Origin of the sequence: Paenibacillus taichungensis (genome assembly GCF_003287275.1) — a bacterium.
GTDB classification, from domain to species: domain Bacteria; phylum Bacillota; class Bacilli; order Paenibacillales; family Paenibacillaceae; genus Paenibacillus; species Paenibacillus taichungensis_A.
In genome coordinates, this window is sequence record NZ_QEVW01000007.1 from 1 (window position 1) to 55,193 (window position 55,193).

49 protein-coding genes, 1 tRNA gene and 1 pseudogene are annotated in these 55,193 nt (G+C 42.1%); 40 read left to right on the plus strand and 11 right to left on the minus strand.

Annotated features, from left to right (window positions below; genetic code table 11):
- Positions 1 to 62 precede the first annotated feature (62 nt).
- A complete protein-coding gene (gene ytvI / locus DC345_RS12410) occupies positions 63 to 1,181 on the minus strand; it encodes a sporulation integral membrane protein YtvI (RefSeq protein WP_113053372.1) in 1,119 nt (372 codons plus the stop codon).
- Between the two features lie 478 nt (positions 1,182 to 1,659).
- Here ytvI and citZ point away from each other — a divergent pair, with 478 nt between their 5' ends.
- The 4 genes from citZ to DC345_RS12435 all read left to right on the plus strand — a co-directional run bounded on the left by citZ (position 1,660) and on the right by DC345_RS12435 (position 5,733).
- Positions 1,660 to 2,772 carry a citrate synthase gene (citZ, locus tag DC345_RS12415; protein WP_113053373.1) on the plus strand — a complete coding sequence of 371 codons (1,113 nt, stop codon included), beginning with the start codon at positions 1,660 to 1,662 and terminating at the stop codon, positions 2,770 to 2,772.
- A 146-nt stretch (positions 2,773 to 2,918) separates the two neighbouring features.
- The gene (gene icd, locus DC345_RS12420) at positions 2,919 to 4,211 is read left to right on the plus strand and encodes an NADP-dependent isocitrate dehydrogenase (protein ID WP_062329572.1); all 1,293 of its coding nucleotides are present in this window, start codon (positions 2,919 to 2,921) and stop codon (positions 4,209 to 4,211) included.
- A gap of 15 nt (positions 4,212 to 4,226) precedes the next feature.
- Positions 4,227 to 5,168, plus strand: coding sequence for a malate dehydrogenase (gene mdh / locus DC345_RS12425; RefSeq protein WP_113053374.1), 942 nt, complete (start codon positions 4,227 to 4,229; stop codon positions 5,166 to 5,168).
- 139 nt (positions 5,169 to 5,307) lie between these two features.
- The gene (locus DC345_RS12435; RefSeq protein WP_181586571.1) at positions 5,308 to 5,733 is read left to right on the plus strand and encodes a hypothetical protein; all 426 of its coding nucleotides are present in this window, start codon (positions 5,308 to 5,310) and stop codon (positions 5,731 to 5,733) included.
- 232 nt (positions 5,734 to 5,965) lie between these two features.
- Here the strand turns inward: DC345_RS12435 and DC345_RS12440 are convergent, their stop codons facing one another.
- Positions 5,966 to 7,525: a histidine kinase N-terminal 7TM domain-containing diguanylate cyclase gene (locus tag DC345_RS12440; RefSeq protein WP_113053375.1), complete on the minus strand. Its 1,560-nt coding sequence runs from the start codon at positions 7,523 to 7,525 to the stop codon at positions 5,966 to 5,968.
- A gap of 433 nt (positions 7,526 to 7,958) precedes the next feature.
- On the opposite strand from DC345_RS12440, the gene DC345_RS12445 reads away from it, so the two are divergent.
- The 12 genes from DC345_RS12445 (at position 7,959) to DC345_RS12500 (ending at position 21,114) form a co-directional block, all read left to right on the plus strand.
- Positions 7,959 to 8,828: an SDR family oxidoreductase gene (locus DC345_RS12445; protein ID WP_113053376.1), complete on the plus strand. Its 870-nt coding sequence runs from the start codon at positions 7,959 to 7,961 to the stop codon at positions 8,826 to 8,828.
- Positions 8,829 to 9,117: 289 nt separating this feature from the next.
- The gene (locus DC345_RS12450; RefSeq protein ID WP_113053377.1) at positions 9,118 to 9,462 is read left to right on the plus strand and encodes a cupin domain-containing protein; all 345 of its coding nucleotides are present in this window, start codon (positions 9,118 to 9,120) and stop codon (positions 9,460 to 9,462) included.
- A gap of 30 nt (positions 9,463 to 9,492) precedes the next feature.
- Entirely contained in the window at positions 9,493 to 11,322 is a 1,830-nt protein-coding gene (gene pnpS / locus DC345_RS12455) for a two-component system histidine kinase PnpS (protein WP_113053378.1), read from the plus strand.
- Between the two features lie 115 nt (positions 11,323 to 11,437).
- Positions 11,438 to 12,166 carry a response regulator transcription factor gene (locus tag DC345_RS12460; protein WP_053783546.1) on the plus strand — a complete coding sequence of 243 codons (729 nt, stop codon included), beginning with the start codon at positions 11,438 to 11,440 and terminating at the stop codon, positions 12,164 to 12,166.
- A 152-nt stretch (positions 12,167 to 12,318) separates the two neighbouring features.
- On the plus strand, positions 12,319 to 13,509 hold the full coding sequence (locus DC345_RS12465; RefSeq protein WP_113053379.1) for a methyl-accepting chemotaxis protein: 1,191 nt from the start codon (positions 12,319 to 12,321) through the stop codon (positions 13,507 to 13,509).
- Between the two features lie 218 nt (positions 13,510 to 13,727).
- A complete protein-coding gene (gene pstB, locus DC345_RS12470; protein ID WP_063568101.1) occupies positions 13,728 to 14,483 on the plus strand; it encodes a phosphate ABC transporter ATP-binding protein PstB in 756 nt (251 codons plus the stop codon).
- Positions 14,484 to 14,545: 62 nt separating this feature from the next.
- Entirely contained in the window at positions 14,546 to 15,205 is a 660-nt protein-coding gene (phoU, locus tag DC345_RS12475) for a phosphate signaling complex protein PhoU (RefSeq protein WP_113053380.1), read from the plus strand.
- 219 nt (positions 15,206 to 15,424) lie between these two features.
- Entirely contained in the window at positions 15,425 to 18,079 is a 2,655-nt protein-coding gene (gene polA, locus DC345_RS12480) for a DNA polymerase I (RefSeq protein WP_113053381.1), read from the plus strand.
- A gap of 112 nt (positions 18,080 to 18,191) precedes the next feature.
- A complete protein-coding gene (gene mutM, locus DC345_RS12485) occupies positions 18,192 to 19,022 on the plus strand; it encodes a DNA-formamidopyrimidine glycosylase (RefSeq protein WP_113053382.1) in 831 nt (276 codons plus the stop codon).
- A gap of 152 nt (positions 19,023 to 19,174) precedes the next feature.
- On the plus strand, positions 19,175 to 19,948 hold the full coding sequence (locus tag DC345_RS12490; RefSeq protein WP_113053383.1) for a manganese efflux pump: 774 nt from the start codon (positions 19,175 to 19,177) through the stop codon (positions 19,946 to 19,948).
- 9 nt (positions 19,949 to 19,957) lie between these two features.
- Positions 19,958 to 20,554 (plus strand): dephospho-CoA kinase, encoded by a 597-nt coding sequence (gene coaE, locus DC345_RS12495; RefSeq protein ID WP_113053384.1) that lies wholly within the window; start codon positions 19,958 to 19,960, stop codon positions 20,552 to 20,554.
- Complete coding sequence (locus DC345_RS12500) at positions 20,551 to 21,114, plus strand: lytic transglycosylase domain-containing protein (RefSeq protein WP_063568107.1); 564 nt, start codon at positions 20,551 to 20,553, stop codon at positions 21,112 to 21,114. The genes coaE and DC345_RS12500 overlap by 4 nt, the downstream gene beginning before the upstream one ends.
- 107 nt (positions 21,115 to 21,221) lie before the next feature.
- Here the strand turns inward: DC345_RS12500 and DC345_RS12505 are convergent, their stop codons facing one another.
- Positions 21,222 to 21,443 carry an alpha/beta-type small acid-soluble spore protein gene (locus tag DC345_RS12505; protein ID WP_053783555.1) on the minus strand — a complete coding sequence of 74 codons (222 nt, stop codon included), beginning with the start codon at positions 21,441 to 21,443 and terminating at the stop codon, positions 21,222 to 21,224.
- A 115-nt stretch (positions 21,444 to 21,558) separates the two neighbouring features.
- Here DC345_RS12505 and nrdR point away from each other — a divergent pair, with 115 nt between their 5' ends.
- Positions 21,559 to 22,026: a transcriptional regulator NrdR gene (gene nrdR / locus DC345_RS12510; protein ID WP_064639292.1), complete on the plus strand. Its 468-nt coding sequence runs from the start codon at positions 21,559 to 21,561 to the stop codon at positions 22,024 to 22,026.
- A 186-nt stretch (positions 22,027 to 22,212) separates the two neighbouring features.
- Positions 22,213 to 22,285: transfer RNA gene (locus tag DC345_RS12515), tRNA-Ala, on the plus strand.
- Between the two features lie 184 nt (positions 22,286 to 22,469).
- On the opposite strand, the gene DC345_RS12520 is transcribed toward DC345_RS12515, so the two are convergent.
- Positions 22,470 to 23,657, minus strand: coding sequence for a tyrosine-type recombinase/integrase (locus tag DC345_RS12520; RefSeq protein WP_113053385.1), 1,188 nt, complete (start codon positions 23,655 to 23,657; stop codon positions 22,470 to 22,472).
- Between the two features lie 145 nt (positions 23,658 to 23,802).
- Positions 23,803 to 24,018, minus strand: coding sequence for a helix-turn-helix domain-containing protein (locus tag DC345_RS12525; protein WP_181586572.1), 216 nt, complete (start codon positions 24,016 to 24,018; stop codon positions 23,803 to 23,805).
- A 270-nt stretch (positions 24,019 to 24,288) separates the two neighbouring features.
- Here DC345_RS12525 and DC345_RS12530 point away from each other — a divergent pair, with 270 nt between their 5' ends.
- Positions 24,289 to 25,344, plus strand: a complete 1,056-nt coding sequence (locus tag DC345_RS12530; protein WP_113053386.1) for a hypothetical protein — start codon at positions 24,289 to 24,291, stop codon at positions 25,342 to 25,344.
- A gap of 216 nt (positions 25,345 to 25,560) precedes the next feature.
- On the opposite strand, the gene DC345_RS12535 is transcribed toward DC345_RS12530, so the two are convergent.
- Positions 25,561 to 26,616 (minus strand): tyrosine-type recombinase/integrase, encoded by a 1,056-nt coding sequence (locus DC345_RS12535; protein WP_146752127.1) that lies wholly within the window; start codon positions 26,614 to 26,616, stop codon positions 25,561 to 25,563.
- Positions 26,617 to 27,387: 771 nt separating this feature from the next.
- The gene (locus DC345_RS12540) at positions 27,388 to 27,861 is read right to left on the minus strand and encodes a JAB domain-containing protein (RefSeq protein WP_258530641.1); all 474 of its coding nucleotides are present in this window, start codon (positions 27,859 to 27,861) and stop codon (positions 27,388 to 27,390) included.
- 234 nt (positions 27,862 to 28,095) lie between these two features.
- Here DC345_RS12540 and DC345_RS12545 point away from each other — a divergent pair, with 234 nt between their 5' ends.
- Positions 28,096 to 29,136 (plus strand): hypothetical protein, encoded by a 1,041-nt coding sequence (locus DC345_RS12545; RefSeq protein WP_113053388.1) that lies wholly within the window; start codon positions 28,096 to 28,098, stop codon positions 29,134 to 29,136.
- Positions 29,137 to 29,433: 297 nt separating this feature from the next.
- Positions 29,434 to 30,999: an alpha/beta hydrolase gene (locus DC345_RS12550; RefSeq protein WP_113053389.1), complete on the plus strand. Its 1,566-nt coding sequence runs from the start codon at positions 29,434 to 29,436 to the stop codon at positions 30,997 to 30,999.
- Between the two features lie 75 nt (positions 31,000 to 31,074).
- Here DC345_RS12550 and DC345_RS12555 read toward each other — a convergent pair whose 3' ends face one another.
- Positions 31,075 to 31,278 (minus strand): helix-turn-helix domain-containing protein, encoded by a 204-nt coding sequence (locus tag DC345_RS12555; protein ID WP_113053390.1) that lies wholly within the window; start codon positions 31,276 to 31,278, stop codon positions 31,075 to 31,077.
- Between the two features lie 158 nt (positions 31,279 to 31,436).
- Here DC345_RS12555 and DC345_RS12560 point away from each other — a divergent pair, with 158 nt between their 5' ends.
- The 14 genes from DC345_RS12560 (at position 31,437) to DC345_RS12625 (ending at position 47,311) form a co-directional block, all read left to right on the plus strand.
- Complete coding sequence (locus DC345_RS12560; RefSeq protein ID WP_181586573.1) at positions 31,437 to 32,189, plus strand: stalk domain-containing protein; 753 nt, start codon at positions 31,437 to 31,439, stop codon at positions 32,187 to 32,189.
- 118 nt (positions 32,190 to 32,307) lie between these two features.
- Positions 32,308 to 33,537 carry a hypothetical protein gene (locus DC345_RS12565; RefSeq protein WP_113053392.1) on the plus strand — a complete coding sequence of 410 codons (1,230 nt, stop codon included), beginning with the start codon at positions 32,308 to 32,310 and terminating at the stop codon, positions 33,535 to 33,537.
- 377 nt (positions 33,538 to 33,914) lie between these two features.
- Positions 33,915 to 34,043: an S-layer homology domain-containing protein gene (locus DC345_RS32430; RefSeq protein WP_397333666.1), complete on the plus strand. Its 129-nt coding sequence runs from the start codon at positions 33,915 to 33,917 to the stop codon at positions 34,041 to 34,043.
- Positions 34,044 to 34,202: 159 nt separating this feature from the next.
- Positions 34,203 to 35,474, plus strand: a complete 1,272-nt coding sequence (locus tag DC345_RS12575; RefSeq protein ID WP_113053393.1) for a hypothetical protein — start codon at positions 34,203 to 34,205, stop codon at positions 35,472 to 35,474.
- On the plus strand, positions 35,471 to 35,929 hold the full coding sequence (locus DC345_RS12580) for a three component ABC system middle component (RefSeq protein ID WP_113053394.1): 459 nt from the start codon (positions 35,471 to 35,473) through the stop codon (positions 35,927 to 35,929). Before DC345_RS12575 ends, DC345_RS12580 begins: the two co-directional genes overlap by 4 nt.
- A 29-nt stretch (positions 35,930 to 35,958) precedes the next feature.
- On the plus strand, positions 35,959 to 37,806 hold the full coding sequence (locus DC345_RS12585) for a DUF3732 domain-containing protein (RefSeq protein ID WP_181586574.1): 1,848 nt from the start codon (positions 35,959 to 35,961) through the stop codon (positions 37,804 to 37,806).
- A gap of 5 nt (positions 37,807 to 37,811) precedes the next feature.
- On the plus strand, positions 37,812 to 38,765 hold the full coding sequence (locus tag DC345_RS12590; RefSeq protein ID WP_113053396.1) for a hypothetical protein: 954 nt from the start codon (positions 37,812 to 37,814) through the stop codon (positions 38,763 to 38,765).
- A gap of 133 nt (positions 38,766 to 38,898) precedes the next feature.
- Positions 38,899 to 39,753: a hypothetical protein gene (locus DC345_RS12595; RefSeq protein ID WP_113053397.1), complete on the plus strand. Its 855-nt coding sequence runs from the start codon at positions 38,899 to 38,901 to the stop codon at positions 39,751 to 39,753.
- Positions 39,754 to 40,255: 502 nt separating this feature from the next.
- Positions 40,256 to 41,902, plus strand: coding sequence for a helix-turn-helix domain-containing protein (locus DC345_RS12600; protein ID WP_113053398.1), 1,647 nt, complete (start codon positions 40,256 to 40,258; stop codon positions 41,900 to 41,902).
- Positions 41,903 to 42,017: 115 nt separating this feature from the next.
- Complete coding sequence (locus tag DC345_RS12605) at positions 42,018 to 42,992, plus strand: iron-hydroxamate ABC transporter substrate-binding protein (protein WP_113053399.1); 975 nt, start codon at positions 42,018 to 42,020, stop codon at positions 42,990 to 42,992.
- A gap of 12 nt (positions 42,993 to 43,004) precedes the next feature.
- On the plus strand, positions 43,005 to 44,012 hold the full coding sequence (locus DC345_RS12610; RefSeq protein ID WP_113053400.1) for a FecCD family ABC transporter permease: 1,008 nt from the start codon (positions 43,005 to 43,007) through the stop codon (positions 44,010 to 44,012).
- Positions 44,009 to 45,016 (plus strand): FecCD family ABC transporter permease, encoded by a 1,008-nt coding sequence (locus DC345_RS12615; protein WP_113053401.1) that lies wholly within the window; start codon positions 44,009 to 44,011, stop codon positions 45,014 to 45,016. Before DC345_RS12610 ends, DC345_RS12615 begins: the two co-directional genes overlap by 4 nt.
- A 190-nt stretch (positions 45,017 to 45,206) precedes the next feature.
- Positions 45,207 to 46,022: a helix-turn-helix domain-containing protein gene (locus DC345_RS12620; protein ID WP_113053402.1), complete on the plus strand. Its 816-nt coding sequence runs from the start codon at positions 45,207 to 45,209 to the stop codon at positions 46,020 to 46,022.
- Positions 46,023 to 46,261: 239 nt separating this feature from the next.
- A complete protein-coding gene (locus DC345_RS12625) occupies positions 46,262 to 47,311 on the plus strand; it encodes an NAD(P)/FAD-dependent oxidoreductase (protein WP_113053403.1) in 1,050 nt (349 codons plus the stop codon).
- 146 nt (positions 47,312 to 47,457) lie between these two features.
- Here DC345_RS12625 and DC345_RS12630 read toward each other — a convergent pair whose 3' ends face one another.
- From DC345_RS12630 to DC345_RS12640, 3 genes are all read right to left on the minus strand, one after another.
- A complete protein-coding gene (locus tag DC345_RS12630; RefSeq protein ID WP_079694890.1) occupies positions 47,458 to 47,754 on the minus strand; it encodes a putative quinol monooxygenase in 297 nt (98 codons plus the stop codon).
- An 89-nt stretch (positions 47,755 to 47,843) separates the two neighbouring features.
- Positions 47,844 to 48,494, minus strand: coding sequence for a nitroreductase family protein (locus DC345_RS12635; protein WP_113053404.1), 651 nt, complete (start codon positions 48,492 to 48,494; stop codon positions 47,844 to 47,846).
- A 27-nt stretch (positions 48,495 to 48,521) separates the two neighbouring features.
- Entirely contained in the window at positions 48,522 to 48,941 is a 420-nt protein-coding gene (locus DC345_RS12640; RefSeq protein ID WP_113053405.1) for a MarR family winged helix-turn-helix transcriptional regulator, read from the minus strand.
- Between the two features lie 570 nt (positions 48,942 to 49,511).
- On the opposite strand from DC345_RS12640, the gene DC345_RS12645 reads away from it, so the two are divergent.
- The 5 genes and pseudogenes from DC345_RS12645 to DC345_RS12665 form a co-directional block, all read left to right on the plus strand.
- Positions 49,512 to 51,377, plus strand: a complete 1,866-nt coding sequence (locus DC345_RS12645) for an AraC family transcriptional regulator (protein ID WP_258530642.1) — start codon at positions 49,512 to 49,514, stop codon at positions 51,375 to 51,377.
- Positions 51,378 to 51,931: 554 nt separating this feature from the next.
- Positions 51,932 to 52,237: a helix-turn-helix transcriptional regulator gene (locus DC345_RS12650; RefSeq protein WP_181586575.1), complete on the plus strand. Its 306-nt coding sequence runs from the start codon at positions 51,932 to 51,934 to the stop codon at positions 52,235 to 52,237.
- Positions 52,238 to 52,328: 91 nt separating this feature from the next.
- A complete protein-coding gene (locus DC345_RS12655; protein WP_113053407.1) occupies positions 52,329 to 52,850 on the plus strand; it encodes a TetR/AcrR family transcriptional regulator in 522 nt (173 codons plus the stop codon).
- 116 nt (positions 52,851 to 52,966) lie between these two features.
- A complete protein-coding gene (locus tag DC345_RS12660; RefSeq protein WP_113053408.1) occupies positions 52,967 to 53,920 on the plus strand; it encodes an NAD-dependent epimerase/dehydratase family protein in 954 nt (317 codons plus the stop codon).
- A 404-nt stretch (positions 53,921 to 54,324) separates the two neighbouring features.
- Positions 54,325 to 55,193: pseudogene (locus DC345_RS12665) on the plus strand (DUF4183 domain-containing protein); the annotation flags it as partial.

Here is a 55,193-nt window from a genome sequence, read left to right on the forward strand (position 1 = left end):
CTGATGAGCGGTGCCTTTCTTAATCTTGATGATATGCGGATGACAGAACAGAAATCATGATTTCATCGGACACGTCCATTAATAATGTATGTTCGGAGATCACGGAATACGTTCGCTCGATTAAATGCATCAAGGATAACGAGGCTGACAGGGCCGATAATCAAACCGAGTACACCGAACAGCTTCAATCCGACAAACATGCCAACCAATGTGGCGAGAGGGTCCAATCCGACACTGCTGGCAAGCACTTTGGGTTCAATGATTTGGCGGGCAATCAGTACAATGAGATATACAACACTGATACCGATCCCCAGGTACAGGTCTCCATTCATAAGCAGGTATGCCGCCCAAGGAACCATCACGAGGCCAACACCGAGATAAGGAAGCAAATCCACCAGACCGATGAGCAAAGCGATCGTAAAGGCAGACTTAACCTGGAGCACAAGCAATCCGATCATGACAAATAATGCGGTGATGGAGATCATGATCAACTGGGCTCGTGCATAACCGAACAGCGCTTTTTTTAGATCATTCCATATGTCGGTAATCGGTTTGCGAATGGAAGAGGGCACCCAGCCCGATACGGTAATGCTGTGTCTGGTCCAACTTTTGCTAATAAAGAAAGTTGACAGCAGAACCACGATTAATACGGCTCCCATATTGGGTAGGGAAGTGAGCAGGTTCAGGATCATGTTGAAAAATCCGGTGACCAGATCGGTTACTGCTGTACCTACCGTTTCGGTTGTTTTGCTAATATTGCTGTTAATGGTCTCCTGATAGTTGGGGTTTTCCTTATAAAATTCATTAATCTGTCCGATTAAACTCTGAATCGTGTCATTCTGAGTCCAGCGGACGAACGTTGCCTTAATCTCATCGACATGAAGGTCGAAGCTTGTTGTTAGTGAGATGACTTCCTTGACCATACGGGTTACCGCAGCAGACAATACGACGACAATGGCCCCGAAATAAATGATTAGTGATAAGGTTACAGCCAGCCAGCGAGGAAATCGAGCCTTGTATTGAAGCAACTTCACCAGAGGGTTCATCGCATAGGCGATAATCCAGGCGATGGCAAAAGGATATAACAACGGGAACAGCAGGTATATGGCAACAGCAATGAGTATGGTCGCGATAATCACCCATAAGCCGCGCAACAGGCGTTTCATTATAATTCTATCCAAGCATCAACTCTCCTTATTCCATTTCAAGCCACCATGAAGGAAGCACAGGAAGCTATCTAGTTAATATAGAGCAACTACACTGATTTGAAACGCTAGGATGTCGTCGAATTATATCTTTTCTTTTGCCTAGAGTATGCCTCATATTCACAAAATATAGCAATAAAAACTTGGTTTATAGCATGGATTTATATAAAAAGAATAAAATGTCAACCTTGCTTTTGTAAAGGTTTTCAAAAATGCTTTATCGGTCCGATAAAGAAGTTTGATGTGCGGATGACCCCGCATCATGTTCACATAAACGACAAAATCCAGTATGATGAGATAAGGAAATACCGATTGACAGATATGAAAAACAGATATTGAGGTATTTATTAATTTTAAAATGTAAATGGTTACAAAAGAAGGACGAGTGCGTTTGAGCACGTAGATGACACTCTGGATGGGTTCTTGATTTCGTTTATTAAAGGAGAGATGTAATATGACAGCTACCAAAGGTCTGGAAGGCATCGTTGCAACAACCTCTTCGATCAGCTCCATTGTAGACGGTGTGCTTACATACCGTGGTTACGATATTGACGATCTGGCAGAACATGCAAGCTTTGAAGAAGTTGCCTATTTACTGTGGTTTGGTAAATTGCCAACTACGGATGAACTGAAATCCCTTCGCAAAAGCTTGAGCGATTACGCGCCGATTCCGAGCGAGTTGATTGCACAAATCCAATTGTATCCGAAAAACATGAGTACCATGGCAGCACTGCGTTCCGCGGTATCCGCACTGGCTCTGTACGATGAGCAGGCTGACGAGATGACAGCGGAAGCGAATGAGAACAAAGCGGTTAAGCTGCAAGCGCAGTTGCCAACCATTGTGGCAGCCATAGCCCGTATCCGTCAGGGCAAAGAACCTGTGGCTCCAAAAGAAGGCGCTTCCATCGCAGAAAACTTTTTATATATGATGACTGGAGAAGAACCAGCCGAGACCGCTGTTAAAGCCCTTGATCAGGCGCTTGTCCTGCATGCGGATCACGAGTTGAACGCTTCTACATTTGCAGCACGTGTAACCGTTGCTACGCTTTCCGATATCTATTCGGGAGTAACTTCTGCGATTGGCGCATTGAAGGGGCCATTGCATGGCGGTGCGAACGAAGCCGTTATGAAAATGCTGAATGAGATTGGCACACCTGATCGTCTGGAGGCGGCTATTCAAGAAAAATTGAACAACCGTGAGAAGATCATGGGCTTTGGACACCGTGTATACAAAAATGGTGATCCACGTGCGAAGCATCTGCAAAAGATGTCCAAGGAACTGGGCGAAATGAACAACGATACACGTTTGTATGAAATGTCAGTGAAGATCGAAGAACTGGTGACAGGACAAAAAGGTCTGAAACCAAATGTAGATTTCTATTCCGCTTCCGTATATACCCAATTGGGTATTGAAGAAGTACTGTTTACACCGATCTTTGCGATTAGCCGTGTATCAGGTTGGACTGCTCACATTCTGGAACAGCTTGCGGATAACCGCATTATTCGTCCGCGTGCCGAGTACACAGGCCCAACAGATCAGAAGTACGTTTCAATCGAACTTCGCTAATGGCATCAAAACCAGTATAATAAACAGGACGGGGTGAAGGGATGTAACCTGTTGGCTAAAACTAGCAGCAAGTTCATAACCCTTCCTCCAATAAGACAAGCGGTGTGTTATCATACTGCATCGAAACCCAAGGAGGAATTATACTAATGAAATTAGAAAAATTTGCTCACCCAACTGAAGGCGAAAAAATTCAAATTGATAACGGTACACTGCAAGTACCTAATAACCCAATCATTCCATTTATCGAAGGTGACGGTACAGGCCGTGACATCTGGAAAGCTTCCAAACGTGTATTGGATGCAGCTGTTGAAAAAGCATATGACGGCAACAAAAAAATCGCATGGTATGAAGTGTTTGCTGGCGAGAAAGCTTTCAATACATACGGGGAGTGGCTGCCAAACGATACGCTTGAAGCCATTCGCGAGTATATCGTAGCGATTAAAGGACCACTGACTACACCAATCGGCGGCGGAATTCGTTCCTTGAACGTAGCACTTCGTCAAGAACTGGATCTGTACACTTGCTTGCGTCCTGTTCGTTATTTCGATGGTGTACCTTCTCCTGTTAAACGTCCTGAGCTGGTAGACATGGTCATTTTCCGTGAGAATACGGAAGATATCTATGCAGGTATTGAATACGCAGAAGGTTCCGAAGAAGTGAAAAAAGTAATCCAATTCCTGCAACAGGAGATGGGTGCAAACAAAATCCGTTTCCCTGAAACTTCCGGTATTGGTATTAAGCCAGTTTCCTCTGAAGGTTCCAAACGTTTGGTACGTGCAGCGGTACAATATGCTATCGATCACAACCGTAAGAGCGTTACATTGGTACACAAAGGTAATATCATGAAATTTACTGAAGGTGCCTTCAAAAACTGGGGTTATGAAGTTGCTGAAGAAGAGTTCGCTGACAAAGTGTTCACTTGGGCACAATACGATATCATTAAAGAGAAAGACGGTACGGATGCAGCTAATGCAGCTCAAAAAGCAGCTGAAGATGCTGGCAAAATCATCGTGAAAGATGCTATTGCCGATATCGCTCTGCAACAAGTATTGACTCGTCCAGGTGAGTTCGATGTAATCGCAACGTTGAACCTGAACGGTGACTATCTGTCCGATGCACTGGCTGCACAAGTTGGCGGCATTGGTATCGCTCCAGGAGCGAACATCAACTATGTAACAGGACATGCTATCTTCGAAGCTACTCACGGTACTGCACCTAAATATGCAGACAAAGATGTCGTGAACCCTGGTTCCGTTATTCTGTCCGGCGTTATGTTGCTTGAGCACCTGGGATGGCAAGAAGCGGCTAACCTGATCTACAAAGGTATGGAAACATCCATCAACAACAAAACAGTAACTTATGACTTTGCACGTCTGATGGACGGCGCTACTGAAGTGAAATGTTCTGAATTTGCTGATCAAATCATTAAAAACCTGTAAGGGGAGATGTGAATCGTGACTATTCAGCGCAAAAAAATCACAGTAGTCGGCGCCGGATTTACCGGAGCTACAACGGCTTTGATGCTTGCCCAAAAAGAACTCGGGGATGTAATTCTGGTTGATATTCCACAATTGGAAAACCCGACTAAAGGTAAAGCGCTCGATATGTGGGAAGCTAGTCCTGTTCAGGGCTTCGACAGCAATATCGTCGGTACTTCCAACTACGAGGATACTGCAGGTTCGGAGATTGTTATTATTACGGCAGGTATTGCCCGTAAACCGGGTATGAGCCGTGATGATCTGGTTAACACGAATGCAGGAATCGTGAAGTCTGTTTGTGAAAATGTGAAAAAATATTGCCCTGATTCCATCGTCATTATTCTAAGCAACCCGGTAGATGCAATGACATATGCAGCTTATCAGACGCTTGGTTTTCCTAAAAACCGCGTAATCGGTCAGTCCGGTGTACTGGATACTGCACGTTATTGTACATTCATTGCACAAGAGCTGAATGTATCGGTTGAAGACGTCCGTGGATTCGTTCTTGGCGGCCACGGAGACGATATGGTACCACTCGTTCGTTACTCCAGCGTTGGCGGTATTCCAATCGATACCCTCATCCCGGCAGAGCGCATTGAATCCATCGTACAACGCACACGTGTTGGCGGCGGTGAGATCGTAAACCTGCTTGGAAACGGCAGCGCATATTATGCACCAGCAGCTTCATTGGTGCAAATGACCGAAGCCATTTTGAAAGACAAAAAACGAATCATTCCGGTTATTGCTTACCTTGAAGGGGAATATGGCTACAACGACTTGTTCCTTGGCGTGCCAACCATTCTTGGTGGTAATGGAATTGAAAAAATATTTGAACTGGAACTGACGGCTGAAGAAAAAGCAGGACTCGACAAATCTGCGGATTCGGTTCGTAACGTCATTTCAGTAGTAAATCTGTAAGTTTTGAAAACTTTTTGACAGGAACACAGAGAAAACCTTCGGATCATCCGGAGGTTTTCTTTTCTTTGGATAAGTTCCCCAGTATAATGAGATGTGATGTATAGCACACTGAATGAAATTTATGAGGAGGTTGGACATTTTGACAATGATTATGTATTTGCTCCATATTATTGGAGCACTGGCGATGGGTTTCTATCTGATCTTGCCATTCGTGGTTGGCAAAATCCGGACATTGAGTGTTGCCGCTCAAGAGGGAGCATTTGCATCGCTCCGTTCATTGAACCGTATCGCACAGTACGGACTTGTGATTCAGCTTCTTACGGGTGGTTATTTGATGACCAAGGGTGAGTATTCCTATCTGTGGATGGGCGTGGTAGTGGTACTGTTGCTGGCTATTGCAGCAATTGGTGGCATTATGGGTAAACCACTACGGCTGGCAGCAGAGGCTGTGAAAAGCAATCGTGACGTCAGTGCAGAACAGAGCAAGATTCGTACGTTCAGCACATTGCTTGCCGTGTTCCTGCTCATTATGGTGTATCTAATGGTGAACAACCAAGTGATCTAAAACGACTGCGCACGAGTTCTATTGTGAGCTGAACTTAAAGCGTTTGCACTTCAGAGACTGGGACAAGCTCGATAATAAAGTAAGGCATTGAACTATATTGAAATAGACAGCCTAGAGGCTGTCTATTTTTGTTCGCTCCGTTTGGGGTGATTTCTGAGAACACGTAAGGTGCAACGTATTGATTTAACTAACGGCATATATGGGCTCAACTAGAATTATACGCTTTATTTAATTAACTTAGGCTCACAGTGTGAGCAAATACGGTGTTACGACCGTTACGCTTGGACTCATATAGTGCTGTATCGGCATCACGCAGCAAGGATTCCAGAGAATCGGAACCCCCATTATATTGTGCCACTCCGAAGCTTGAAGTTAGTGGAATACGAGTGCCCTGTACCTCCAGCGGGTCATTTAAAAAAGCCATGCGTAACTTCTCTGCGAGCTGTTCACCATCTTGGAGAGATGCATTGGGAACCGCGATAACAAACTCCTCTCCTCCATAACGTGCAAACAACATCTCTGGGTTCAGATAACGATTACATACAGAGACCACATGAATGATCGCCTGATCCCCAACGTCATGTCCATAGGTGTCGTTAATTCGTTTGAAATGATCAATGTCAAATAATATCAAGGCCGCAGGCCGCAGATTAAGCTGAGCTTCACTCAGTATCTCTCGACCTCTGAGTATGAACTGCGTACGGTTATAAATTTTGGTGAGACCATCGAAGTAAGCCAGCTGTTTTAATTGTTCCTGAAGGAAACGTTGCTCTGTAATATCAATCAGCATAATCAGAGTGCCAACGGCCTGTCCGTCTTTGTTATAAACATAAGAGGTTCTTACTTGATAGCAGACGGTTTCTCCGTTCAATTGCCAGTACAGATCGGTTTGCAGACCTTCTCGGCCATATTCTACTGGAAAAGTCTCACCGGCAAGCGACAGCCATATATCGTTCAGATGTTGACCCACCATGCTCAAATCAAGCTCTGGAAGCATATCACGCAGAGATTTGTTGTGATCAACGAGACGATTGGAACTATCCAGCACAATAACGCCTTCACGCATGCTCTCAAAGATACTATCCTTGGCAATAGGTACGATGGTTAGCAGTCGGGATGAAAGAATGGCCCAGATGTACATTGCGGATGTAATGCACATGAGAACAGGAACAGGGTCCATACCACCTGGGGTCAGACCAAGCAAATACACAAAAGCGGCTACCATGGGAATAAGTTGTGAAGTAATCAGTGTGAGTAACTGACGACGATACATCTTTTTGGTATGTCTCCATTGTCCGATGAGAATAAGGCAAGCACATAACAGACAGGCAAAGGTGAATGCCCCATGAACAACGTACCACTGCCCTATTGCAATATCCATTAAAGGGACGGGGCTGTCTTCTCTTAGCCATACTCTTTTATAGAAAAGATGATGAAAATCATTTGTTGCGACCATGAACAAGGTAATGGAAGGGATTACAAACAGCGCCGCAGAAGCTTTTTTGGATAACTTTTTACCCGTGTATTGCATCATGAGCATCAGTCCAAGAGAGGCGGAGAAAGGCATGCCAATGTATTCGACGACCGTCCAGAATTTCATCTGCTCCAGTGTATTGCTGGCGAGTTCAATCGCGTATCCAAAGGTGTACACAGACAGCGCTGCTGTATAGAGAATGAATATCTTCGAACTGGGGATTTCTGCTCTTCTAACATAAGTATATAAACACAGAAAAACATTCAGCACAGCTGAAGTTGTTACAAGTGTTATATAAGAATTAATGTGCGATTCCATGGGTTAGGTCTCCATATTAGATCAGAATAATTGCTTAGTTGAAAGCACGATAGTCACATTCAAACTGTATTCATGTTGTTTAAAACTTATCTGTATACTGTACATTGTACATCAGCCCATACGGCATAGGAATACAATTTGGGTGGTGAATCCGTTCAATTTTGAAAAAATTCGAATGTTTGGCAAAACAGGTCGAATTCAATGCGGCTTTGCCTCAGTAAAAGCATGTCTACGAGAGAAGATAAAGAACAACCATTTTAGTATTGAGAATTTTTCTGTTTGACCACCAAAAGGAAGCGGTAAGTAAGTAGCGAGACAACAGATCAGGGACTTTGGAGCATGACTGTTGAAAAAGGGAATAATCTGTGTTGTTCATGCCATCCTACAGAATGAATCTGAATCAGACATTCCATTTTGAGAGGAGAAATGCCAGATGTCAACCGACACACAAAACAAAAAGACAATGCCAGCCCAACATCAAGATCAACGCCCGGGTATTGAATCGGAAATGCACCCCAAACCAGAGTTTGAGAAACCCGAATATAAAGCAGCCGGCAAGTTGTTGGATAAAGTTGCTTTGATTACGGGTGGAGATAGTGGAATTGGACGTGCTGTTGCCGTTACATATGCGAAGGAAGGCGCGGATATAGCGATTGTATACCTGAGTGAGCATGAGGATGCAAAAGAGACCAAACGTCAGGTCGAACAGGAAGGACGCAAATGCATATTGATTGCCGGTGACATTGGTGACAATACCTTTGCCAAGAAATCCGTGCAACAGACAGTAGATCAGCTAGGCAAGTTGGATATTGTCGTGAATAATGCAGCGGAGCAGCATCCCCAGCAGCAGTTGGAGGATATTACTCCAGAACAGTTGGAGCGTACATTCCGGACAAATATTTATGGCATGTTTTATATTACACAGGCTGCTCTGCCACATCTTAAGAAAGGCAGTACAATCATTAATACAACCTCCATTACCGCATATCGCGGAAATCCGACGTTAATTGATTATTCATCTACGAAAGGAGCTATCACTTCTTTTACACGCTCTTTGTCGATGAACGTTGTGGAGAAGGGCATTCGTGTGAATGCTGTCGCTCCAGGGCCGATTTGGACCCCGCTCATTCCATCCACATTTGATGCGAAAAAAGTGAGTGAATTTGGTGCTACTCAACCGATGAAACGTCCAGGGCAACCGGATGAACTGGCTCCAGCTTACGTGTATCTCGCTTCAGATGATTCTTCCTACGTAAGCGGTCAGGTGATGCACGTTAATGGCGGTGAAGTGGTGAACGGATAATCCATTGCCGACGTGTTTCAAATGAAGGCGTATCGTTACCAGCATGGCTGGTCGGTATGTCTTTTTTTATTGAGCATATAGCGGAATGGATATGATGCTTTTGATCCGGTTTACAAAAGTCGGGATCAGCGTTGATACAATCATGATATTTTATCATTAGGCTTGCCTGTGGATAGTTCTAGAAGAACAGCTGAATAGCTGCCGCTCTGCTGCTTATCAAAAATGGCAGGGTCTTCATGCTATCTGTGATATGATATAGACCGAACAAGTAAGCTTCGGAGGCGGTCATATGAAGATTAGCAAACAAAATGCGGCACACTATATATGGGGTGGACAATGCGATGGCTGGCATCTCGTTCAAAATGAAACACTTAGCATTATTCATGAGTGTATGCCTGCAGGAACATCTGAAACCCGGCATTATCATTCGATAAGTCGTCAGTTTTTTTTCATCCTCAGTGGTGAGGCCTGTATGGAACTTAACGGAGAAGAGTTTGTGCTCGGACCCCATGAAGGGATAGAAATTGCACCGGAGATGCCACATCAGATGCAGAATTGCGGAGAAGCAGACGTAGAGTTTCTTGTTATTTCACAGCCCACCACTCGTGGTGATCGAATAGAAATGGATATGTAATCATTAATTTTATAACAAAGGAAGAGATAGATGAGACCGTTTCGAATTCGCCTTGCCATCATCATGATGGTGCTGATCGGTATTTCCGTCATTATAGCGGGTTATACGATGGGCAGAGTTTTTAAGACCACTCACATTACCGCACTGGAGCAAACGATGGTGCGTGAGATCAACTTGCTGAAAGCAACGTTCCCATTCCATGATGCGACTGATCCCAAAAATACAGAGACACAGAAATATTACTCAGAACGTGCTGTCGAGCTGGATCGACTGACGGATTCACGGGTAACCTTTATCAATAAAGATGGAACGGTCATTGGCGACTCGGAGAGCGATCCCAATTCAATGGACAACCACTTGAACCGTCAGGAGATTAAAGAAGCGGTTGGGCAAAGTTATGGCCAGTCAATTCGTTATAGTGCGACATTAGGGCAGGACATGTTGTATGTGGCGCTTCCTGTGAATTCGGATCAAAGCGACATGATCGAGTTACCCAATGGGAAATTTGACGGTTACATTCGACTATCCATGAGTCTTGAAGCTGTAGATCAGGGTCTTCAGCAGGGCTGGATTCTGATGTTTTTCACCCTGGGCCTACTGTTTCTGATTGTGGCGCTGGTAAGTTACCGGGTTGCGCGGGGACTGACATCACCCATTGAGCATATCACGAAGGTGGCTCACCGAATCACCAAGCTGGATTATGATGCTAGAGTGGATGTAACTCGTAATGATGAGATCGGCCAACTGGGACTTGCGATTAACGGAATGGCAGACAGCCTTCAGATGCAGCTAAAAACGATTAGAGATAATGAAGCGCTGCTGCAAAGCGTGCTTGCCAACATGACAGGCGGCATTATCATGATTGATGCAGGTCAATCCATTGCGCTGGTCAACCGGGAAGCGGAGCGTATGCTTGGCATTCAGGCTGAGCGGGTTACTGGCAAACCATATATTGAATTGAAGCGCCATTATGAGCTGACGCGTACGATTGAAGAAAGTGTTGCATTAAGAGAACCGATGCATGAAGAAGTGAGTGTGTTCAATCCGGTAGAAAAATTGATTCGCATCGATGGAGTACCGATGTCCGAAGATGATGGTGCTTATCGGGGGATGCTCTTCCTTTTGCAGGATGTAACAGCAATCCGCAGGCTGGAATCGATGCGCAGTGAGTTTGTAGCGAATGTGTCCCATGAATTGAAGACACCGGTAGCTGCGGTCAAAGGTTTTGCCGAAACGCTTCTCAGCGGCGGGGTACAGGACAAAGAGACGGAGCGTTCTTTCCTGCAAATCATCTATGATGAAGGTGACAGACTGAACCGATTGATCGGAGATATTCTGGAATTGTCCAAAATTGAATCCAAACGGGCTCCATTGCAGTGTTCGCCTGTGCATGTGCACTCGTTCTTCGAGATGGTTATGGGTACCCTGTCCAAGGTGGCGGAGAAGAAAGAGATTCGACTGGAGATGAATGTTCCCGAAGAATTGTATATTGAAGCGGATGAGGATAAAATGAAGCAGATCTTTATTAATCTGTTATCCAACGGCATCAATTACACTCCTGAGGGCGGACGGGTAAAATTACAAGTGTCGGTTGAACATAATGAGGACGAAGAAGAAGTTGTATTTGCGGTATCCGACACAGGAATTGGTATTCCGAAGAAGGATTTGCCTCGAATTTTTGAACGCTTCTATCGGGTTGATAAGGGCAGATCCCGTAATTCTGGAGGGACTGGACTTGGACTTTCAATTGTGAAACATCTGGTAGAATTACACCACGGCAAACTGTCTGTAGAGAGCGAACTTGGCATGGGAACGACGTTTCGTGTTATCCTTCCATTAATTCAGGATGAAGAAATCTAGTGCGGTGGAAGTGAAATGTAAAAGGAATGTGCTGTTTTACACAGAGTTAACAATTAGGTGCTATGATAAACAAAGTGTTGTGGCAACAGACAACCTATAGGAGAGAAGGGGTATCATGGCGCAGCGTTTGCTCGTTATTGAAGATGAACCAACATTATCAAGATTGCTTACGTACAACCTGACACAAGAGGGCTATGATGTAATTGCTGAGGATCACGGATCTTCCGGTTATGATCGGGCATTGTCCCAGGAGTTTGATCTGATTCTGCTGGATCTGATGCTTCCTGGAATGAATGGTCTGGATATTCTGAATAAGTTACGAATTCAGGGTGTTAGCACTCCGGTCATTATTCTCACAGCCAAAAACGGTGAAGCCGAAGTTGTTCAAGGCTTAAAATCAGGTGCCGATGATTATATTACGAAGCCATTTGGTGTATCCGAATTGCTTGCACGCGTAGATGCGGTATTAAGACGTTATTCAAACGGTGAAGATTTGCCGCAGCCAGAGGATAAAGACGGGTCACGTATTATTTTGGGAGAGCTTGAGATTTATCCTTTGAAGTATGAAGTGACACTGGGTGGACAATCCATCAGTCTTCGTCCCAAGGAGTTCGAGGTACTGCTTTATCTGGCCAAAAAGCCGGGTGTTGTGCTTACCCGGGATGATCTGATGAATGCGGTCTGGGGTTTCGATTATATCGGAGGACAGCGCACGGTGGACGTTCATGTCAGTTCCTTGCGGAAAAAGCTGGAGCTGGACCCGGAATCGGTTCACATTGATTCAATTCGCGGTGTAGGTTATAAATTGGTCGTAAAAAGAAAAACTCCCCATCATTCAAGTTAACAATGATCGGGGAGTTTTATTTTACATTCCGTTAACACAAACCATTATGTTCCTTTACGTATAGGGAGTAGGATGAAGCTGTCTGAGTGATACTTTGTACCTACATATTCCACCTCAGGACGGAGCTCATACGTAAAGGAGATTGCGCATTTATGCCCATGTTGCTCGAAGTGAAGCCCGACCAGCCCAAAGAAATGATAGATACGCAACAGGAACAATCTATAGCTCCCATGGGAGAAAAAAAAGATGATAAAGTTGGGGGCACCAAAGAGAATGTAATTTCATTACGGGATTATTGCCGTCCAATACCTGTAGTTGATGTTCACACTACCTGCGGGGAAGCGGCAAGTCTGCTCAATCAGGATCAGGAGTACCCTTGTATTGTATTATGCGATGATCACATGCAGCCATTAGGTTTGTTGATGCGAGAGACATTATACCGGATGTTGAATGGACGCTTTGCGGCAGATCTCTTTTATCGGAAGCCGGTTGTACACGCAGCGGATTCTTCTCCTGTTATTGTCGATGTACATGCAGAAGCGACCGCGATTATTGACATTGCTCTGGCTCGCAGTGAGCAATATTTCTACGATTGTTTGATCGTTACGGAAGAAGACCGATTGCTGGGTGTGCTGACGATGAGGGATGTTATGTCCCTTTCCCGTAAGCTGCAGCATGTGGCTTCGGAAGAACGTGTACATATTATTACACAGAGCAGGCAGGAAATAACGAGAATCAACAACTCTGTCTCCAAACTGGTTCAAGCAGCTCGAAAGGCGGGGCACGAAGCGTCTCAGATCATGCAATTATCCGAACGGGGAGCAAGCAGTCTCAATCAGGTAGATGCTTCCTATAACCGTGTATATCAGCATATGGAGGGTCAACAGAAGCACGCTGATGACATGCTTCGCTCCATCGATATGGGTTCCGGGATGGCGCGTTCCATTCGTTCATTGGCTGACCAAAGCGGGCTGCTCGCCATGAATGCATCCATTGAAGCGGCACATGCGGGGGAGTACGGACGGGGTTTCCAGGTTGTCGCTGGTGAGATTCGCGCACTAGCCAAGCAGACCCGTGAGGTTGCGGGAAATATGTCCTCTTTGCTGGATGATATCGGAGGTCTGACCAGACAGACTGTAGAACTGGTGAGAGCAAGCTCGGCAGAGATTGACAACAGCTCCGTGCATGTAAACGAAGGTGGGGTTGCGTTCAAACAGTTGAACACGGCTGTAGCAGGCATGTCCCATATTGCAGAGGATATCGCGATGGAAGGCAATACGGCGGGAGAATTGGCAGAGCACATTCGGGAGAGACTGGAAGATATGGTCCAGGCGGATGACTAAACGACGTTAGGATGGACATCATTTATACACATTGATCGGATAGGAGGGTCGTGGGTATGAAAGATGTCTCTTTTTACATTCCGTTAACATGAAAGTGATACTGTTTTTACAATGAGAGGGTAGGATATTATAGATGACCGAGAGCCAGGTTCAATCATTGGCATCGGTCTACGTAAGGGAATCTGGTTGTCCCTGCCGCGAAGGAGAAGTGAACATCCATGAAGGACCTCATTCACATTGAAGGACTTAATTTATACTATGATACGCATCACGCGCTTAAAAATATATCGATGGACCTGCCGGAGAAGACGGTTACTGCATTTATTGGTCCGTCAGGTTGTGGTAAATCGACCTTGCTTCGTACATTGAATCGGATGAATGACATGATTCCAGGCGTACGTGTGGAAGGACAAGTTATGTTGGACGGTTCCGACATTTATAGCAATGAGATTGAAGTAGAGACGCTGCGTAAGCGGGTCGGAATGGTATTTCAGCAGCCTAACCCTTTTCCAAAATCCATCTATGATAACGTGGCCTATGGACCACGACTTCACGGGGTGACGCAAAAAGCCGAACTGGATCGTTTGGTTGAGCAGAGTCTTGTTCATGCAGCACTGTGGGATGAAGTAAAGGATGTACTCAAAAAATCGGCGCTGAGTCTCTCGGGTGGACAGCAACAGCGTCTCTGTATTGCGCGTGCTCTGGCTGTGCAGCCTGACGTACTGCTGATGGATGAAGCAACGTCTGCACTTGATCCGATCTCAACGCTCAAAATTGAGGAACTGGTCAAGGAATTGCACCACAAATACACGATTGTAATGGTAACCCATAACATGCATCAAGCTGCACGGGTATCAGGTCGTACGGTATTTTTCCTGAACGGAGAAGTGGTGGAGGCAGCAGATACAGAAACGTTGTTCTCTACACCGCAGGATTCCAGAACCGAGGATTATATATCCGGACGGTTCGGATAAGCAAGCTGAGTTCGAACGATCCCGGCGTGTCCGGAGATGATGGATAAGGAGGACATGAATCTATGATTCGCAGAAAAGAATTTGATCAGGAGCTTGAGGAACTGCGCACACTGCTTCGGCAGATGGGTGAGCATGTAGGCAAAGCGTTGGATGGTGCTATTGAAAGTTTACAAACGATGGATGCCGAGAAAGCTCAGGTCATCATCAAGAATGATGCGAATCTGAATGCCCTGGAAGACAAGATTATGGAACTGGGTTCGAAGCTCATCATTACACAACAGCCGGTAGCGAAGGATTTGCGACGCATTATCGTTGCCTTCAAAATCTCAAGTGACCTAGAGCGTATGGGTGACCTCGCGCTGGATGTGGCCAAAGTGACCCTTCGTATGGATGGGCAGGAGCTCATTAAACCGCTTGTGGATATTCCAAGAATGGCGGAAATCGTGAAAGCCATGATTGAGGAATCCATTGAATCCTTCCTGAAAGAAAATACGGATCTGGCCTACAAAATGGCTCAGACCGATGATCAGGTTGATCAATTGTACAGTCATATGATCAGTGACCTCTACTCGTTTATGACAGACCATCCAAATAAGGCTTCCCAAGCGATGCTCTTGATGCTGGTGGGTCGTTATATCGAACGGATTGGTGACCACGCAACAAACATTGGTGAGAGCACGGTGTATCTCGTAACAGGGAAACGCCCTGATTTGAATCAATAGGTAACCGCTTTTAGTGGAATTGGGGTATTATTCGTAGCGAAATGAAGGGACTTTCTCTCGGGCGGCCTGTGAACAGGTCATCCGCTGAGGGAGTTCCTTTTTTGCAGGCTAAATCATGACGTATAAAGATGACTAATTTTTTTGTTGTAACTGGTGTGTATGGTATCATGAGAGTAGATGTAATTGAAGGAATGACCATACGATACGCGAGGTGCTGGAATGGACAAGTTTATTCTTATAGATGGAAATAGCATTATTTACAGGGCGTTTTTTGCAATGCCGCCACTAACGAACTCGAAAGGCTTGCACACCAATGCGGTGTACGGCTTCACCACGATGCTGCTGCGCTTGCTGGAAGAGCATAAACCGACACATGTGATGGTGGCATTTGATGCAGGCAAAGTTACGTTCCGGCACGAAGGTTACCAGGAATATAAGGGTGGTCGAGAGAAAACACCACCGGAGTTGTCAGAGCAATTTCCCCTGTTGAAAGAGCTGCTTCAGGGTTTCGGGATTGCCCAGTTCGAGCTTGCGGGGTTTGAAGCGGATGACATTATCGGAACATTAACGAAGCGTGCGGATGAGGCTGGTAGACAGGTTCTCGTTGTGTCTGGTGACAAAGATATGTTGCAGCTTGCATCTGAACATGTTCATATCGGTCTTACGCGCAAAGGGGTAACCGAGATTGAACTGTATGATCCTGCTCAGATCAAGGAGCGTTATGGTCTGACCCCGTTGCAAATCATTGACCTCAAAGGTCTGATGGGCGATACATCCGACAATATTCCGGGCATTCCTGGTGTTGGAGAGAAAACGGCTCTGAAACTGCTGCACCAGTTCGGTTCGGTTGAAGAAGTCCTGAACGGTACAGGTGAGCTAAAAGGAAAAATGAAGGAAAAGATTGAGGCTCACGCCGAAGATGCACGTATGAGCAAGCAGCTTGCTACGATCCACCGTGAAGTTCCATTGGAACAAACTTGGGAAGATATGCAGTTTGCTGGCTTAAAAGAGGAACTGGCAGGCCCGGCTTTGGCCAAGCTCGAATTCAAGTCTTTGCTTGAGCGTCTGTCATTCCGCGCAAGTGTTGTTTCTGAACAGGAAGCCGTTCCGGCTGCCGCGGTGGAATCCTCCATTGCAACAGAAGAAACGGTTAGTGAACTGTTCGGTTCACTCGAATCCATTGATGTGTTGCATGTGGAGACACATGGCGATAATCCCCATCAGGCGAAACTAATTGGACTTGCTGTTGGTTCAGCCGGAACCTATACATTCCTGTCTCCCGAGTTGCTTCAGTCTGAGGCAGCGGCCCCAGTAAGAGAATGGCTTGGCAATGCAGATCAACCCAAGCGTGGTTATGATCTGCACCGTGTCGATCTCGCACTTCATGCGCATGGCATTGAGTTTGCTGGAGCGTCATTTGATGTGCAGCTGGCTGCCTATCTGCTTGATCCAACCGAATCGAATCAGACAATTAGCGGCCTGACTACGAAGTATGGTCTGCCTTCCCTTGTGGAGGATGATACGGTTATGGGCAAAGGTGCAAAATACCGGGTGCCTGAGGCGGATATACTGGGCGATTTTCTATGTCGCAAAGCGGCGGCAGTAGCAGCCATTATTCCACTCCAGGAGCATGCACTGGAGAGCAATGAGATGAACGCGCTTTTCCATGAACTGGAGATGCCGCTGTCACGTATTTTGGCAGATATGGAGAAACAGGGGATTAAGGCTAATACGGCAGATTTGCAGGCTTTGGGTAGCGAGTTTGAAGAAAATATCAGCAGGTTGATGGCGGAAATCTACAAGCTTTCCGGCACGGAATTCAATCTGAATTCACCCAAACAGCTGGGTGAGATTTTATTCGATAAGCTAGGTCTGCCTGTGGTGAAGAAAACAAAAACAGGATACTCTACGGATGCCGAAGTATTAGAGAAGCTGGCTCCATATAATGATGTGGTCAAACATATTCTGCAGTATCGTCAACTTGCCAAGTTGCAGTCCACATATGTAGAAGGACTTCTTAAAGAAATTTCAGATAAGGATGGCAAGGTGCATACGTTTTACCGTCAGACGATCGCGGCTACTGGACGTCTGAGCAGCCAGTTCCCGAACTTGCAGAACATTCCGATTCGGATGGAGGAAGGTCGTAAAATCAGGAAGGTATTTGTTCCTTCCGAGCCGGGCTGGTCCATTTTGGCAGCTGACTATTCGCAGATTGAACTGCGCGTCCTTGCACATATTTCAGATGATGAGCGGCTGAAGGAAGCTTTTGTTCAGGATATGGATATCCATACGAAGACGGCCTCAGATGTGTTTGGTGTGAAGCCAGAAGAGGTGGATGGAGACATGCGTCGTTCTGCCAAGGCGGTTAACTTCGGGATTGTATATGGCATCAGTGATTACGGCCTTTCGCAGAACCTGCACATCACACGGAAAGAGGCAGCACAGTTTATCGACCAGTATTTTGAAGTATTCCAGGGTGTGCGTCGATATATGGATGATATTGTGAAGGAAGCCCGCCAGGATGGTTATGTTAAAACGTTGCTGGAACGCCGTCGTTATCTGCCAGAAATTAATGCAAGCAACTTTAATCTGCGTTCCTTCGCGGAACGGACAGCGATGAATACACCGATTCAGGGAACTGCGGCAGATATCATCAAGCTTGCCATGGTTCAGATGGATGAAGCACTGCGTGAACGCAAGCTGAAGAGCCGTATGCTGCTACAGGTGCACGATGAACTTGTATTCGAAGTGCCTGCGGATGAGCTGGAACTGATGAAAGAGCTGGTTCCTTCGGTGATGGAAAAAGCATTGGAGCTGTCAGTGCCGCTAAAAGCAGAAGTTAGCTACGGAGAAAACTGGTACGAGGCTAAATAATAGATCCCGGGGTTTCCGTTATTTTACAAAATGATTTTCAACTGCTTTCGACATAAGAAGGGGTCCCGCTGAGCGCCATCTTCCGTTATAATATAGGGGAGGTGAGAACATCATGCCGGAATTACCGGAAGTCGAAACAGTCAGAAGAACATTGAATCAACTTATTGTTGGCAAGACCATTGACTCAGTTACCGTTAGCTTGCCGCGGATTATTCAGCGGCCGGACGACATAGATGCATTTGCAATGGAACTTAAGGGACATACCGTGATGGGTGTGGAGCGCAGAGGCAAGTTTTTGCGTATTTTGCTGGACGGGCTGGTGCTTGTTTCCCATCTGCGGATGGAAGGAAGGTACGGGGTGTACCAACAGCATGAGGAAGTGGAGAAGCATACCCATGTTATCTTTCACTTTACCGACGGTACAGAATTACGTTATAAGGATGTCCGTCAATTCGGTACAATGCACCTCTTTAATGCAGGGGAGGAACTTGTATCCAAACCCTTGTTAAAACTGGGGCTGGAGCCGCTTGATCCTGCGTTTACTGTAGCTGCATTTCGTGATGCTGTTGGCAAACGCACGACCAAAATCAAAGCCGTCTTGTTAAATCAGGCATATGTGGTCGGCATCGGGAATATTTATGTGGACGAGGCATTGTTCCGTGCAGGCATTCATCCCGAGACCATTGCCAAGACATTGACCGAAGCCCAGTTAACCGTACTTCATGAAGCGATCGTGATTACGCTGCAGGATGCGGTGGATGCAGGTGGTTCCTCCATTAAGTCCTATGTCAATGGACAGGGTGAGATGGGAATGTTCCAGCATCAGTTGAAAATATATGGACGCAAGTCTGAACCCTGTGCAACGTGTGGCACATTAATCGAGAAGAGTGTAGTCGGTGGCAGAGGAACACATTACTGTCCGAAGTGTCAACCATTGCTCTAAATCGTTACGGGTTTGGCAGCATGAACGAAATCGTCAAATTGTAGCACCCTTGGATTCCCCTCTCCATATACTGATATGGCAGAAATAAGCGGGCGTATACCCATACTGGCTGCCGCCAGTTGGACGCATTCCGCACAGGGGAGGAATCCGGGGTGCTGCATCATTTTATTTCATTACTGGCGCTTGCTTTGGCGCTTAGTTTAGATGGTTTTGGAGTCGGGATTACATATGGGCTGCGGAGGACTAAAATTCCGCTGGTATCCATTGTCGTCATTTCCATCTGTTCGGGTCTGGTTATTGCATTATCCATGCAAGTAGGTGTGCTTCTGTCTCATGTCGTATCTCCGGACGTGGCTTCAATTGTTGGAGCGGTTATTCTGATCGGTATTGGCGCATGGTCGTTGCTGCAACTCATTCGTAAACGAGACAAAGAACAGCTGGAAACGGACAATGGAGTGGGTGAGGGAACAGGGGCAAGAGGAATCCAGAGCAGTACGCAAGTCTCCCCAGAAGCTCAGTCGAAGGGTAGAAATCAAGTGCTTGCGCTTGAGCTTGAACCATCTGCTTCTGGAGGATCTCTGGAACGAATGGTGTTTACACTTGAGCTGAGGAAGCTGGGTGTGGTTATTCAAATTTTGCGTAGCCCATCAAAGGCGGATATGGATAACTCGGGCAGTATATCTGTCCAAGAAGCGATGTGGCTTGGTATAGCTCTTTCTCTGGATGCTTTCGGTGCAGGATTGGGTGCTGCATTATTGGGATTCCCGACTCTGTGGACAGCATTAGTTATCGCGTTGTTTAGCGGGGCATTTTTGTCACTGGGCATGAGGGTTGGATTACGCTTTGCTGCTTTGCGTTGGATGCGAAGATTATCTGTGCTGCCTGCGCTTTTATTAATGATTATGGGAATAATGAAGTTGTTGTGAGGTGAAATAATGAATATTGGCTTAACCGGCGGGATCGCGACAGGCAAAAGCAGTGTGTCCGCCTTTCTCGCCAGTCAGGGAGCGTTGCTCATTGATGCAGATGTTATTGCCCGGGAAGTAATGCTGCCCGGGCATCCCGTTTTGGCTGCGGCTGTTCAGCGGTTCGGACAAGCCATATTGAATGTGGACGGAACACTGGATCGTAAAAAGCTGGGCAGTATTGTGTTTCAGAATCCAGAGGAACGCAAGGCACTGGAGGCTATTACACATCCTGCGATCCGCAAGGAGATGCGCGAACGCGCTGCTCTGTATCAGCTTGAACATCCGGACAAGCTGGTCGTATCGGATATTCCGTTGTTGTACGAGTCAGGGCTGGAGGATGGCTTCGAGGAAGTGATGGTTGTTTACGTTCCGAGGTCTGTGCAGCGGGAACGACTGATGAGCCGGGATGGAATGACGGCGGAACAGGCAGATGCCCGTATAGACGTACAGATGGATATTGAAGATAAGAAGCAGCGTGCTGACGTGGTTATCGATAACAGCGGCCTGTGGTCAGAGACGGAGCAGCAAATCATTTCATTTTTGCATCGTAAGGGCTTAATATGAGATTGCTGCGTAAGAAACGGGTATTGTTGTTGATGTTTGTGTCTTTTGTATTGGTGCTGTTCCTGAATACCAATTGGATGTCATGGTTCTATCCAATTCATTATAAGGAAGAGATTCGTGCCCAGTCTCAGAGTTATGAGGTTGATCCGTTTCTCATCGCTTCCATCATCAAGGTGGAGACCAATTTTAAAACAAGTAAGGAATCCAAGAGAGGTGCCATCGGGTTAATGCAGCTGATGCCTGACACTGCTAACTGGATTATGGAGCAAGCCAAAATTCCGGGCACCTCACTGGAAGAATTGAAGCACGAGCCTGAAAGGAATATCCAGCTGGGTACCTGGTATTTACGCAATCTGTCAGATCAATTTGACGGGAATGAAGCGGCTATGATTGCAGCTTACAATGCAGGTCCAGGTAAAGTGAACTCATGGCTAAGAGATGGTGTATGGGATGGTTCGTTCGAGACGGTCAAAGATATTCCGTTTGGAGAAACCCGGCACTATGTACAACGCGTCATTTATTATTATAATCAGTATGTAAAGATCTATAATACGTTCTAAGATGAGACACTCTGGATTCATAGTCTAAAATAAGTAGAAGCACCGAGCAGGCCGGTTATTCACCGGCCGCTCCATGCTCCTCTGTGTACCGTATTACGATGCAGATATTATTGGTATTGACCTGCCAATTGCTGTTCTGCAATTGTTACCAGACGCTTCGTGATGTATCCACCGATCGAACCGTTCTCGTAAGAAGTCATGTTACCTTGGTATCCGTCTTGTGGGATGCTGATTCCGAGTTCTTGAGCAACTTCATATTTCAGTTGTTCGAGAGCTGCGGAAGCTTTAGTTACCACCAGGTTGTTGGAGTTACCATTGCTTTGTGCCATTGCTGTTCACCTCCTCGCGGTTGGTAAAAGTATTATGTGTCGGCAATACGATTTTCATAACTAAATGCATGTAGGCAATTTCTGGTAAAAAGTAAAACATGGGAAGTGATCTGATTTGAAATGTCCTTATTGCGCCTATCTGGGCACAAAGGTGCTTGATTCAAGGCCGGCCAATGAATCAAAATCGATTCGTCGTCGTCGTGAGTGTGAGCAATGTAGCCGTCGATTTACAACTTTTGAAATGGTGGAAGAAACGCCGCTGATCGTCATCAAGAAAGATGGTAGTCGTGAGGAATTTAGTCGGGACAAGATTCTTCGTGGCCTGATTCGGGCTTGTGAGAAACGGCCGGTTTCTGTGGAGACACTGGAAATGATGGTATCTGAGGTAGAGAAGTCTCTGCGAAATACAGCCGATGCAGAAGTAGAGAGCCGTCAGATTGGCGAACTGCTGATGGAACAGCTGTTTCCAGTGGATGAAGTTGCCTATGTGCGCTTCGCTTCAGTGTACCGTCAATTCAAAGACATCAATATGTTCATGAAAGAACTGAAATCTTTATTGTCCAAAGACGACAACGAGGATTAGTGAAACGGGTAAAAGGGGAAGAGCATTCTGGGGTTACCATCTGTGTGTTCCAGTAAAAAGGTTGTTCTTCTCCAATCACTTTAGCTTCAAGAAAAAGTTGTTGACAGCAAAAGCTGTACTTTATATGATATAGGAGTCGCCTGCGGAGCATTGCAGAGTTGGACAGCTTGTTATATTCATAATTTTGGGGCCTTAGCTCAGCTGGGAGAGCGCATCGCTGGCAGCGATGAGGTCAGGGGTTCGATCCCCCTAGGCTCCATACGTAAATAAACCTTGTAACGCTTGAGATTTCAAGCGTTTTCTTGTTTTTTAAGAATGCGAGTATAAATCGAAATTAGCTATCTGGTAACAATCCGGTAACATAAGGAAAATAATACTCTTGAAAACGAAAAATATAACAAAGGGATAATAAAAAAAGAACAAGCATGGAAGCCTGTTCTAAATTATTTATCGGTTATTTCGTCTCTGAATTTCTTCAGTAATGCTCTTTGCATACCGGGTAACAAATGAGAATAAATATCCAACGTTACTCGTGTCGAGCTGTGACCTAATCGGAATGACAAGGATTTAATATCTGCTCCTGATTTGACACTTAAACTTGCATGACTGTGGCGAAGTTCATGATATGTAACCCGTGTTACTCCAGCTTTATCTATGATTCGATATAAGCTGCGCCTTAGATTACTCGGATTCATTGGCGTTCCAATATTGCTTGGACAGACCAAATTCATGTCTTGATAAAGAGTACCGGAAAGTTCTTTGTCTTTTTTTATGCGCCGCTTTTGGGCTCTAAGGACTTCAACAATTTCTTCATCAATTTCCACTGGGCGATTTCCGGCATTTGTTTTCGTTCCGTCACTTATTGCGCAATCGTCATCCTCATGGTCAAGTGTCCGAACAATGTAGATGACTTGATTATCCAAGTCAACATTATCCCAAGTTAGTCCAAGCGTTTCTGCCTGCCTCAAGCCGCAGAATATGCCGAGATAAATTGCACAATAAGTCGGGTCGCCTTTAGCAGTGCTTAGGAATAAGTTAACTTCATCTGGTTTTAGAATTTTGTGGTTAGCTTGTTTTGCCTTGGGAGATTCGATTTTAGAAGCAATATCGCGCGGAATTCTCTCATCTCGGTAGGCTTGAATCAATGCCATCTTTAACACTTTATGCGTATCATGGACAGTTCGGCTAGATAATTTAGTATTAGTAGTGACTTTTTCTTTACCATTGAAAATCACTTTATTCTTCTTTTTGAGCGTCTTGTAAAAGTCTGTAACATCATCTTTTGTTAGATTGAAAAGCTCAATATGTCCGATTTCTTCGATTATGTGCTTAGCTCGATTTTTGTAAGATTCTAGTGTCTTCTTCTTCAGGCGAATTTCTTTATCGCTAAGCCACTTTTCAATCCATTCTTTCAACGTAATCTTTGTGGGTTTAATATATTTTCCTTTCATTTGTTTGTTTTTCGTATCAATTAAATCCTTATAGGCTTCTTCGGGGTTTGAATAACTTTTAGATTTAACCTGTTTTCTTTTATTTGTTTTGGGGTCGTTCGTTGAAATTATAAAGTAATATGTTTTCGTTTTGGTATCCTTGCGTTCGTATACGCCTGGGTATTTTTTAGTTCGTGCCATGTTGAAATTACTCTCCCTCCGTAATAATTATTCGAACAATGATTGTTCGGCTTTTCTTTGAGAAGTAAAAGATTAGCTCGCTGTACAAACAACGAGATAGAAAATTTGATAAATAATAGCGTAATTTTTAATCGTGTCAACTGATTTATGCTATTGAGTAATCCTCTCCCTCAAACCAGCGCAGGAATGAATCTCTGCAAATCCGATAGCTATTACCAATTTTCACATAGTGAAACTCGTTTCGTTTCAGTTGTTGATATGCTTGTACTCTGCCAATGCGTAGGAAATTTGCAACATCTTTTACTGTCATGGCTTTAGGCAAATCTTCTTTGTTTATATATGTTTCTGTTTTTTTTGTCATAATCGTATTCCCCTTTTTCTGCTGGTAAATTTGCTCAATTATGTTTTTGAGCTGAGTCTGATTACTTTAGCAAAAAAAAGAAGCAAACCGCAAGAGAGTTTGAGCTTGGAAAAATATATTTTTTTGTACATGTAACTACCTTGCTATTTCAAATTTTTTATGCTAAAAATGTCAAGTAAATTGCATTTGTTTAAGGGATGATTCAAAAACGATGGCAAAATGATACTATAAGGATGATATCTCCCTCCAATTATAAGGAGGTTATTTGTCGTGAAATTAACGAAGTGGCGAATTACTTATGAAACCGAAACGAATCCGATAACGGGAGAGAATCAGGAGTACGCTAAGATACCTACTGATGACGATACAGTTATCAACGTCGAAAGCGCTAAAGAAATTCAAGCTCGTAGAAGATATTTGAAAGTGCAAGCTTATCGGGACAAAGGCAGAAGAACAGAACCATTTACTCAAACCATGCCTGCTTACGAGAATAAGGTCGTAGGGAAATACTCACCAGAAATGTTGGAGTGCTTATTCAGAACCTTGCCTTATATGAACTATAATAGTGACAAAGACACCAATTCCGACAAATTGATTAAAATGAACGGTATTCCATTGAATGATACGACGTTAGCCCAGCTATGGGGAGTATCCAGGAGCACTGCAACAAAATACATTAAACAGTTTGTTCTGGATGGGATTTGGGGAAGAAAGAAACCAGAAGGTTTAACTGGAAATGCCTATCGATTTGAGAAAGAAGTATTTCTAAGAGGAGCTAAAAACAAAAAAGCCCCATTTACCAAAAAGATTGTTCTGGTAAAACTTAAAGACATTATAGACAAGGCTGACAGAGAAAGAGCACGTATTATTAATCACCCATATAACAAGGAAGAACGAGAGTATTCCAAACAACTTACTTCATTTCATCCTATTGCTTTACTAGGAGCAATTTTAATAAAGACAGATTATAAGTCCTATTTCCTCCTCAATAATTCTCCAGGAGACGTTATTGTAAAGTCGGATGAGACTGTTCTTGAAGTGTTGAATTCAACCTTTAAAAGTAGAAGGTTCAAATTTTTGAAAGTTTATCAGATGTGGAATTTGTACTCAAAAGCCAAGTCAAATAAATTGTCGGGAAAGCAAAAGATGGAGTTAAACGCATGTTTGTATGTGTTAAAACGTGTAAAGGCTTTGGGGGTTTGGGATACTGGAACAAGACCATACTACATTGTAAATCCTTCTTTAATTTATGTTTCACCGCATATCAAATGTGATAATCATTGGTATTCATTTATCGAAAGCTTATTTAATCTTGCAGAAAACTAAAAAACAACATGGAAGCAGCCCTCTTGTTGCTTCCATGTTGTTTTTATACATCAACGAAACTACGTACATTCCTGTACAGTAACCGACAAAACTACGTATAATTTTGTACAACAAAATTTGGCTGGATATTACTGCCACAGGAGAAGACGACGAAACTCTACTTTATATGTCATTGTAGGAATCTAAAGATCTAAATTTTAGAGTTAAAGTAGACGTTCAAGTACGTTTATAAGGTACGGTTGCATCATTGCGTGAGTGACCTAGCAACTGAGTCAAATATTGATTCATTAGCCAACGTTTTTGCCGTTGCATTAATTGTTCTGGGCTATATTTGGGCAGTTCTATCCCATCCTGTAATCTATCAGGGTTAAGCCTCGTGTCTGTGCTTACAAATTGCATGATAGCAGCGGTGAGCTGCTCTTTACTCCAGTTCTTGATTTTTCGGGTATGCCAGATTAAACATGATTTTCTGAAATCATGTACACCGCAGTATTTTACTTTCCCAAGTGCAGCACAATGCTTTACCATGGCTCTTATTTGTTTCTCCGTCATTTTATGACCCCAGATATTGGTTTGTTTATTAGGGATAAATGGCTCGAGGACTTTGAGCTTTTCTATAACAAAGGGAGGGAGCGGGAGCACACGAGGACGATTATTTTTGTTCTGATTTTTTTTGTTAAGATAAATGCACTGCTTATCAAAATCCACTTGTTCAAAGCTAATTCTAAGCACCTCGGAAATACGAGGACCTGCGTACAACAAAACGTCAACCAGAGTCTCTTCATATAGACTGTAATACTTGGCAGCTTGTCTTGCGATAATCTGAGCTTCACGGAGGGTGTATCCTACGCCTCCTATACTCCCACGCCGACGTTCTGCTTTACGAGCAATAGGAATCATGCTACGATGTTTGTCATTTACTAGCTTAGCATGACCTTTAATACCGGCTTTTACGGATGATTCGGCAAGCTTGTTAATGGCACTGACATAGGCTGATATGGTTTTCGCTGAACGTCCTTTGTCCAGTAACGATTGAACAAAACTTCCCACCATCCTTGGCTTAATGTCTCGGAGAGAATGTACCTTGTCGAAGTTTTCGTAGCAATATTTAAGAAAGGTGCGACAACTTTTTTTATAACGTGTGAACGTAAGCGAGGACCAAATGCCGTCGACCCCAAGTTTCCCTTGGTTCCCTTTCTTGGCATCTCTTTTCGTACTCTTTCCCTCTGAATATCGCGTCACCTTGGAATTAGCGATCAGTACGTTATCCATATCAGCGTGCAATCTTATAAGTTCTTTCCGTTGTTTTTTAGTCAAATGGTCGATTTTTCGTTGTTTGTTGCTAATTTTTGATGTTCTTTTTAATTTAACTGAGTTTAAGTATGAACTGTTCTGTAAATCTATAATACTATCACCTCCTTCGGGTGATAGTATACACAATATATTCTGTTGTAGGGGAACTAGAGAGAGTAGTTTTTGGAATGGGCTTATCTGTGCATAGCATTGGAGTTTCTTGCAGTGATAAAATAAATGGCAGTTTGGTCTACGAAAAAAAAGATTTTTTGACAAACTGTATTCATCCAAAATTCGAAGCCAGATGCTTAAAGCGATTCAAAACAATAAATCCCACAAATCTTTTTCTTTATCAATAATTAAACGCCGACCAGATGAAATATTTCATATCTCTGTGAAACCTTATATACAGTACTTTTCCAAAAAGTATAAATACAAACTCCCCCTCTACCTGCCTTATGAAAATCATCGCTTGCAGCGACGATTCTTCAACGTCAGATAAAGGGGGATATAATGGTTCTGTCGTTTCACGACATTACCCTGAGACAGCCTTATCCAACGAAAAAAAACATCTAGCCTCATTAGTGCTACACGCTGTCGATCTGCCTGAACATGATTCTCTAAAGCAAGAGGAAACGTCCTCTCATAGTTACAATGCCTTCACATTCGAAGACTAACGTGGCGTGGTGACCAAAATATATGTTCAAGCAAGAAGGAACCTCGACAGTTCCCTTTATAAAGAAGGTTATACTAAATAAGTTCGTGCTCCTTCATACTATAATAATTAGATGAAGAAACAATAACAGAATCAAGCAATTCAATGCCGATAAGCTCTCCGGCTTTTTTTATGCGTTGGCTTATCTCCAAGTCCTCGGATGAAGCAGTAACATCTCCACTGGGATGGTTATGGCAGAAAAGAATGCTGGCGCTATTTGAAAGAATAGCTGCTTTAAACACCTCACGAGGATGGACAATAGCTGCATTCAAGCTGCCGATGGCAATCGTTTGAATGGCTGTCACCTTGTTCTTCGTATCCAAACAAATGAGGATACAATGCTCGCGATCCTCTTCTCCAATGAATGCTTTTGCCAACTCGAACGCATCTTGAGGCTTTTGGATACTATTTGTTTGATACGGCAAGGTGCGTTCCCTCACCACACGCAAAGAGATGACGTTCAATCTTTTCATGCGTGCTTCTCTCGGAATTTTTTTCATCGGCTGCATGGGACAAGTCTCCTTTTCAAATTTTTGATTATCTTAGATAAATCCCACAAATATAATATTCGTGGCGCACTTCCTCGCTATAAAACGGACGAAGCTTATCCGAACATTTCTGCTGGATAAATTAAGCTTAAATCTGAGGATATTATAGTAGCTAAATTAAGCTTGTCAATTCTTTTTGTTGACAGCGTTTTTTTTTAATTTACAATGCTGATTATGAAAAGAAGGTGATTAATTATGTATCAGTTTGTGAAGGACTTGGAGTCCTTAAAATGTCCAATCCTCAATATAAAAGAACGTGAGCTTTCACAAGATAGTAATTTTCGGAAGAAGCTTTATTTAGAGGAATCGGATATAAGACCTGAATATGGTAAAGAGTTTTTAGAACAAGATTATGTTGTTTTTCCGGTATATCGAGATGCGCGAATGCTCCCATTAGGTTATGGAGCTAAATATTGTGATTATCGTGTCAAAGACCATGGCGGCGGTTTACTAGAAATCGTTCAGGAATACGGAAAACTGGAGATTAATCCACAGGACACGCGGTATACAAAGGCGACAATTGACTCATCTAAGCCCCGTTTTTTCTGGTTCTATTACGATAAAGAAGAGGGACGTTACAAGCATGAGAATAATGAGGAACGCTGGAAAAGTAGGTTGGATGAAATAAATCAAATTAAAGAACAACCGTACATACATAACCTAATTTGGTGCTTCTATGATTTCTACGAAGAATTCTGGATTAATCGGGTTGTTTTTCAGAAGCAATATCATCTGAACAATTCCCCTTCTCATCTAGACATACTCGATTATATTTATTATTTGGAATGTCGTATGGAGGATGTCAAAGCCTATCTTTTGCTTCTTCACATATTTGGGGAACTACCTAAAGAAGAATGCAACATAGCACAATTACTAGTGACAGAATTAGAAAGAAAAATAGAGAATGCGCGACTTTATTTGCACCGAAAAGAATTAACTCATATATGGGACTCTTTAGATGACAAACAACATGGTAAGCCTGTCGCTCTCCTACACAGCATGATAGAGAATGTATTTAAGCCTGCTTATTTCGTTCACCCACTTGAAGGAAATCAATATCCAAACGTTGGGGAAATTTATGAAAGATTGCAACCAACCAAAAAGTTTAGTAGTCGAAATGAACTTCGTATTCAAAAAGAAAAAATGATTGCGAGTGCTCAACAAGCATTTGCGGTTAAAGGAGCTAGTCAAGTAACATCCATTTTTGATTACTGCATTTATTATGTTAATAAATAAAAAAAATGCGAAAAAAGAGTGCTCGAGAAATGAGTCTCTTTTTCGTTGAAAGGTCAATTAAGAAATAAAGACATGTACTGGGGCTTTGCCCCACACCCATCCTCGCCGGAAGCAGGTGGTCTATACTTAGACCACCAATTCGAAGGATTTGGGGCTTGAAAAGAAATCAAGGGTCGAGATGAACTCGCCTTGCTCGCCCTTGATTTCGGCATCAAACGAATTAAAAAAAAAGGATTACATGAATCCCCTTATTATGGTACTTTATACCTAATATATTTTCATTACTGGGAGGATTATATGTCGTTTGTTCAAGTGAAGGATATCAAAATACATTATCAAATTTACAAATCTCAGTATGCAATGGATACACTTGTTCTCATTCATGGTGTAGGGTTGAGTATGGAATTGTGGGAACCTATACTTCCATACTTCCTTCATAATTATCATGTAGTTATCTTTGATTTACGAGGGCATGGGGAAACCGAAAGAGGGACGTCCGATTTTAGTTGGGAATTGTTTGTAGACGATATAAATAAATTGATGGAATTTCTGCATTTAGAATTCTTTCATCTAATTGGACACGGATTCGGTGCAACTTTAACGATGAAGTATAGCCAGAAGTATAAAGAAAAAGTAAAAAGTATCATCCTGCTAGCTGTTCCAGCATTTTTTCCAAGAAAATCTATTGATGCATTGATTGAAAGTCGGAAGGTACTGTCATGTAGTGGTTCCATGCTGCCCCTCGCTCAGAACATGGCAAAAGGAATTACGATGGAGCCGTCCGATAGCAGTATTTTTCAGAAGATAGTAAACGCGTATTCAATGGTGACACCTGAAACCTATTTTCAGATTTTTGATTTGTACTTGGATACACCGCCAAATGGAGATTTTGAGTTTATTAGACACCCTACCTTATCGTTAGTGGGCGTTCATGATCCGATATATTTGACTTCGTATACGTTATCTTCAAAATTATTGATTCAGACGAGATTATTAGTTGTACCTCATTCTTCGAATGCCGTATTTATAGACCAGCCCAAATTAACGGCTGAATGGATTCATGATTTTATACAAAAACCCGTTTTGGTCAGGAGCAACTACGGCTCATTTGAGAGTAATGGAGCTGTAAGTGTCATGGATTATTTTCATGAAGTCTATGAAATTGGAATCAATAAATTAGGCAAGCAAACGATTATACAGGTTGATTTCTTAACTGCATTTCGTGTAAGTATAAATAACGAATACATATGGGATGGTTGGAATCAGCGTTACGCCAAAAGTTTATTGCTTTTTCTTACATTTAACCAAACTACTACGCGTGAGCAGATTTGTGATTCCTTATTTCCTGAAGTCCCTTTAAAGCAGGCATTAAATAATCTCAAAGTATATTTAAACTACTTGAGGAAACTAATTGAAATTGCTGAGTCCAATAACTCTATATTGATGACTGATAAGGAGCATGTTGCTATTCGTGGGAGTTTACGATCCGATGTATTAAAACTCAACAGTGACTTGCAAAAAGCTCAGATTGAGAAGAGTAATGATTTCAAATTGAATTTATGTAAAGAAATCTTTAATGCGCTGCCAGAAACCTTACTCCCAGGACTATATGATGATTGGATAAATCTATATAGGGATAAGTTGGAGAACCAGATTGTTGATTTAGCAAAGGAAGTGGCTGAGATTGAAAGAGATAGGGGGAATTTGCAAAGTAGCATCTATTTTTATAATGTAGCGCTAAGATACCATCCAGAGGATGAATGGCTATATGATGAGACAATTTTATTATATGAGCAATTGAAAAACGGAGTTGAACGACAAAAAGGAAATAGAGTAAGGAAAGAAAAAATGGGAAGGTCTTAACAGACCTTCCCATTTTTTATCAATATCAATTGTAATGAATGCTGTAACCCTAGTGTAACGATGGATTGTATAAAATTAGTCAACTGCTCTTCTATCTTTCCATTCGTCAATTTCTCTTGGATCAATATCTAGAATTTCGCATATATGCAAAGCGATGTTTACTGTAGGCATTGTAAGCCCATGTTCAATATTTTGATAATGTTTCAAGGAAACATTAATGGCGCGGCTTAGCTTTTCTTGGGTCAGGTTTTTAGCATTTCGCGCGGCGCTGATTTTCATAGGGAAACAACTCCTTGATCTATTTCCCTAATCGTAGACAATTCGCAAACTTTTAATAACATAATATAATTGGCGAATTATAATACGTGTATTATAATGAGTTTGTTAGGTGTTATGAATTTAAGGAAAAATAATTAAACAAAAGGAGAGTAATGAAAATGACTAAACTTAAAAGAATTAAAGATGTGACAGTTGGAGTAATTCTTGGTGGAGTATTATTCTCGGGGGTATCATATGCAGCTTCCACGAGCATTGATGTAAGTTTCCAACCATTGAAATACTTCTTTGACGGTGTAGAGAAAACAGCGCCATCAGACCAGCAAGGTTTTGTTTATAAGGGAACAACTTATGTGCCGCTTCGCTTCGTGTCGGAGGCATTGGGAAAGAAAGTTGGGTATGATGGGAAGACTTCTTCCATATATGTGGGTAAACAAAAAGAAGGTAGCTTTTCATATATGGAACAAATGAAAGCTTACTCAAATCAGTCTAAAATCGGTGAAAGAATAATCGAAACTTTTACTTCAAACACTGGAGACCAATATCTTCATGGATATGAACTGCCGTTTTTTAATGGCGAAACTGGTGGTAGTTCGGATGAAGAGACTGGTTGGGGATTTACTAAAGAATATCTTTTGAATAGTCAATATAAGGAATTCCAAGCTCTACTAGTTCCAAGTGAGGAATGGGGCACGGCGCCATCACAAACTGATTTTAGTGGAAGCTTAGAAGTATATGTTGATGATGTATCTGTTTATAAAAGTGGAAAGATAGCTTCTAATATAACAGAACCAATCAAAGTGAACGTTGACCTGACAGGAGCTAACAAAGTTAAAATAGCTTTCAAAGGAGACGGCACATATCATGCCGCAACTGGCGGATTTGGTTTAGTTGAAGCGAAGTTTTTCCAATAGATATTATGGTGATTAATAAATTTGAATCATACTAACAAGTAATTTAAAAAGAACGAGCACTTTGCAAAAGCAAAATGCTCGTTCTGTAGTATTAATAACTTTTGTAAAGGAGACAGAGATGAATAATAGATATTTGATAATTATGGTTGGTCTCGCATTTTCGTTGCTTGTAAGTATTTTCCCTTCGACCACAGACGCAGCAGATATCAAAAAAGCAAATATAAAGGTAGAGAGAATTACAAAGCATACTGATACCAAATATGATGCTGTGAAAAGTTTTGATTTTTTGCCTTCAGGTAAATCCGTTCTTTTGACAATCAACCCTCAAATACAAGTAAGCTATTTGAGCTTCTATGACAAGGGCAACAATCTGAAATATAAAATTACTGGTGGTAATAACGAACAGATCAGTTATATGTACTGGAACGGGATGATTTTTGTAGAAATCAGTTCAATATATAACACATCGTATTCCCGATTATACGCCTATGATGAAAAAACTTTTAAGTTAATCTGGAAACGTGAGTTCAAAGGATTTAGTGTTGAACTTCGAGATGTCGCAAATAACAAATTGTTGTTAAAACGTCTTCTTGCTAATGATCATGAGGATGTGATTTATTATCTCAATCCAAATAGCGGAAATACAATCACAACACAGAAATATCCTTTTATGGAATGGGAGTTCGGTTACAGCCAAACCCAAAATCCTTCAGGCTATTTGGTCACATCACAGATATATAAGTTTAAATACCAATTAAAAAAGGGCGAAGGGCAAGTTGATGATATTTTTCAAGGATCAGATGGTACCGTATATTTAGTGACGGGTCCTGATTATAGTAGGAGTATAGAAGAGTCTCAAAAGTACTACCCAGGAACCTTTACTGGAGTATTCGCAATTGATGGGAAAACGAATAAGCTGAAATGGAAGAAAACATATAGGATTCATGCTGGTGAAGGTAATATCTTTTTTAATGAAAAGCAAGGTATATATTTGCTTGATGGTTCTGAACTTCACTTAATAGATAAAACAGGAGTTGAGAAATGGAAGTACGATTATTATGAGAATGAAAAATATGATCCATTAGTACCTACTATTTATTTCAATGATAGTGGACTGATATTCTGGGACAAAGTAATTCTTTCGTCAATAACCGGGGAGAAACTTGCTGATTTTAATTTTGATTTCCAGAATATTATAGGTGTATTGTATTGGATGGATACAGAAGGAAATTTCTACGCGAGGGGCGGGGTTGGAAAGAGACTTTCAGATGGAACATTCTCACCTAGTAACTTAGAAACTGTTTATTACAAATTCAAAATAAAGAATTTATCTGAGCTTATCAAATGAGTGATGTTAGTTGGGCACGGTGTTATCGACTGCCTTGACATACCTAGCGTCGTATCAGGTTATCCAGATGGGACATTTCGTCGGATGCAACTGTAACGAAGGAAGAGTTTATAAATTTGCTATTGACTGCAAAGTCAATAGCATCAAATACAGTCGTCAGTAATTCCTTCTCGGATGTTCCTACGTTAACGTGGTCTTATTCAAAAAGCAGCTTTTCCGGCATCTTTAGTGCCCTTGAAGAAGGGCAGAAATTCAACCCAACATTGTCAGTTACGTGTGAACAAATGGCAGTTTATGTAGTAAGAACTCTTAAGCTCCCCTTATCCGAAAACCTATAGAGCTTTATTGATGCTGAAGACATCACTGACTATCCTGAACTGGTACTTACTGCTGCAACAAACGGAATAATCGGTGTATATCAAGATGGAAGCTATAAACCGAAAGCTTACTTGTCACGTGCTGTAGTAGCGATGGTTTGGATTCCAAAGAAATTTAATAAAAAGTAAATACTCCAATAGACTAGTTAGCCTCGATAATTCGGGGCTTTTTTCCTATTGAAAGCAGGGTTTTGGAAGAGCTTGGTCGAATTAATAGAGATCATGTCATATGTAAAGTGAATTTAAACATAAAGACATGGGTTCAGTTTCCAAGAAAGGAGTCAAGAAATGGCTGATAGTTCAAATTTCCAAGATAGAACAAGCGCAGATAAAACATCAATCGGATTTGATTATCAATTTTTCTATTTTATAGATTTGTTATTAAATATGAAGATTGATCAAAAGATAGGTTACGAAGTAAAAGATGATATTCATATAGAATTAGATTCGAAAAACCATATATTAATGCAGACAAAGCATACTTTAAAAACTAATGCACAAGGTCAAACTGTAAATTTGACTGAACGGGATGGTGATTTATGGAAGACAATACATAACTGGATAAAAGTGATTAATGATAAGGATGAAAAAAGAGAATTTATCTCGGAACAAATTCAGTTTATGAATCAAACAAAATTTGTGTTGATCTCAAATAAAGCTAGTAGCACCAATAATCAACTACTTAAAAAGATAGATGCCGTACAGAAAGATACCTTAAGTATCTTAAATTTCCAAAGTTATTTAAGTAAGCTGATTTCCGAAACAAGCACTAAAAAAGCTGATGGAACTGGAAATAAGTTGAAAAATTATATGAGAGAACTTGTATCACAAAATGACGAATGGCTAAAGAAGTTCTTATCCAAAATTGAATTTCAATTGAATCAAGATGACTTGATACAAAAAATCAAAAATACAATTCGCGTGAAGCTTTTTGAGGTGGATGAATATAGGATCAATAATGCGCTTGATTGCATATTCAGTAATTTGAGTATTTGGAAATATGAAAATGTAAAAAAAGGTGAAAAGATATATATAGATTATGAAGAAGTAGAGACAAAACTTCACAAATGCTTTTTAGTTGCTAGAAATAATAAACTTCCTAAAAGAAAATTTCAGTTTGATTTACCAAATGATTTGGAGTCTCAAATTTTTATAAAACAATTGGTAGATATTAATGATATAGATCCTTTAGATTTCGTCCAAATGGCAGAATACACCACATATAAATTAAATATCTTGAAACATTTAGAATCCTGGAAACAGGCTGGTTATATTACTGAAGATGAATTAGATGATTTTAACGAAGAATGCGTCGCAATATGGAAGAACCTACATCGAGCAGCCCATCGAACAAGCCGAGGTTTAATCAGAGATAATGAACCAATCCCTGAATTAATCAAAATGAACGCTTTGAATTGTCTAGATAACATCAGAGACCAATCAGTGAAGATTGATGACGAAGAACTTAACATTAAAATGAGTAACGGACAGTTTTATCACCTTTCTGATAATCCTTCTATAGGGTGGCTTCTTGATTGGGAGGTAAAGTACAAAATATGAACCAATCTAAATATTTTTATAATAACGAGGCATTTGGTATTGTAGCAATTGCATCGGTACTTAAATATTCAAAAACTCTTCCATTATCGAAAGCCTTATTAATACTTCCAACTGTTGCACATAAAGAAACTTTAAATTATTTAAAAAGAGCAAATAGTGATGTGAAAAGTATTGAGCAATTAATTATTAAGAAAGGTAATTTAGTTACGAATTTCAACAGTAGATTTCAATCATTACTTCCAGTTTCGATTAACTCAATTAATATATTGTGTGAGATGAAGTATGTTAAGTTCGTTGATGAGCATTTATCATTACTGGATGAGTCTAAATTTAATTTTAGTGAACCAAGTTTAGGGGGGCGTGCAAGAGCCATCGTGCAAGCTTCCTCTAAAATTACGGTCTTACTACAAAAAAATGCAAATGATTTATATTTGCAATTGAGGGTGCAATTATGAAATTTCATATAAATGAACTTATTATGTGGATGAAAAATGGTAATGTGCGAAAACTATTTTTTAAGCCCAATAAGGTTAATATTGTGACAGGTGAGAGTAATACTGGGAAAACAGTGATTTGGGCAATTATTGATTATTGCCTATTTTCAAGTGAGCCTCAAATCCCTGAGGACATAATTAATGAAAATGTTGATTGGTATGGCATCAATTTTAATATCAATGATGAAGTATATACCATTGCTCGAGAGGGGATTAATCTATTTGGTACCCCCTCAACAGAGTATTATTTTTCAGGAAGTGGTGAAATTCCTGAAAAGCCCGAAAAAAACATTAACGAAGACGAAATAAAAAAGTATATGGAAGCACAGTTTGAAATTAATGATAAAGTAGTAATCCCTTATGGAGGCAAGGAAATAAGACAAGGATCTAAAATATCGTTGAGGTATTTTTTATTGTTCAATACTCAAGGGGAAAATACTATCGTAAATAGTGATACCTTTTTCGATAAACAAACTCAACTGAAATATAAGGAAGCACTTGAACGTATTTTTGATTTGTCTATCGGGATTGATACTGTAAGAGAGACTCTAATCAAGGAGAAACTTATCAGTTTAGAAAATGAAAGAAAGAAAATGTCGAAAAAATCTATTGCTCTAGAGAAAGAAAATAAATTGTTTGAAAAAAACATGAGAGATTTATTACTTAAAGCAAAAGAATATCAGCTTATCAGTGACTTGTCGAAAAGTTTCGAAGAGGAATTAAATGAAATAAAGCATGTAATCTTACAAGAGAATGAAAGCATTCCCTCTACAGAAATTAATGATTTTGATAAATTAGACAAACAGCGCTGGGAACTAATTAAAAAGATAAAAAAGTTAAAAAGATTTGAAAATGAATACAATTCATATAAGTCACTTATAGATAACAACATCGACAGTTTACAGCCAATAGAATACATTCATAATAATTATTCAGAAATTATTGAGACACCACTTGTTAAAGAGTTTGTTTCTCAATTGAAAGTAGAATTAAATGAAATAAAACGTTCCATCAAGAAAAAATCGCCTGTTAAAATTGACGTGAAGTCTCAACTTAATTCTTTACAAACAGAACTGTACAAAATAAATACTGCTATCAATCTATTGCCTCAAAACTACAAACAATTCGATAACCATAAGCAGAAGTATGTATTGATTGGTGAAATTAAAACTAGGATGCAAATTTATGAAAAAGATTGGGAAGAAGAGAATTATGACACACAAATCCAGTTACTTTCGAAGGAAATAGATGAATTAAAAAAACAACTAGGTAATCGTGAAGATAAAAAAGAAGCTGTAATTAGGTTACTGCAAGAAATTATTCAAGTCTATCTCGATAAATCAGAAAATGCTTTGGCAAATTACGCAGGATTTAAAGCGGTCTTTGACCATCGAGACAAAAAATTAAGACTTCAAAAACCGTTCTCTACTGTTGTTGAAAACGTTATTGGCAGTAGTTCAAATCATTTGTTCTTACATTTATGCTTGTTTTTGGGGCTTCATGAACTCATTATGCGACAAGAAGTACCATTTGTTGCTCCTTTTTTGTTTCTGGACCAACCAAGTAGACCTTACTACGATAATAAAGCGGAAAAAGCCAAAAGTGATTCTGATAGAGCTAAAATAACAATTGCAATGCAATTGTTGAACGATTTTGTTACTAGAGTTAACGATGAATTAAAAAGAGAGTTTCAGTTTATTGTTTTAGAGCATATTCCATCTGAGATTTGGACTGAAAACAGTATGAACAATTTTTATTTAGTAGAAGAATTTAGAGATGGTAATAAGCTAATACGTAACGAAGATATTAATCATAACCATCCCCCTAGTCAGGAGTAAAGTTGATGCCCAACGAATTTGAAATTAAAAAACTAACAATAGAGATTATAGCATCTTTAGTTTACAAAAAGACACAAATGTATGAGCTTATACTTAGACCAGCAGGAATTAGTGATAAGTTCTTCGGGAGTCTTATGAAAAAACGTAATGTAGATGGAAAGCTCCTTACAAAAAGAGATATGGGAGTGATTATTGTTAATGAGTTGGAAAAGAAACCTGAATTTCGAAAAAATATCAACTCAATTATAAAAATAGCAGCGAACTGGAATCAGTTTCACTTAACAGATAATGAGATGCTTGCAAGAGCTACAGTTCAAAAAGCTAGAGAAGTTATGAATGTTATAGATATAATGGCAGAAAAGGAGAAGGAATACCTAGCAGAAGAAAAGGAGAAGGAAAGAAAAAGATTAGAAGAGGAAAGACGAAAAGCCAAAGTTGAGTGGGAAAGTGAGATTCAAAATCAATCAAAACTTCTCTTAATGATGTATGATGAACTTGTTCTGATGAAAAATAATCCTCACAAAAGAGGTTTAATGTTAGAACAATTGGTAAATATGCTTTTTAATGTCTATGATATTGCCCTTATGCAAAGTTTTCGACGTAATGAGGGTGGAGAACAAATTGATGGAGCATTCAAACTAGATGGATGGCATTACCTGGTTGAGATGAAGTGGACAAGTCAACTCACGGATATGAAACAGTTAGATTCATTATATGGCAAAATTGCTCGTTCGGGAAAACAAACTATGGGTTTATTTCTTTCGATTGGTGGATGGTCTTCACATGTGGTTCCTTTGATGAAACAACATCCAGACAAATCAATTTTCCTGATGGATGGTTTTGATTTGAGAATGGTACTAACTCAGGAGATATCTCTTATTAATATCTTGCAAAGGAAAATAGCTAAATTTAACATTGAATCAGAGCCTTTTTTTAGTGCTCGTTCAATACTATATTGAAAAAGTATTGCCAATGTTCCTTATTACTTTTTTGTTTTAGTTGTGTTACATAGCGATTAGATGTTTAAGCGAAAAATCGTTAAACATTAATTTTGACTATAATTAGTTTTAAATTTAAATGGGGGAATTATATATGACTGAGGTTTCTTATGAAGAAAGGTTTCTTTCTACATTATTAGATTGTCTTGAAGTAGATGATGAAACTGAGTTATATAATATTATTAATCAATCTGAAATTGTTATTCATCACGATTGGAAGTATTCTGGGAAAAAGTCGAATCAAAGAAGTGCGTATGTAGAATTGAAAGTACCAGTAAAGTTTAAAAAAATCGTCGCAACGTATGATGCTAGAGATAAATTAAGTAATTACTGTTCTGATATTTACGTTGATGATGATGCTCATGGATTTGTAGGAATTAAACTTGGGACAACGATGAATAAATTCGTTGTAAGACGAGATCTCTCAGGTGAATCGACACATTTAGAGAAGCATAATAATTATGAGAATCTAATTCATTTGACCTTGAATTCTGAAATGAGCGAAATAGAAAAAGCATATATTTATGAAGCTTGTGAATGTGCTATGAGAAATAATCGGATTGCCGCTGCAACCATGTTAGGTTGTGCAGCAGAGTATTTATTGTTGCAGTTATGTGATGCTTACCAAGAGTATTTAGAATGTGGAAATGGAACTCAGAATGAAATTGATAATTTCAAAAGGAATGTTATTAATGCGAAAAGTGCATATACACGCTTAGATGAGTTTGAAAAAAGGGTTGAAAGTAAAATTGAGTTATTTAAGAGATTTGGGTTTGAAAATCCTAAACTTAATTTTAATTTCCTTGATATTATTAGACAAGTAAGAAATGCGTCGGGACATCCAACTGGTAAGAAAATATCGCCTGAAGATTTAAATACGATGTTTGGCAATTATCAGTTCTTTATTCAAAAAGCTCATCTTATGATTAAACAGCTCCCCAATATATAAGAAGCATATTGGCGGACTTCAAATCTATTTCTTATGGTAACTATGTGGTAACAATTCGGTAACAAACAGCCGATATACCCCGATAATCTTCGATAACCAGAGATAACAATGATGTCCCAGAAGCCTTACTAGACGACGCTTTTGGGACATTCTAATAACCAGAAATAACGAACGGCGGACACTGGCAGCGATGAGGTCAGGGGTTCGATCCCCCTAGGCTCCATATAGCAGTAAAAATGACACGCCATTTATGGCGTGTTTTTGCATTGGATTGATCTATGCTAATCCTCCTTGTGAACTCTCACATAGTTATGACGACAATCGTATAAGCTATTTATAATCGGAACGCTAGTATTCTGGAGGAAGCCACAATGTTAAAATAGTCATACAGAGCCGTTTATCAGGCATCATCCCTCATCAGTAAGTGGAATGAGAGACACCAGAACGGAACGATTAATTTAGTTTCCCGCTAACAGGCATAACAGTCACGGAGGATAAGAAAATGAACAACTCGGAATGGGCAGAGTCCTATTTTCCAATATATACAGCAGACAGCATTCAATCATTGTATAGCACGTCAACCATGCCGATACATAGAATTCATGAGGACCTGACCATTCTGTTGGCTGTTTCAAGTGGTAAGGGTACACTTCATCTCGACGATCATATTTACGAACTCACCGATGGCATGGTAATCCTTATTCCGGCGAAGAGTGATGTTGTTATACAGGGGAATCTGATGCATCCACTTCATATATACACCCTCTCCATTAGCACGCAAGAACAGAAGAGATCACTGCCAGTGGAAGCCATGGGACGGTCCAGTGTGCTTGCGGCAGGAACCCTTATTGAGTTCTATGAACCAACCATTGCAGCTCAGCTTGAGGAGCTCTATATGTATCGTTTACCTGGCAATGAAGTCAGGCATATGCGTAACCAGATTCTGTTTCATCAAGTTCTGATGGGTGTGTTGGAACGAATGGAAGCAAGATATATTGCGAGTGAGCAGCCGTCTATGGAACGCAGCATCGCATTTATGGAGAACCATTTTAGTGAGAAAATAACAACCGAAGGGCTTTCCGAAATTGCGGGGGTAAGTCGCTCTCACTATTCGATCCTTTTTAAGCAGCTTACTGGATTTGCACCCAATGAGTATCTCTCACGCTTGCGTGTTCACCGGGCCAAAGAGTTATTAATTAGCGGGTCTGCTTCACTTCGTGAGATTGCGCTGAAGGTTGGGTATAAGGATGAATTCTATCTTAGTCGTCGCTTCAAGCAGCAGACAGGAGAGAGTCCTTCAGGTTACACACGTCGCAGACCTTTTCAACGAGTGGCTGTGTGGTGTGCACCTTATGCGAGCCATCTGATGTTACTTGGATTGGAACCAGCGGTCGTCATCTCGGAAAGCAGCGAATATGTAAGCACAGAAGGAGTTAGCCCACCTCAAACGATATGTTTTATCCATTCCGACAGTTCACCTGAACAAATAAAGTCTGCATTGCTAGATGCTAACATTGAGCTGATCATAGCAGCTAATCAGCACCTAGACATGAACGACTTAAACTCCGAACGTCTGCGATCTATCGCTCCTATTATCGAAATTGCCTGGATGGAGCTTGGGTGGAAAGAGCATCTGCGGTTTATCGCACAGGCGATTCAAAGGGTGGAAAAGGCAGAACAATGGCTGGCAGACTTTGAAAGGGAAGAACAGTGGGCGCGGAAAGCCATTCAAACGAGCCCAATTGTGAATGAGACGCTGACCATTCTAGTCATCAAACCGGATACCTTACAAATATATGGAATCAGAAATGTTGGATATGTGATGTATCAATCGCTCGGATTACGGCCTCCGACCAAGATTGCCCAGGAAATACAGAGGTTTGGCGACCAATTTCATTCGGTATCCATCCAACTGTCGGAACTTCAGGATTACGAGGGCACTCGTATGCTCGTCATTGTTTTTCCAGATGAAAAAGGGTCAAAGGCTCATTCAGAAGGTATATTTAACTCGGAATACTGGAAAGAGCTCGAGGCAGTGAAGCAAAATCGGATCTATGAGTTGGAGCAGGAAGAGTGGATACCCTACAATCCCGTTTCCCTTCGTTTGCAGCTTGGACGGGCTGTATCCTTATGGACTGGCATCCAATAATCCAAAGGTTTTCTCAAACAAAAAGGCATGGTTAGGTTCATCCTGCATGCCTATAATTAGCTATTGTAATGAGAATGATTTTCATATTCAAAGAGAAAAGGGAGAGAGTCATCTAATGAGAAAGCTTTTTGTTCCATTTATATTAGTTCTGGTTTTATTGCTTAGCGCTTGTGGAAGCAACTCAGCCAAAGATACAACGGAGAATGCAACTACATCCAACGAATCCAATTCTTCGAACACGGATTCAGCAGGTTCTTCATCCGAGTCAGATTCGGGCACGTTCACTTATCAATCGGAGACAGGTCCTGTGGAAGTTCCTTCCCACCCTCAACGCGTGGTTGTGCTGACACGATTCCTGACAGGAAACGTGATGGCCCTGGATGTGCCGCTGGTCGGTGTGGATGAAATGTCCAAGGAGAACCCAAATTTCAAAGAAAAACTGGCGAATACAGAGGCGGTTACCGACGAAAGTCTGGAGAAAATTATTGAATTGAACCCAGATCTGATTATCGGCCTGTCTGATATCAAGAACGTAGATAAGCTGAAGCAAATTGCTCCGACAGTCACCTATACATATGGTAAGGTGGACTTCCTCAAGCAACAACTGGAGATCGGAAAGCTTGTGAACAAAGAAAAAGAAGCACAGGCTTGGGTTGACGATTTTGACGCTCGAAGCAAAAAAGTTGGGGAAGAGATCAAAGCCAAAATTGGCGCCAATGCGACTGTATCCGTTATTGAAACGTTTAATAAGCAACTTTATGTGTATGGCGAAAAATTCGGACGTGGAACGGAAATACTGTATGATCAATTCGGCTTAGGTATGCCTGATAAGGTCAAGGATGCTACCAAGAAAGATGGATTCTTTGCAGTATCCAACGAAGTACTGAAAGACTACATGGGTGACTATGTAATATTCAGTAAAAATGCCGACGAAGACAATTCCTTCCAAAATACCGAAACATACAAAAATATTGATGCGGTGAAAAATAATCGAGTATTCGAAGCGGATGCCAAGGCGTTTTACTTCAATGATCCACTGAGTATGGAATACCAGCTGGAATTCTTTATCGAACATTTTCTTGGCAAGTAAACCTTAAACGCGATGAAAAATAAACGACTTCCTTTTCGGTTTGCAACCAAGCTGCTGGGTAGTGTACTCGTACTTATCGTGTGTTTCATCATCGCCATGATGTTTGGCGCAGAAGAAACGACATTTCGCAATCTCTGGCTGACCCTGACCTCTGCGACGAAGAACGATAATATTCTTATTTTGCGAGAGATCAGACTTCCAAGGGAACTCGCTGCCATGCTGATCGGAGCGGCTCTCGCCATCTCCGGAGGCATCATGCAGGGAATTACTCGCAATCCGCTGGCTGATCCTGGACTGCTCGGTCTGACTTCAGGTGCCAATATGGCACTTGCACTGGCTTTTGTTTTTATGCCATCACTCGGATATTTCGGGATTATGGTTGCTTGTTTTGTTGGTGCTGCACTTGGAGCCGCATTGGTTATTGTGCTTGGCTCGATGCGGAGGGGGAGCTTGTCTCCTATCCGGGTAGTGCTGGCCGGGGCAGCGGTATCCGCTTTTATGTATGCCATCTCGGATGGCATCAGTATCTATTTCAAAATTTCCAAGGATGTATCCATGTGGACTTCGGGAGGACTCATCGGAACGACATGGGGCCAGATTCAAGCCATTGCGCCTGTCATACTGGTTGGTCTGCTCATTGTTCCGTTCCTTTCCAATCAGATCAATATTCTTAGTCTGAGCGATGAGGTGGCGACTGGATTGGGGCAAAAGCTTGTACTCATCAAAACCGTTCTGTTCCTGCTCGTCATCGTGCTTACCGGAGCGTCGGTTGCATTGATCGGAAACATGGCCTTTGTCGGCTTAATGATCCCGCATATTGTCCGTAAACTGGTGGGTACGGACTATCGGTATATTATACCCGTATCCATTTTTGCCGGAGCATCGTTTATGCTGCTTGCCGAAACACTGGGTCGAACGATAAATGCACCTTACGAAACACCTGTGGTCGCCATTGCTTCCATGCTTGGTTTACCTTTCTTCCTGTTCGTTGTGCGTAGAGGGGGCAAAGCGTTCTCATGACAATGTCTGCGCGAATTCGCAAGCAACGACTGATTCTGTTCGTGTGTTTGCTGCTGATCCTCATCACGGCTGTGGTAGGTATGAGCTGGGGTTATTCCTCGTTGTCTTTCAAAAGGGTAATTCCGGTGTTATTTGGTCAAGGTACATTTAAAGAAGACTTTGTTCTGTTTTCGGTCCGATTACCTCGAATTTTTATTACATTACTAGCTGGTATGGCCCTTGCGCTGTCAGGTTCTATTTTGCAAAGTATTACGCGTAATGATTTGGCCGATCCAGGCATCATCGGAATCAATTCTGGTGCAGGTGTTGCCGTTGCCATCTTCTTTCTGTATTTCCCGATTGAAGCGGGCACGTTCGTTTACATGTTGCCGTTAGCTGCTTTTATCGGTGCATTACTGACCGCGGCGCTCATCTATCTGTTCTCCTATAGTCGGACCAAGGGACTTGATCCCATAAAAATGGTGCTGGTCGGGGTTGGATTCTCGATGGCGCTGTCAGGCATCATGATTGTCATCATCTCTTCCGCGGAGCGATCCAAGGTCGACTTTATTGCCAAATGGATATCCGGAAACATATGGGGGGCAGACTGGCCATTCATATGGGCTTTGCTGCCTTGGCTGATTGTGTTAATCCCGCTTACTTTGTTCAGAACCAGACGGCTTGATCTGATGGGGCTGAACGAAGAAACAGCGATCGGAGTGGGTTTGAAGCTTGAGCGGGAACGCTTGGTACTCATGGTGATTGCTGTTGCAGCCGCCGCATCTGCTGTATCGGTTACGGGAGGGATCGCGTTTATCGGTTTGATGGCTCCACACATCGCCAAAGCGCTGGTCGGTCCACGTAATTCGTTATTTATTCCTGTTGCCGTTCTGCTTGGAGGCTGGCTTCTATTAATTGCCGATACAATTGGGCGCAACCTGGTTGACCCTGATGGAATTGCCGCAGGAATTATGGTCTCCCTAATCGGTGTTCCATATTTTGTCTATTTATTATTGAAGAAATAATCTAAAAAGCTTTAGACTAATTGAACTCTTAGCTAATAAGGCTATCTTTTGTCGTCAAGACAAGGGATGGCCTTTGTTTGTAGTTTTGACGGTGGAGGGTGAAACTCAGGCTACCCAGTATGATTTGATTTGTGTGATAAGATAAAATAGGCACAGTTTAAACCGATTCTAAAAGATAGGTGGAATTCCCGTGACAAATGTGGATCAATTAGCTTCAATATTTGCAGATAATTCGTTTAAAATAGATGGAATTAATCGATTGGTTTTGCAACCCAAAAGTATATTGCGTGAATTCAGAACATTAAATCATGGATTTCTTTTTGTGGTACGTGGAGAAGCCAGTATGTCAGTAGATGGAACGGTATACGAGTTACAGCCCGGGTCTGTTTTTCATGCAGCACCAGGCATGCAGCTGGACTCACAAGTGAATTGCCATTCGGAGTATGAATATTATTTACTGTTTTATAGTTTTGACCAATTGGAGAAGGGGGACAGCATCCAGGAATGCGACTCTCATTTCAAATTGGACTCAGGTGCCAATCCGAGGGTTGTTGAATTACTGGTTATGCTGCAAGAACAATTGCACGTGCAAGGAGGAATTGGCAAACTGCGAGTAAAAGAATTATTTTTGAGCATCATGGTTCAGGTTCTTACAGGCTGTAGTCAACGGGAAGGTGGAACTTCACCGAGTGAGAAGGTGATTGAGCAAGCCATCTCTTATATTCATGGACATTACATGAATCTGCTGACACTGGATGAGCTAGCAGAGTTACATGGCATGAGTTCAAAGCGTTTCTCTTACTTTTTTCACAAATACACGGGATTCCGCCCAATTGACTATGTCATTCATTATCGCATGGAGAGGGCAGGGGAGCTCCTGAAATCAGGGAGTTATTTGATTCGCGATGTTGCGATCAGTGTTGGTTATATCAATCCGCTCTATTTCAGTCGAATTTTTAAAAGTAAATTTGGTGTTTCTCCTTCGGAATACACGCATCTTGATTAAGCTTCCATTGGACAATAATGCATCTCAAATTGGTGATTTGTGCATTCGCATTTTCAATGATCCTTGCTATAGTATTAAATGATAATGAGAATCATTATTATAAAGGTTTGGAAGGCAGATAGAGATGAATACAATAAAAGCTCTTTATTCACTCGATGCATCCTCGGCCTGTTCCAACCATGCAGGAATAAATGGAAGAAGAATGTTGGACAAACCAATTTGGAAAAGAGGGTATCAAGATGAACGTTCATGAAGTGTTTGATGTAACGATTATTGGTGGTGGGCCTGCCGGATTATTTTCTGCTTTTTATAGCGGTTTGCGTGAAATGAAAACCAAAATCATTGAATTCCAGCCCTATCTGGGCGGTAAGGTGCATGTGTATCCTGAGAAAATGATCTGGGATATAGGGGGATTACAACCCGTTCCGGGCGCACAACTGATCGAGCAAATGGTCAATCAGGGACTGACTTTCCAGCCAGAGGTTGTTCTTGGAGAAAAGGTCACGTCCATATCCAAGGATGAGCAAGGATACTTCGTACTGCACACTGCCTCTGAGAAAAAACATTACTCCAAAACTGTGATTTTAGCCATTGGCGGAGGAATTCTGAAGCCGATTAAGCTGGAGATTCAAGGTGCAGAACGTTTCGAGGTTACGAACTTACATTATACAGTCAAATCGCTCTCCCGCTTCAAGGACAAAACGGTTCTGATCTCGGGTGGTGGTAATGCGGCGATTGATTGGGCGAACGAGCTCGCCCTTATTGCCAAACAAGTCTATTTAACATATCGGAAAGATACGCTGAAAGGTCATGAAGCTGAAATATCACGTCTTGAGAACAGTTCAGTCGAATGCTTGCTCAATACTACGATTGAGAAGGTGGTCGCTACAGACGATCATCAACAGATTGAAACGGTTGTGCTGAAACGTAATGAGGACGGGGCTTCATTGGAACTGCCAGTGGATGAGGTCATCATTAACTACGGTTATGAGCGGGACAAGGAATTGCTGGTGAATAGTCATATTAAGATTGATATGAAGGATCATTGGATCGCAGGCACACCAGTCAGCGAAACATCCGTACCGGGCATTTTTGCTGCGGGAGATATTTTGCATCATGAAGGGAAGCTTCATCTGATCGCAGGAGCGTTCCAGGACGCAGCCAATGCCGTAAACAAAGCCAAACTGTTCGTGGCACCCGAAGCCAATACACACGGGATGGTTTCATCACACAATGACTTGTTCGCGCAGAAAAACCGTGAGCTGATGAAGCATCTATACACCAAATAAAATAAACTAACTAAAATGGTCATCATAAAGATTTTCTTTCAATATCAAAAAAGCCGCTCACCCGTCAGCATGACGAGGAGCGGTTTCTTTTTCACAAGCCGACGATTTCGTCGGTCTGCTTAACGGATTAATGTAAGGCTCGTATTTTAGCGTTTAACCGCTTCTCCAGCGAATACTTCAACGTTCATTGGAGCGGCCATGAATGCTGCTGCTTGTTGAACGAAAGCTTGGAAATGGGCGCTGGTGTTGTGGGAAGCTGTAGCGGCTTCGTCTTTCCACAGTTCAATCATTGTGTAATGATGTTCGCGTTCAGTGCTTTTGGCGAGATCATAGCTGATGTTGCCTTCTTCATTGCGTGTAGCAGGGATCAGCACTTTTGTTGCTTCCAAAAAAGCTTGTTCCTGGTCTGGTTTAACTTGCAAGTGAGCGTGAATGATAATCATAATATTCAACCTCCATTAATGTATTTAGAATGTTGTTATTGTTGTTTGAAATGTAAATGGTGCTGGAGCACGTAAAACTTTGAATGATATTATGCCCAAGTCGTAATTGTCTCAACAGGCAGACGGTATGAAGGGTGACCTTCTTTGGCCGATTTACCGATCGAGATCAGCATAACGGGTTGGTAACGATCTTTATCCATACCGAATGTTTCAGCAATTTGGTCTTTCTCATAACCGCCGATTGGGTTGGTATCATAACCATGAGCACGTGCAGCGAGCATCAATTGCATGGAAGCGAGACCCGCGTCAATCAGATTGACATCGCGAAGAGCGGAAGCGGGCATATTTTCGTAATAAGGCATTACAGTTTTGAGTTGCATTTCCTTAACTTCCTGTGGCATATAACCGAGCTCGACAGCTTTACCAAAAATTTCTTCCATGTACTCGACATTGTTCATATCAATAAATACGCCAATTACTGCTGCGGAAGTCAAAACCTGATTTTGGTTGAATCTCGCGAGAGGAGCAAGCTTTTCTTTGCCTTCAGCCGTATCTACAACGAGAAAACGCCAAGGCTGCAAATTGATGGAAGATGGAGCGCGAGAAGCTTCTGACAAAATTTCTGTCATTTCTTCACGGCTGATTTTCACTTCAGGATCGTATAGTTTTACAGACCGGCGGCCGTAAGTAATTTCGTTAAAATCATTTGTCTTTTGAAAAGTGCTTTGGAATGTACTCATGTATGATTCTCTCCTCTATATATGGGTTTAGAAATTGTCTTGCATTCGTTCCAGAAAATCAGCGAGAGCGTAAACTTCATCTTCGTTGAACCCCTGTAAAATCTGGTTAATATAATTGGTTTTCTCTGCCTTATAGCCTTCAATCTGCTTCCGACCATGGTCCGTTAGACGAACAAACGTTACCCGGTTATCTTCGGGATTTTTACGTCTCGTGACCATCAGGTCCGCCTCAAGCTGTTTCAAGTGGCGTGTGATTGCAGCACTATCGATGTTGATGATTTTCTGGAGCATGGACTGGTTAATCTCATCCACCTGATCCAACTCATGCAAAATCTCAAAGCGAGAGGAACTGATACCCGTACAGCGTTCGAATTTGGGACTAATTTTATTCCCTAGTACGTTCAGCAGATTGATAATCTGCTCTTCTTTGGAAACAATACGTGTCATGACTAGACCTCCCGGGTGAATCTTGACCATGAACAACGGCTTATGTGAAAAAGTAATTAAAATTGCCAGTGTACAATGCCATTGCCTAATAATTACTTTGGCTGCTCATCATGATTGATACCTCAATCATTGACGCCTCAATCATTGATGGCTCAACTAATATAGCATGCCTCTTTTGATTTTGCAACAGCGTAGTCATGAGAAGATAAATCCATCTATTCCAAAGCGATATTTTTCTTGATTCCGTACGTGGAGGTTATCCATCAAAGTAACTTTATATCGATTTATATTGTGATTGAGAATAATTATCAACTATAATGAAAGGTAATGTACATATGGAAATTGTGATCACAGAGATGCTTGAACAAAAGAGCTTTTAAACTGTGATTAGATTGGAGGATGAGTGCAAATATCATGAATTTGAATGATCACATCTTGCTATGGAATCATGTTTTTATCAAAATACTGGATGTTCGAAAAAACTCTTTAGCTCCTGGTGAAAGGATTAGGAACTATCTGCTTCCAGCTAGTGCTTATCTATATATGATTGATGGAACTGCTGTAGTAAGTATGGATCAACAAAGGTATATCGTTGACGGGTTCCATATTGTTCATGGGGGAAAATTGGCTAATGTAAACATCAAGACGGATACGGGTCTGGTTTATTATATGATTTTGTACAAAGCCATTCTGGCGCTTCCCTGTCGGATGGACATTCAGCATCTGATGGAAAATGAACGTCCGTTCCAAGATCAATATTCGCTTATTCCAACCAACCCATTGGTTATGTATCAGTATATCAGGACACTGGAGGGAGAGTGGGAGAAGTCCTCGAAACTGGCCAAATTACACGCAAAAACTTTATTCCATCAGTGGGTGTATGCTTTATTATCCGATCTGTACGGTCAATCCATTCAGCCATCCAAGCCAGATTTGGTGACAAGGACCGTCGATTACATGAATACTCATCTGCATGAACCCATTGCTCTTGATGTAATGGCAGAGGATCTGGAATGCAGTGTAGGACATCTGTCCAGATTGTTCAAACAAAAATTAAAAATCAGCCCCATTCAATATCTTGCACAGAGGCGAGTCGAGAGGGCTGCACATCTCCTGATATACACGGGTGCTACGTTGCAACAAATTGCGGAGCAGGTAGGCTATCCAGATGCCCATTCACTCAGTCGCAGCTTCAAAAAAATAAAGGGATGTTCACCTATTCGGTACAAAAAAATCCAAAATCGAGGCATGAAAGAACAGGAATATGCCTCCGCTGTAAATCCCAATCAAGATTTGCCCGGTTTTATGCGTGAAAATGCCCTTCAACCACTTTATTCTCAACTATATAATGATATTGATTATCAATATCATAAGGTTGATGGAGGGGGATTATTTATGCAAGGAAAATTCAAAATGACAGCACTGACCATGATGCTGTGTCTATCACTAATATTGGGGGCTTGTTCAAGTCCATCACAATCCACAAGTGGTTCACAGGCAGAGACGAAACCCGCCACAGTGCAGACAAGTAACAGTACAACTGAAGAAGGAAAATCCTCTGTACAAGCAGAGACTCGTACAGTATCCACAATAAGAGGGGACGTTATTATTCCAGCCAACCCGCAACGGGTTGCTTCAGATCAGTATATGGGCTATCTGTTGAAGCTGGGGATTATTCCTGTAGGGGTGAGAACCTTCATGCTGAACGAGGCCTGGATTGAGAAGTCAGGGATATCCGCTGATGTCATATCCGGAATCGAAGACCTGGGTGGAGAATTTCCGATGAATCTTGAGAAATTGGTCGCGCTTGAGCCGGATCTGATTATTGGTTCTATTGATAAAAATATTGAGGATTACGAGAAAATTGCGACAACGGTATTTTTACCGTATTGGGAAGGGGAATCTACCTCAGGGCCTTTGGCAAAACTGCGTCGGATCAGTGAGATTTTTGGAAAAGAGAAAGAAGCTGAGGAATGGATTTCCACTTATGAACAGAAAGTAGAAGAAGCCAAGAAACAGATTGCTGGCGTGGTAAAAGAAGGAGAGACCGTGTCTATTGTTCAAGTTGCAAACAAATCTCTGTATGTACTGGCTGCTGAAGGGGGGAACTATGGGAGTTCAACCATCTATGAGATGCTGAAGCTGCCGCCGACTGAGCAAGCGCTCAATATGGAAGAAGGATTTGTAAATATTTCGCTTGAAGTGTTGCCTGAGTACATGGGCGATCATATCTTTGTGTACGGGTCATGGGATGAGGGAGCCAATGAAGTGTTGAACAGTGAGGTTTGGAAACTCTTGCCCGCAGTGCAAAAAGGACAGGTTTACCCATACGGTTCCTTTGGAGACAAAGGGGATGAGTTCGTAATGGAAGACCCGTTCTCATTAGAATTGCAGTTGGACACGATTGTGAACATCATGGTTGAAGCCAAAAAATAGGATGCCGGAGGCCTGAATCAGTCCACGTCCGAAATCCTTTTTATACAAAAATGGAGCTTCGGGATACAGGGCAATAATGTGTAACTGATTCCACCCCGGATAATCCGGGTGGTGGAGCCAGACCTCTTCGGTCTCCAGGGCGTAAAAACTGTGGCACCATTTTCGTTCACTCAAACAAAGTTCATAGCCGGTCCATTTCGGTGCATCATGATATTAAGGAACTCGTCCAACTGACCCTCATGAACATCGACATGTTCAACAACCTGCAGCGGCTTGAGCCACCGCTTGCGGGTTTGTTGTGACTGAGGGGGGGAAGTTACTGTTGGGAGTACTAACGAGTAACTCCTGCCGAACGACAATAGCATGCGGGAATAGAACTGCCGCCTTTCGTCCGTCGTATTATTGGAGAAATGATAAGATGCAACTACACTAATGAGATTCATGCGTATTACCTGGAAGCGACGCTGACAGAACTTGTTGCCGATCTCACGGGTGAGTTGACCGATTGACCACAGTCTGGTGCAGATGAAGTGAGGTTGAGTGCTTCGGATCGTATGGGTCTAGAAGAAGTGAAACGAATCCTGGACTCCAATTATGCTGACTCTCCGACGATCCAGGAATTAGTTTGTCCGGCTATGATGAATGAGTATAAGCTGAAGCGAGCATTCAAGCAACTATATGGGTACTCCATTCATGCGTATATCATTCACAAACGAATGGAGAAAGCACGTGAGATACTGGAAAGTGGTCAATTCAGTGTAACGGAAGCTGTGTATCAGGCGGGGGATGCTAACTGCAGTTATTTCATCAGCCGATTCAGGCAAACATACGGTTTCAACCCAATCAAGCTCAAGAAATGAGAGGTTTTCGATGTTTTTGCAATGATTGGGGCTTTCCTATATACTTCAGCTATTGATCAATTAATTACTATTGAATGGAGGCTTGATTATCATGGCTAAAGATGCAGCGGTGTCGGTTAATCGACGTAGTGACATCATATCCGCAGCGATTGAGGTGTTTGCTGAAATCGGCTATTTCCGGGCGACCACAGCTCAGGTAGCAGAAAGGGCAAATATTTCGCAACCGTATATCTTCCGTTTTTTTAAAAGCAAAGAAGCCTTGCTCTTAACAGCATTGGAGGTATCCTGGACAAGAGTAATTGATTCATTCCGAACGGTGGTGCAGACAGCTACTCCAGATCAGTTGGAGAACGAGTTAACTGAAGCCTATGAAGAGATTCTTAAATCTCACAAGAATGAAATTTTGTTGCAAATGCAGGCACAGACGGTTCAGGAGGAAGTCATCCGTCAAGCAATGCAAAAAGGGTTCACTGAGGTGCGAGATATGGTATTGGAAGCTTTCACAGCCGCAGGCAGTGCCAATCCAAAGCAAAGAACGTTAATATTCTTGGCAATTGGCATGTTATGTAATATATCAACCTCACTGGATATGCCAGAGCTTATGGATAGATAGAAAGGGAAGAATCCCTTTTTACATTTTAGTTATTGATCAATCACTAAATATGCGTTATATTGTGTTTGAGTAAGTAATTGATCAATAACTAAATGAGAGAAAGAGGTTGAGATGAGATGAAAAGAGCAATTGTGGTTGGGGCAACAGGTGGAACGGGCGCAGCAATTACAGAGGAATTGATTAAACGTGGTATTTCTACAATCATTTTTGGTCGCTCACGTCAAAAACTGGAGCAACTTGCGGTAAAGCTTGGGTCCCCTGATTACCTTCAAATCGCTGTGGGAGATGCGTTCCGATCTGACGATATTATAGCTGCTTCACTAGAAGCCGATGTAATGTTTCACTGTGCGAATGTACCTTATAACGAAATGGAGAGCAAGCTGATCCCTCTGGGTGAATCCGTTATGGAAGCTGCAGAACAACTGTGCCTGAAGGTGGTCGTCATTGACGGGATTTATCCTTATGGCAGAAGACAATTGAAAGAAGTGACTGAAGAACATCCAAAGCAGCCGCATACTCGAAAAGGTAAAACTCGGCTTGCCTTTGAGCAGATGTTATTTAGCAGCAAATGGCGCAAAGCGCAAGTGATGATTGTTCGTTTGCCTGATTATTATGGCCCTACTGCCAATCAGGCTTCTTACCTGGGATCCACGCTTGAAGCAATAGCGGAAGGGAAAATGGCCTTTTTTATCGGAAACATGAAAATACCCCGAGAATATATCTACTTGCCAGATGCAGCTGTCATGGTTGTGGAGTTGGCACTCAGAGAAGATACCTATCGGCAGAACTGGAATATCCCTGGTGTTGGCTTAATATCGGGTAAGGAAATCGTACGTATTGCACAACAGGCTGCGGGCAAAGCGAAACCGGTGATAGCCCTCGGGAAAACAGGACTTTCGCTGCTTGGGTTGGCTGTACCGGTAATGAAAGAAGTTGTTGAGATGCTATATTTGACAGAAGAACCGCTGGTGTTGAGTAAAAAGAAATACGAGGCCAACATCGGGCCGGTGAAGATGACTTCTTTTGAAGAAGGGATTACACGGACGATAGGTGAGCTGCAAAAGATATGAATGAGTCATGTTGAATTGTGATTGATCAATCAATAATTAAAAAATGAATTATGACCAGTTAAATGCTGACGACCTTAACCAATAGATGAATGGTGATATGACTTCATTAATGGGCGGTGCACAAAACCTGTCCTAGACATAGAGTGTAGTATTGCAAAATCGGAGAATAGATGCGGTGTACAAGGAGGGAGGATTTTCTTGTGAGCTATATATCCAAAAAGGAGCGCAAAATGTCCTCCATCAGTACAACCAAACGAAAATTAAAAAAAGCAGGCACTTGCGTTTCTAAAAAAGGAAGAGTCAAATGTAAATCCAAAAAGAAGCTTAAGCTAAAAAAGAAAAGAGCTGTCAGATCCAGATGTTGTGTGCTTCGTGGACCGAGGGGATATAGAGGGTTTCAAGGTATGAAAGGAGCAACTGGAACTACGGGAACCACAGGAGTTATGGGATCAGCTGGTAAGATGGGGAATACGGGAGCTACTGGCTCGATAGGTATAACGGGAGTAACCGGAGTCCAAGGACTGATTGGAGTAACAGGTAAAACTGGTGATCCGGGCGTTACAGGAAGTACGGGGGCAACTGGAGCAACCGGGGCAACCGGAACATCAGGAATAACAGGAATAACAGGTGTAACAGGAATTACTGGTGATCCAGGAGTCACAGGTGCAACAGGTTCGACAGGGGTAACAGGAGCGACGGGCGATCCTGGAGAAACAGGTGCTACAGGTACCACAGGTGTGACCGGGATTACTGGGACCACTGGAGCAATTGGAAGCGCAGGAGCTACGGGAGCTACTGGAGCTACAGGTACAATGGGTCTTACTGGGATAACAGGTGCAACAGGAGTGGGAACGACTGGGGCCACCGGCGCGACGGGCTTAACTGGGGTAACCGGTACGACAGGTGCCACAGGAGCCACCGGGACGGGAACAACAGGTGTCACTGGAGCCACCGGTGCGACAGGATTTACAGGTGTAACTGGCGTGACAGGAGCAATGGGGGCCACTGGTGCGACGGGTCTTACCGGTGAAACAGGTGTTACAGGCGCAACCGGAGTAGGAGTCGCCGGGGCTACCGGAGCAACGGGGACAGGAACAACCGGCGCCACGGGAGCCACAGGTACAACAGGGTTTACTGGTGTAACTGGGGTAACAGGTGCAACAGGAGTGGGAACGACTGGGGTCACCGGCGCGACAGGGGCTACGGGTGCAACAGGCGTGACAGGCGAAACCGGAACAGGAATAACTGGAGTTACCGGAGCCACGGGTCTTAC

Bases quoted from the DNA above. Each gene is read 5' to 3' on its own strand.
- DC345_RS12630 (WP_079694890.1), bottom strand. From the start codon at position 47,754: ATGATTATCATTCACGCTCACTTGCAAGTTAAACCAGACCAGGAACAA.
- mutM (WP_113053382.1), top strand. From the start codon at position 18,192: ATGCCGGAATTACCGGAAGTCGAAACAGTCAGAAGAACATTGAATCAA.
- DC345_RS12550 (WP_113053389.1), top strand. From the start codon at position 29,434: ATGTCGTTTGTTCAAGTGAAGGATATCAAAATACATTATCAAATTTAC.
- DC345_RS12450 (WP_113053377.1), top strand. From the start codon at position 9,118: ATGAAGATTAGCAAACAAAATGCGGCACACTATATATGGGGTGGACAA.
- DC345_RS12545 (WP_113053388.1), top strand. From the start codon at position 28,096: ATGTATCAGTTTGTGAAGGACTTGGAGTCCTTAAAATGTCCAATCCTC.
- DC345_RS12615 (WP_113053401.1), top strand. From the start codon at position 44,009: ATGACAATGTCTGCGCGAATTCGCAAGCAACGACTGATTCTGTTCGTG.
- DC345_RS12540 (WP_258530641.1), bottom strand. From the start codon at position 27,861: ATGCAGCCGATGAAAAAAATTCCGAGAGAAGCACGCATGAAAAGATTG.
- DC345_RS12520 (WP_113053385.1), bottom strand. From the start codon at position 23,657: ATGGCACGAACTAAAAAATACCCAGGCGTATACGAACGCAAGGATACC.
- polA (WP_113053381.1), top strand. From the start codon at position 15,425: ATGGACAAGTTTATTCTTATAGATGGAAATAGCATTATTTACAGGGCG.
- DC345_RS12535 (WP_146752127.1), bottom strand. From the start codon at position 26,616: ATGGATAACGTACTGATCGCTAATTCCAAGGTGACGCGATATTCAGAG.
- DC345_RS12625 (WP_113053403.1), top strand. From the start codon at position 46,262: ATGAACGTTCATGAAGTGTTTGATGTAACGATTATTGGTGGTGGGCCT.
- phoU (WP_113053380.1), top strand. From the start codon at position 14,546: ATGATTCGCAGAAAAGAATTTGATCAGGAGCTTGAGGAACTGCGCACA.
- citZ (WP_113053373.1), top strand. From the start codon at position 1,660: ATGACAGCTACCAAAGGTCTGGAAGGCATCGTTGCAACAACCTCTTCG.
- DC345_RS12640 (WP_113053405.1), bottom strand. From the start codon at position 48,941: ATGACACGTATTGTTTCCAAAGAAGAGCAGATTATCAATCTGCTGAAC.
- DC345_RS12555 (WP_113053390.1), bottom strand. From the start codon at position 31,278: ATGAAAATCAGCGCCGCGCGAAATGCTAAAAACCTGACCCAAGAAAAG.
- DC345_RS12600 (WP_113053398.1), top strand. From the start codon at position 40,256: ATGAACAACTCGGAATGGGCAGAGTCCTATTTTCCAATATATACAGCA.
- icd (WP_062329572.1), top strand. From the start codon at position 2,919: ATGAAATTAGAAAAATTTGCTCACCCAACTGAAGGCGAAAAAATTCAA.
- DC345_RS12445 (WP_113053376.1), top strand. From the start codon at position 7,959: ATGTCAACCGACACACAAAACAAAAAGACAATGCCAGCCCAACATCAA.
- DC345_RS12610 (WP_113053400.1), top strand. From the start codon at position 43,005: ATGAAAAATAAACGACTTCCTTTTCGGTTTGCAACCAAGCTGCTGGGT.
- DC345_RS12635 (WP_113053404.1), bottom strand. From the start codon at position 48,494: ATGAGTACATTCCAAAGCACTTTTCAAAAGACAAATGATTTTAACGAA.
- DC345_RS12440 (WP_113053375.1), bottom strand. From the start codon at position 7,525: ATGGAATCGCACATTAATTCTTATATAACACTTGTAACAACTTCAGCT.
- DC345_RS12660 (WP_113053408.1), top strand. From the start codon at position 52,967: ATGAAAAGAGCAATTGTGGTTGGGGCAACAGGTGGAACGGGCGCAGCA.
- DC345_RS12585 (WP_181586574.1), top strand. From the start codon at position 35,959: ATGAAAAATGGTAATGTGCGAAAACTATTTTTTAAGCCCAATAAGGTT.
- DC345_RS12595 (WP_113053397.1), top strand. From the start codon at position 38,899: ATGACTGAGGTTTCTTATGAAGAAAGGTTTCTTTCTACATTATTAGAT.
- DC345_RS12580 (WP_113053394.1), top strand. From the start codon at position 35,471: ATGAACCAATCTAAATATTTTTATAATAACGAGGCATTTGGTATTGTA.
- coaE (WP_113053384.1), top strand. From the start codon at position 19,958: ATGAATATTGGCTTAACCGGCGGGATCGCGACAGGCAAAAGCAGTGTG.
- DC345_RS12560 (WP_181586573.1), top strand. From the start codon at position 31,437: ATGACTAAACTTAAAAGAATTAAAGATGTGACAGTTGGAGTAATTCTT.
- DC345_RS12525 (WP_181586572.1), bottom strand. From the start codon at position 24,018: ATGACAAAAAAAACAGAAACATATATAAACAAAGAAGATTTGCCTAAA.
- DC345_RS12605 (WP_113053399.1), top strand. From the start codon at position 42,018: ATGAGAAAGCTTTTTGTTCCATTTATATTAGTTCTGGTTTTATTGCTT.
- pnpS (WP_113053378.1), top strand. From the start codon at position 9,493: ATGAGACCGTTTCGAATTCGCCTTGCCATCATCATGATGGTGCTGATC.
- DC345_RS12505 (WP_053783555.1), bottom strand. From the start codon at position 21,443: ATGGCACAAAGCAATGGTAACTCCAACAACCTGGTGGTAACTAAAGCT.
- pstB (WP_063568101.1), top strand. From the start codon at position 13,728: ATGAAGGACCTCATTCACATTGAAGGACTTAATTTATACTATGATACG.
- DC345_RS12565 (WP_113053392.1), top strand. From the start codon at position 32,308: ATGAATAATAGATATTTGATAATTATGGTTGGTCTCGCATTTTCGTTG.
- DC345_RS12500 (WP_063568107.1), top strand. From the start codon at position 20,551: ATGAGATTGCTGCGTAAGAAACGGGTATTGTTGTTGATGTTTGTGTCT.
- DC345_RS12645 (WP_258530642.1), top strand. From the start codon at position 49,512: ATGGATCAACAAAGGTATATCGTTGACGGGTTCCATATTGTTCATGGG.
- DC345_RS12460 (WP_053783546.1), top strand. From the start codon at position 11,438: ATGGCGCAGCGTTTGCTCGTTATTGAAGATGAACCAACATTATCAAGA.
- DC345_RS12650 (WP_181586575.1), top strand. From the start codon at position 51,932: ATGGGTCTAGAAGAAGTGAAACGAATCCTGGACTCCAATTATGCTGAC.
- DC345_RS12575 (WP_113053393.1), top strand. From the start codon at position 34,203: ATGGCTGATAGTTCAAATTTCCAAGATAGAACAAGCGCAGATAAAACA.
- DC345_RS12465 (WP_113053379.1), top strand. From the start codon at position 12,319: ATGCCCATGTTGCTCGAAGTGAAGCCCGACCAGCCCAAAGAAATGATA.
- DC345_RS12655 (WP_113053407.1), top strand. From the start codon at position 52,329: ATGGCTAAAGATGCAGCGGTGTCGGTTAATCGACGTAGTGACATCATA.
- DC345_RS12590 (WP_113053396.1), top strand. From the start codon at position 37,812: ATGCCCAACGAATTTGAAATTAAAAAACTAACAATAGAGATTATAGCA.